The organism is Mycolicibacterium aubagnense, assembly GCF_010730955.1.
In the GTDB taxonomy this organism is placed as follows: Bacteria; Actinomycetota; Actinomycetes; order Mycobacteriales; family Mycobacteriaceae; genus Mycobacterium; species Mycobacterium aubagnense.
Window position 1 is genome coordinate 1,940,756 of record NZ_AP022577.1, and the last position, 57,671, is coordinate 1,998,426.

50 protein-coding genes and 7 pseudogenes (2 of these 57 running past the window's edge) are annotated in these 57,671 nt (G+C 63.1%); 33 read left to right on the top strand and 24 right to left on the bottom strand.

Annotated features, from left to right (window positions below):
• Nucleotides 1-262, top strand: partial view of a MarR family winged helix-turn-helix transcriptional regulator gene (locus G6N59_RS09580; RefSeq protein WP_138231969.1) — the 3' portion only. Its footprint begins 227 nt before the window's first position; 262 of the gene's 489 nt are visible here — the last part of the coding sequence; the start codon falls outside the window, past its left edge; its stop codon occupies nucleotides 260-262.
• A gap of 216 nt (nucleotides 263-478) precedes the next feature.
• Nucleotides 479-1,600 (top strand): T6SS phospholipase effector Tle1-like catalytic domain-containing protein, encoded by a 1,122-nt coding sequence (locus G6N59_RS09585; RefSeq protein WP_138231970.1) that lies wholly within the window; start codon nucleotides 479-481, stop codon nucleotides 1,598-1,600.
• 105 nt (nucleotides 1,601-1,705) lie between these two features.
• Here the strand turns inward: G6N59_RS09585 and G6N59_RS09590 are convergent, their stop codons facing one another.
• Entirely contained in the window at nucleotides 1,706-2,437 is a 732-nt protein-coding gene (locus G6N59_RS09590) for a cutinase family protein (RefSeq protein WP_138231971.1), read from the bottom strand.
• A 247-nt stretch (nucleotides 2,438-2,684) separates the two neighbouring features.
• Between G6N59_RS09590 and G6N59_RS09595 the strand changes: the two genes are divergently transcribed.
• The 8 genes from G6N59_RS09595 to G6N59_RS09630 all read left to right on the top strand — a co-directional run bounded on the left by G6N59_RS09595 (nucleotide 2,685) and on the right by G6N59_RS09630 (nucleotide 12,489).
• On the top strand, nucleotides 2,685-3,509 hold the full coding sequence (locus G6N59_RS09595) for an ABC transporter permease (protein ID WP_234884362.1): 825 nt from the start codon (nucleotides 2,685-2,687) through the stop codon (nucleotides 3,507-3,509).
• A 146-nt stretch (nucleotides 3,510-3,655) separates the two neighbouring features.
• Nucleotides 3,656-4,621 (top strand): DJ-1/PfpI family protein, encoded by a 966-nt coding sequence (locus tag G6N59_RS09600; protein WP_234884363.1) that lies wholly within the window; start codon nucleotides 3,656-3,658, stop codon nucleotides 4,619-4,621.
• 295 nt (nucleotides 4,622-4,916) lie between these two features.
• Nucleotides 4,917-5,885, top strand: a complete 969-nt coding sequence (locus G6N59_RS09605) for a polysaccharide deacetylase family protein (protein ID WP_138231972.1) — start codon at nucleotides 4,917-4,919, stop codon at nucleotides 5,883-5,885.
• A 55-nt stretch (nucleotides 5,886-5,940) separates the two neighbouring features.
• Complete coding sequence (locus G6N59_RS09610) at nucleotides 5,941-7,455, top strand: long-chain-fatty-acid--CoA ligase (RefSeq protein ID WP_138231973.1); 1,515 nt, start codon at nucleotides 5,941-5,943, stop codon at nucleotides 7,453-7,455.
• Nucleotides 7,456-7,840: 385 nt separating this feature from the next.
• Nucleotides 7,841-9,154 (top strand): lipase family protein, encoded by a 1,314-nt coding sequence (locus tag G6N59_RS09615; protein WP_234884364.1) that lies wholly within the window; start codon nucleotides 7,841-7,843, stop codon nucleotides 9,152-9,154.
• A gap of 199 nt (nucleotides 9,155-9,353) precedes the next feature.
• Nucleotides 9,354-10,283, top strand: a complete 930-nt coding sequence (locus G6N59_RS09620; RefSeq protein WP_235678750.1) for an AraC family transcriptional regulator — start codon at nucleotides 9,354-9,356, stop codon at nucleotides 10,281-10,283.
• 96 nt (nucleotides 10,284-10,379) lie between these two features.
• Nucleotides 10,380-11,210: an SDR family oxidoreductase gene (locus G6N59_RS09625; protein ID WP_138231975.1), complete on the top strand. Its 831-nt coding sequence runs from the start codon at nucleotides 10,380-10,382 to the stop codon at nucleotides 11,208-11,210.
• A gap of 64 nt (nucleotides 11,211-11,274) precedes the next feature.
• Entirely contained in the window at nucleotides 11,275-12,489 is a 1,215-nt protein-coding gene (locus tag G6N59_RS09630; protein WP_138231976.1) for an acetyl-CoA C-acetyltransferase, read from the top strand.
• A gap of 238 nt (nucleotides 12,490-12,727) precedes the next feature.
• On the opposite strand, the gene G6N59_RS09635 is transcribed toward G6N59_RS09630, so the two are convergent.
• The 12 genes from G6N59_RS09635 to G6N59_RS09690 all read right to left on the bottom strand — a co-directional run bounded on the left by G6N59_RS09635 (nucleotide 12,728) and on the right by G6N59_RS09690 (nucleotide 24,569).
• Nucleotides 12,728-13,156, bottom strand: coding sequence for a Rid family hydrolase (locus tag G6N59_RS09635; protein ID WP_138232066.1), 429 nt, complete (start codon nucleotides 13,154-13,156; stop codon nucleotides 12,728-12,730).
• 114 nt (nucleotides 13,157-13,270) lie between these two features.
• Nucleotides 13,271-14,008 (bottom strand): HD domain-containing protein, encoded by a 738-nt coding sequence (locus G6N59_RS09640; RefSeq protein ID WP_138231977.1) that lies wholly within the window; start codon nucleotides 14,006-14,008, stop codon nucleotides 13,271-13,273.
• 80 nt (nucleotides 14,009-14,088) lie between these two features.
• On the bottom strand, nucleotides 14,089-15,696 hold the full coding sequence (locus G6N59_RS09645; protein WP_138231978.1) for a GMC oxidoreductase: 1,608 nt from the start codon (nucleotides 15,694-15,696) through the stop codon (nucleotides 14,089-14,091).
• Nucleotides 15,683-16,702: an NADP-dependent oxidoreductase gene (locus G6N59_RS09650; RefSeq protein ID WP_138231979.1), complete on the bottom strand. Its 1,020-nt coding sequence runs from the start codon at nucleotides 16,700-16,702 to the stop codon at nucleotides 15,683-15,685. Before G6N59_RS09650 ends, G6N59_RS09645 begins: the two co-directional genes overlap by 14 nt.
• Nucleotides 16,699-18,186, bottom strand: coding sequence for a class I adenylate-forming enzyme family protein (locus G6N59_RS09655; protein ID WP_138231980.1), 1,488 nt, complete (start codon nucleotides 18,184-18,186; stop codon nucleotides 16,699-16,701). The genes G6N59_RS09650 and G6N59_RS09655 overlap by 4 nt, the downstream gene beginning before the upstream one ends.
• 91 nt (nucleotides 18,187-18,277) lie before the next feature.
• A complete protein-coding gene (locus G6N59_RS09660; protein ID WP_138231981.1) occupies nucleotides 18,278-19,195 on the bottom strand; it encodes an alpha/beta hydrolase in 918 nt (305 codons plus the stop codon).
• Nucleotides 19,192-20,172 carry an enoyl-CoA hydratase/isomerase family protein gene (locus G6N59_RS09665; RefSeq protein ID WP_138232067.1) on the bottom strand — a complete coding sequence of 327 codons (981 nt, stop codon included), beginning with the start codon at nucleotides 20,170-20,172 and terminating at the stop codon, nucleotides 19,192-19,194. The genes G6N59_RS09660 and G6N59_RS09665 overlap by 4 nt, the downstream gene beginning before the upstream one ends.
• A gap of 89 nt (nucleotides 20,173-20,261) precedes the next feature.
• A complete protein-coding gene (locus G6N59_RS09670; protein WP_138231982.1) occupies nucleotides 20,262-20,624 on the bottom strand; it encodes an SRPBCC family protein in 363 nt (120 codons plus the stop codon).
• A gap of 6 nt (nucleotides 20,625-20,630) precedes the next feature.
• Complete coding sequence (locus G6N59_RS09675; RefSeq protein WP_138231983.1) at nucleotides 20,631-21,491, bottom strand: SDR family NAD(P)-dependent oxidoreductase; 861 nt, start codon at nucleotides 21,489-21,491, stop codon at nucleotides 20,631-20,633.
• A 30-nt stretch (nucleotides 21,492-21,521) separates the two neighbouring features.
• Nucleotides 21,522-22,385: an alpha/beta fold hydrolase gene (locus tag G6N59_RS09680; RefSeq protein ID WP_138231984.1), complete on the bottom strand. Its 864-nt coding sequence runs from the start codon at nucleotides 22,383-22,385 to the stop codon at nucleotides 21,522-21,524.
• 60 nt (nucleotides 22,386-22,445) lie between these two features.
• On the bottom strand, nucleotides 22,446-23,279 hold the full coding sequence (locus G6N59_RS09685) for an alpha/beta fold hydrolase (RefSeq protein WP_138231985.1): 834 nt from the start codon (nucleotides 23,277-23,279) through the stop codon (nucleotides 22,446-22,448).
• A 42-nt stretch (nucleotides 23,280-23,321) separates the two neighbouring features.
• Complete coding sequence (locus G6N59_RS09690; RefSeq protein WP_138231986.1) at nucleotides 23,322-24,569, bottom strand: NADH:flavin oxidoreductase/NADH oxidase family protein; 1,248 nt, start codon at nucleotides 24,567-24,569, stop codon at nucleotides 23,322-23,324.
• 99 nt (nucleotides 24,570-24,668) lie between these two features.
• Between G6N59_RS09690 and G6N59_RS09695 the strand changes: the two genes are divergently transcribed.
• Nucleotides 24,669-25,253: a TetR/AcrR family transcriptional regulator gene (locus tag G6N59_RS09695; RefSeq protein ID WP_170212438.1), complete on the top strand. Its 585-nt coding sequence runs from the start codon at nucleotides 24,669-24,671 to the stop codon at nucleotides 25,251-25,253.
• On the opposite strand, the gene G6N59_RS09700 is transcribed toward G6N59_RS09695, so the two are convergent.
• A complete protein-coding gene (locus tag G6N59_RS09700) occupies nucleotides 25,216-25,689 on the bottom strand; it encodes a DUF4345 domain-containing protein (protein WP_306789627.1) in 474 nt (157 codons plus the stop codon). The two genes, G6N59_RS09695 and G6N59_RS09700, sit on opposite strands and share 38 nt — an antisense overlap.
• Nucleotides 25,690-25,798: 109 nt before the next feature.
• Nucleotides 25,799-26,623 carry an SDR family oxidoreductase gene (locus G6N59_RS09705; protein ID WP_138231987.1) on the bottom strand — a complete coding sequence of 275 codons (825 nt, stop codon included), beginning with the start codon at nucleotides 26,621-26,623 and terminating at the stop codon, nucleotides 25,799-25,801.
• A 54-nt stretch (nucleotides 26,624-26,677) separates the two neighbouring features.
• Between G6N59_RS09705 and G6N59_RS09710 the strand changes: the two genes are divergently transcribed.
• Both G6N59_RS09710 and G6N59_RS09715 read left to right on the top strand, forming a co-directional pair.
• A complete protein-coding gene (locus G6N59_RS09710; RefSeq protein ID WP_163911175.1) occupies nucleotides 26,678-27,373 on the top strand; it encodes a TetR/AcrR family transcriptional regulator in 696 nt (231 codons plus the stop codon).
• Between the two features lie 279 nt (nucleotides 27,374-27,652).
• Nucleotides 27,653-28,912 carry an SLC13 family permease gene (locus tag G6N59_RS09715; RefSeq protein WP_138231989.1) on the top strand — a complete coding sequence of 420 codons (1,260 nt, stop codon included), beginning with the start codon at nucleotides 27,653-27,655 and terminating at the stop codon, nucleotides 28,910-28,912.
• Between the two features lie 29 nt (nucleotides 28,913-28,941).
• Here the strand turns inward: G6N59_RS09715 and G6N59_RS09720 are convergent, their stop codons facing one another.
• Together G6N59_RS09720 and G6N59_RS09730 are read right to left on the bottom strand one after the other, a co-directional pair.
• A complete protein-coding gene (locus G6N59_RS09720) occupies nucleotides 28,942-30,414 on the bottom strand; it encodes an APC family permease (RefSeq protein ID WP_138231990.1) in 1,473 nt (490 codons plus the stop codon).
• 690 nt (nucleotides 30,415-31,104) lie between these two features.
• Nucleotides 31,105-32,598 carry a gamma-aminobutyraldehyde dehydrogenase gene (locus G6N59_RS09730; RefSeq protein ID WP_138231991.1) on the bottom strand — a complete coding sequence of 498 codons (1,494 nt, stop codon included), beginning with the start codon at nucleotides 32,596-32,598 and terminating at the stop codon, nucleotides 31,105-31,107.
• 114 nt (nucleotides 32,599-32,712) lie between these two features.
• Between G6N59_RS09730 and G6N59_RS09735 the strand changes: the two are divergent.
• A pseudogene (locus G6N59_RS09735) lies at nucleotides 32,713-33,233 on the top strand (Lrp/AsnC family transcriptional regulator).
• Nucleotides 33,230-34,615, top strand: a complete 1,386-nt coding sequence (locus G6N59_RS09740; protein ID WP_138231992.1) for an aspartate aminotransferase family protein — start codon at nucleotides 33,230-33,232, stop codon at nucleotides 34,613-34,615. The pseudogene G6N59_RS09735 and the gene G6N59_RS09740 overlap by 4 nt, the downstream one beginning before the upstream one ends.
• Before the next feature lie 30 nt (nucleotides 34,616-34,645).
• Here the strand turns inward: G6N59_RS09740 and G6N59_RS31850 are convergent.
• From G6N59_RS31850 to G6N59_RS09750, 3 genes and pseudogenes are all read right to left on the bottom strand, one after another.
• Nucleotides 34,646-34,760, bottom strand: a pseudogene (locus tag G6N59_RS31850) (IS630 family transposase); the annotation flags it as partial.
• A gap of 9 nt (nucleotides 34,761-34,769) precedes the next feature.
• Nucleotides 34,770-34,925, bottom strand: a complete 156-nt coding sequence (locus G6N59_RS09745; RefSeq protein ID WP_163910710.1) for a hypothetical protein — start codon at nucleotides 34,923-34,925, stop codon at nucleotides 34,770-34,772.
• A 1,106-nt stretch (nucleotides 34,926-36,031) separates the two neighbouring features.
• Nucleotides 36,032-36,268: a hypothetical protein gene (locus tag G6N59_RS09750; RefSeq protein ID WP_138231994.1), complete on the bottom strand. Its 237-nt coding sequence runs from the start codon at nucleotides 36,266-36,268 to the stop codon at nucleotides 36,032-36,034.
• Nucleotides 36,269-36,474: 206 nt separating this feature from the next.
• On the opposite strand from G6N59_RS09750, the gene G6N59_RS09755 reads away from it, so the two are divergent.
• The 6 genes from G6N59_RS09755 (at nucleotide 36,475) to G6N59_RS09775 (ending at nucleotide 40,850) form a co-directional block, all read left to right on the top strand.
• Complete coding sequence (locus G6N59_RS09755) at nucleotides 36,475-36,774, top strand: type VII secretion target (RefSeq protein ID WP_138231995.1); 300 nt, start codon at nucleotides 36,475-36,477, stop codon at nucleotides 36,772-36,774.
• A 49-nt stretch (nucleotides 36,775-36,823) separates the two neighbouring features.
• Nucleotides 36,824-37,342 (top strand): WXG100 family type VII secretion target, encoded by a 519-nt coding sequence (locus G6N59_RS31105; protein ID WP_235678739.1) that lies wholly within the window; start codon nucleotides 36,824-36,826, stop codon nucleotides 37,340-37,342.
• The gene (locus tag G6N59_RS09760; RefSeq protein ID WP_235678740.1) at nucleotides 37,329-38,618 is read left to right on the top strand and encodes an alpha/beta hydrolase; all 1,290 of its coding nucleotides are present in this window, start codon (nucleotides 37,329-37,331) and stop codon (nucleotides 38,616-38,618) included. Before G6N59_RS31105 ends, G6N59_RS09760 begins: the two co-directional genes overlap by 14 nt.
• Before the next feature lie 80 nt (nucleotides 38,619-38,698).
• A complete protein-coding gene (locus G6N59_RS09765) occupies nucleotides 38,699-39,139 on the top strand; it encodes a lipoprotein LppJ family protein (RefSeq protein WP_138231997.1) in 441 nt (146 codons plus the stop codon).
• Between the two features lie 353 nt (nucleotides 39,140-39,492).
• A complete protein-coding gene (locus G6N59_RS09770) occupies nucleotides 39,493-40,335 on the top strand; it encodes a hypothetical protein (RefSeq protein WP_163911178.1) in 843 nt (280 codons plus the stop codon).
• A gap of 20 nt (nucleotides 40,336-40,355) precedes the next feature.
• A complete protein-coding gene (locus G6N59_RS09775; RefSeq protein WP_163911181.1) occupies nucleotides 40,356-40,850 on the top strand; it encodes a nuclease-related domain-containing protein in 495 nt (164 codons plus the stop codon).
• 474 nt (nucleotides 40,851-41,324) lie between these two features.
• Here the strand turns inward: G6N59_RS09775 and G6N59_RS09780 are convergent, their stop codons facing one another.
• On the bottom strand, nucleotides 41,325-41,759 hold the full coding sequence (locus tag G6N59_RS09780) for a DUF732 domain-containing protein (protein ID WP_163911184.1): 435 nt from the start codon (nucleotides 41,757-41,759) through the stop codon (nucleotides 41,325-41,327).
• A 405-nt stretch (nucleotides 41,760-42,164) separates the two neighbouring features.
• Between G6N59_RS09780 and G6N59_RS31855 the strand changes: the two are divergent.
• The 3 genes and pseudogenes from G6N59_RS31855 to G6N59_RS09795 form a co-directional block, all read left to right on the top strand.
• Nucleotides 42,165-42,248: pseudogene (locus G6N59_RS31855) on the top strand (DUF4236 domain-containing protein); the annotation flags it as partial.
• Between the two features lie 61 nt (nucleotides 42,249-42,309).
• Complete coding sequence (locus tag G6N59_RS09790) at nucleotides 42,310-44,502, top strand: exonuclease domain-containing protein (protein WP_235678741.1); 2,193 nt, start codon at nucleotides 42,310-42,312, stop codon at nucleotides 44,500-44,502.
• A 63-nt stretch (nucleotides 44,503-44,565) separates the two neighbouring features.
• Nucleotides 44,566-44,838, top strand: coding sequence for a hypothetical protein (locus G6N59_RS09795; RefSeq protein ID WP_163911192.1), 273 nt, complete (start codon nucleotides 44,566-44,568; stop codon nucleotides 44,836-44,838).
• A gap of 211 nt (nucleotides 44,839-45,049) precedes the next feature.
• Here the strand turns inward: G6N59_RS09795 and G6N59_RS09800 are convergent, their stop codons facing one another.
• Complete coding sequence (locus G6N59_RS09800; protein WP_138232001.1) at nucleotides 45,050-45,643, bottom strand: TetR/AcrR family transcriptional regulator; 594 nt, start codon at nucleotides 45,641-45,643, stop codon at nucleotides 45,050-45,052.
• 81 nt (nucleotides 45,644-45,724) lie between these two features.
• On the opposite strand from G6N59_RS09800, the gene G6N59_RS09805 reads away from it, so the two are divergent.
• The 8 genes and pseudogenes from G6N59_RS09805 (at nucleotide 45,725) to G6N59_RS09840 (ending at nucleotide 54,326) form a co-directional block, all read left to right on the top strand.
• Nucleotides 45,725-47,155 (top strand): ABC1 kinase family protein, encoded by a 1,431-nt coding sequence (locus G6N59_RS09805; RefSeq protein ID WP_179970291.1) that lies wholly within the window; start codon nucleotides 45,725-45,727, stop codon nucleotides 47,153-47,155.
• A gap of 61 nt (nucleotides 47,156-47,216) precedes the next feature.
• Nucleotides 47,217-48,491, top strand: a pseudogene (locus G6N59_RS09810) (ABC1 kinase family protein); the annotation flags it as partial.
• Between the two features lie 234 nt (nucleotides 48,492-48,725).
• Nucleotides 48,726-49,692 (top strand): annotated as a pseudogene (locus tag G6N59_RS31860) (cytochrome P450).
• Nucleotides 49,693-50,485: 793 nt separating this feature from the next.
• Complete coding sequence (locus tag G6N59_RS09820; protein ID WP_235678742.1) at nucleotides 50,486-51,865, top strand: FAD-dependent monooxygenase; 1,380 nt, start codon at nucleotides 50,486-50,488, stop codon at nucleotides 51,863-51,865.
• Between the two features lie 55 nt (nucleotides 51,866-51,920).
• A complete protein-coding gene (locus G6N59_RS09825; protein ID WP_138232003.1) occupies nucleotides 51,921-52,619 on the top strand; it encodes a DUF899 domain-containing protein in 699 nt (232 codons plus the stop codon).
• A complete protein-coding gene (locus G6N59_RS09830) occupies nucleotides 52,616-53,101 on the top strand; it encodes an SRPBCC family protein (protein ID WP_138232004.1) in 486 nt (161 codons plus the stop codon). Before G6N59_RS09825 ends, G6N59_RS09830 begins: the two co-directional genes overlap by 4 nt.
• Before the next feature lie 553 nt (nucleotides 53,102-53,654).
• Nucleotides 53,655-54,044: pseudogene (locus G6N59_RS30890) on the top strand (DUF5994 family protein).
• A 78-nt stretch (nucleotides 54,045-54,122) separates the two neighbouring features.
• Nucleotides 54,123-54,326: a cold-shock protein gene (locus tag G6N59_RS09840; RefSeq protein ID WP_138232006.1), complete on the top strand. Its 204-nt coding sequence runs from the start codon at nucleotides 54,123-54,125 to the stop codon at nucleotides 54,324-54,326.
• Nucleotides 54,327-54,367: 41 nt separating this feature from the next.
• Here G6N59_RS09840 and G6N59_RS09845 read toward each other — a convergent pair whose 3' ends face one another.
• Together G6N59_RS09845 and G6N59_RS09850 are read right to left on the bottom strand one after the other, a co-directional pair.
• Nucleotides 54,368-54,820 carry a DUF5994 family protein gene (locus G6N59_RS09845; protein ID WP_138232007.1) on the bottom strand — a complete coding sequence of 151 codons (453 nt, stop codon included), beginning with the start codon at nucleotides 54,818-54,820 and terminating at the stop codon, nucleotides 54,368-54,370.
• Nucleotides 54,821-55,203: 383 nt separating this feature from the next.
• A pseudogene (locus tag G6N59_RS09850) lies at nucleotides 55,204-56,069 on the bottom strand (MaoC/PaaZ C-terminal domain-containing protein).
• Nucleotides 56,070-56,155: 86 nt separating this feature from the next.
• Between G6N59_RS09850 and G6N59_RS09855 the strand changes: the two are divergent.
• Nucleotides 56,156-57,671 carry the 5' portion of an SDR family oxidoreductase gene (locus G6N59_RS09855; RefSeq protein WP_138232009.1) on the top strand. 512 nt of this gene lie beyond the right edge of the window, so 1,516 of the gene's 2,028 nt are visible here — the first part of the coding sequence; its start codon is at nucleotides 56,156-56,158; the stop codon falls past the right edge of the window.

Consider the following 57,671-nt stretch of genomic DNA (forward strand, 5'->3'; position numbering starts at 1 on the left):
GGCCACCGTGTCACCGATGCTCAAACGCCTCGAGACCCTTGAGCTGATCCGCCGCGCACGTAGCGCCACCGACGAACGCACCACCCACATCACGCTGACGCCGAAGGGCGTCGCCCTGCGTCGCCGTGCCCTGAAAATTCCACCGGCAGTTGTCGAGCAACTCGGCGTGGACCTCGACGAGTTGGAACGCCTTCACTCGGTGCTCAGCAGAATCAACGCAGCTGCGGTCGCCGCCGGCACGCTGACAACACAATCCGGGTAGACGCCCCGCACAGATTCTCGGGGCGGTGACAACCGTTTTGCGTGATCGACCAGAAACCGGGCACCGGGTGGATATCGTTTCTTGGCGGCAGCGAGGGGGTTGGGATGCGTGCACACAGGACGCCTACCGCGACGGACCGACAGCCGACCATGCACCCGTGATGGCCGCTTTCGTCAATCTCTGAACCTCGGCTCGGCCCCAAGGGAGGAGCGCAGGATGTCCAAGCGAGTTGTGGTGTGCTGCGACGGTACTTGGAACACCCCCGACCAGCTCAGCGGCGGCACATCCACAGCAACCAATGTCACCAAACTCGCGTTGGCGATCGCGCCCAGCGACCCGGACGGCTGCGAACAACGCATCTTCTACCACCGCGGTGTCGGGACCAGCCGCTTCGAACGCATCCGCGGCGGCGCCTTCGGCTTTGGGCTGGCCCGCAATGTCCGCGATACCTACCGCTTCCTCGTGGAGAACTACGACCCTGGCGACGAACTGTTCTTCTTCGGCTTCAGCCGCGGTGCGTTCACCGCACGCAGCGCTGCCGGGTTTGTGCGCAACTGCGGGATCCTGCGGCGAGAGTACGAGGACAAGATCGACGAGGCCTACGGGTTTTACCGCAGACGCAGCAGCACCAGCCATCCGCGCAGCATCGAGGCGACCCTCTTCAGGAGCTCCTACTCGCACGAACCGTCCATCCGCTTCATCGGCGTCTGGGACACCGTCGGCGCACTCGGCATCCCGCTGAACGGGCTGCGCCTGGTCAACCTGTTCAACCGGCGCTGGCAGTTCCACGACACCGCGTTGAGCACCAAGGTCGACGCCGCATTCCAGGCGCTGGCAATCGATGAGGAACGCGGACCCTTCCGGCCCGCCATCTGGCAGCAGGCACCGGATGCGCCGCCCACCCAACGTGTCGAGCAAGTGTGGTTCGCCGGCGTCCACTGTGACATCGGCGGCGGCTACAACCCGCCCGGCCTCAGCGACATCACGCTGCCATGGATGGTGCAGCGCGCGCAGGAATACGGCCTATTCTTCGACCCCGACGCGTTCAGCTATCGGGAGTCCGCCGGCGTCCCGCCACCGGACCCGACCGCCACCATGGCCGTCCGCACCTCGGTGCACCCGAACCCGCTGCAGCCACCAGAAAACTCACGTACCCGCTTCTATCGGCTGATCCCGCCATACATCCGCCCGATCGGCACCACTGACCCCGCTCGCGAATCCATCGCCTCCACTGCCATCGAACTTCATGAGCGCAAGCCGGTCTACGCACCGGAGAACCTTGTCTCCTACCTCAGCGGGCCACACAACGCGGAAAAGATCGACGTGCCGACGGGGTAGCGCGATACCGCTCAGCCGAGCAACGCGTGCTTACCGACTGACCTCGAATCACCTTGGTAGTGCAGCGATTACGGCCCATCGGAAGTCGCCGGAAAAGGCCCTTGACTAACTGAGCCCAGAGGACTGGACGGCCGGCTGGGCCGGCTTCGCGGTTCCCCCGAGCCGGCTCACCACGTAGTCGGCGGCGCGGTCAGTCAGCCCGCGCTCCGGGTACGCACCATGGGCGGCCTGATCGCTGCCGGTCGGCGAGCACACCGGATCCTCGGGGATGCACACGTCGTCGGTCTTGCCGATGTAGCGCGGGCCCACGGTAATAGGCGGCGCACCCGTAAAGATCATCTGCAGGAAACCGCTGGACGGTTTCCCGAACAGGACGACGGAAGCCACATGGTCGGCCGTCGACGCCGGCATCGGCCCGGTCAGGCCCGGCGGCAAAGTGAAGCCCTGCGGCACGCTGTCCTCGGTGATGTACGCCGCGACCGCTGCGCCCTGCGAGTAGCCGCCGAGCACGACCTTGGTGTTCGGGCAGGAGTTCGCGGTGGCCATGACCTTGTTTCTCGCGTCGATCACGCCGTCGGCGGCGGTCGCGAAATCAAGGGACGCAGGATAATCGACGGCGTAAACGTCCACCGACTTTCCCGGCGTCTTGGCGCGGAGCGAGTCCACGAATGCCTGCCCGACGCCACCGACACCTGCGGGCTCGAAAGTGCCTCGGGCAAACACCACCTGCACATCGGGACAAGCCTCTGCGGCGCCAGGCGCGGCAGAGGCTACGCCCCCTGCCGTGACCGACACCGCCGCGACGACAGTCATCAACAATCGATCTTTACGAATCATCTGGATGCAGCCCCCAACTCGACAACAAAGCGGCAGCGGCGATGCCCCCGCGGTCACCCAATCCATGTCTACCCCATCTGGATCAGTCAAAACGTCCACCGTCCGGTGATCCACACCACGTGACCAACCCTCGAAGCGGAACTCACTGCGCCTGGATGGGAACTCTGCCCTGGCCGCATTTTGTGGATGCGGTGCAGGATCGGGTGCGAGCACGGCACCGGGCCCTGCGGCCATGGACACTCGAACCATGCGCGGCACCGAACCTCTGCTGACTCCGATGCTCATCATCGTTTGCCTGGTGATGGCCCTCGCGGCGGCCGCGGTGAACCGCCTGGTGCTCAACGGATCAGTGTGGACGGCGCCGAGCGCCGCCGTGCGTGCGGCACTTCAGCTCGCGGCGGTGTCGACGGTGCTCGCGGTCGCCCTGCAGCGGGTGTGGTCGTCGATGCTGGTTCTTGTGGTGATGTTCATCGTCGCCTCGATTACTGCCGCTCGTCGCAGTCAGGCACGTCACGGTGCCGGGTGGCTGCCCGTTGCCCTGGCCGCCGGCATGGTCATGGTGATTCCGCTACTGACGCTCAGCGGTGTCGTACCTTTCACCGGTGTCGCCGTGGTGCCGGTGTTCGGCATCGTGCTGGGCGGAACGATGACCGCTTCAGCGGTGGCGGCGCGGCGTGCGCTCGATGCGCTCAGCCAGCGCGCCGGCGAGCTTGAGGCGGCTCTTGGTCTTGGTCTGTCGGAACGCTTCTCGCGGATGTTGATCATCGAGCGGCCGCTGTCTGACGCCCTCCTGCCCAATCTCGATCAAGCCCGGACCGCCGGACTTGTCACCCTTCCAGGGGCATTCGTCGGCGTACTGCTGGCCACCGGCTCGGCCGCACAGGCGGCGGCGGTCCAAGTCCTGGTCCTCGTCTCGCTCCTGCTCGCGCAGGTCTGCGGCGTTGCGGTCGTCGGGGAACTCGTGGCTCGGGGCAAGATCACGCGGCCGAACGACGCAATCGCACCGCCGAGCGACGCCAACCCCATCTTCGCTTTTGCGCGGAGGCTCGGGTTGGCCCCAACAGCCAGGTGACCGCGACGCCCAAGAACGGGACCATAGTCAGGCGGAAGGCTGCAAAACTCCGTGTCGCATCGTGCAGGACCACCCGTTGGCTGGATCCTTACGACGCGAGGCAGAACAGCCACTGTTCACGCGGGCGCCCAATAGGTCAGTGTTAGATGCCGATGGACATACACCGCGTTGCAGTCTTAGCCCTCGACGGCGTCAAGGCGCTCGACTTGGCGATTCCGATGGACGTCTTCACGGTTGACCCTGATGTGCCCTATGAGTTGAAAGTCTGTGGCGTGTCCGATCGAGTCAGGACTGCCTCAGGCCTGACCTTGGCGTTGGACCACGGACTCGACGTAGTCCGCGACGCGGATACGGTGATCGTGCCGGGATATCAACCGACAGGTCAGCCTGTACCTCACACAGTCATTGAGTCGCTCGCAACCAATCTGGCGCGGGGCGCCCGAGTGGCGTCGATCTGCACGGGCGCGTTTGCTTTGGCGGCTGCCGGCATTCTTGACGGTCAACGAGCCACCACCCATTGGCAGCACATCGACGAACTCGCGGCACAGTTTCCATCAGTACACATCGACCGAGACGTGCTCTACGTCGACAACGGGAATGTCCTCACCTCCGCCGGGATGTGCTGCGGGATAGACATGTGCCTCCACATCGTGATGCGAGACCTTGGCGCCGCCACCGCGAATCGGGTCGCCCGGGCATTGGTCGCCCCACCTCATCGCGACGGGGGGCAAGCACAATACGTTCCCGCTGCGGTAGCAGTGGCAGGCGACACCTCCTTGGCGGCTACCCGGGCATGGGCTTTGGCTCACGTTGCCGAGCCAATCACTGTTTCAGAGATGGCCAAGCACGCCGGCATGTCGATGAGGAACTTCATGCGTCGCTTCACCGAAGAATCCGGAACGACTCCATTGCAGTGGCTGGTGAACGCGCGCATTACTTCTGCGCGCGAACTGCTTGAAACAACGAACTACTCGATCGATCGCGTGGCCCGGGACTCGGGGCTGGGGACAGCCGCCAACCTTCGTCTGCATTTTCGTAGAAGCCTGGCCACAACTCCGACTGCCTATCGCCAAACGTTCTTGTGCGATTACGACACTGCGACGGCGGTCTGACCGGTCGAATAATACGATCCGATCCAAACCCCCTGCGGTAGTTGCGCAATGACATTGACTCCGCCTATCAATGTGTATTCCGCGCCAAAGCACGACGATCGCCACCGGTAACCGCGCCGGCCGCTGGTCAACGTTGGCACGCACACCATTCGATGGCCCCTGACCACACCGCCCAGTCTTGCGCGTGGAGAAATACCAGTGCGCCTGAGACCAAGACGTGTTCGCCATCACATTCGTAGGTTCGAACCACGCCACGCTTCATTCCGAGCGCCACATCTCCAGAAAGAACCCCGCCATGGTCGACCGCCCGTCACTCAGTTCTGTCCAGGTAGCCATCACTGTCGATGATTTCGTGTTGTGGGACGGAACTCCTCTTCCCGAGGGGCACACCTCGCTGGACGTGACCCGCGCCGTCGCGCAGGCACTGACACAGGCGGGCCAGACCGGCGTCTACGGTTTCGCCCACACCTACAGCATCGCCAAAGACGCAGCCAGCCTGGCGTGTTGGGACACCTGGCTGGAGGCCGGCCACCATCTCGGCAATCACACACACCAACACGCCCCACTGCGCTGGATGAGCGCTGACGACTTCTGCCGCGATGTCGACCAGGCCGAGCAGCTCATCGGTCGGTACATCGACATGGCTCCGGAACGCTACTTCCGGTACCCGATGGACATGTCCTCAGGGTCTGAAGGAAAGCGAGGACACGTCGAGGACTATTTGCGCGACAACGGATATCGCAACGCGCCCATCACATGTTGGTTCGGCGACTTCGTCTATATCGTGCCCTATCAGCGGTCCCTTATCACCGGCGACGTGCAGGCACAGATCCGCCTTGAAGACCTGCACGTCCAGGGCGCGATAGAGGGTCTGGAGAAACACGCCGTGTCTGCACGAGCCATGTTCGGCACCGATATTCCGCACATCTGGATGGTGCACGGCACACCGCTGGCGGCGCGCACCATTGGACGCATCATCGAGGCGTACAAAGCGCGCGGGGTGGAGTTCATCAGTCTCGAAAAGGCCATGCAACATCCGGCGAACTTCGGCATGCCACCCGTCCACGACGGCTTCAGCAACCATCTGCAGCGGTACGCCATGGCCGCCGGAATCACCAAACCCGATCTCTCCGAGGAACTTTTCGGAGAAATCCTGTTCAAATGCCCGGTCAACGGCATGGACACCCTCCGGTACTACGACGAGAAAGTCCTCAAGCCCATCGCCGAACGAGTCGGGTCGCCCTATCTCTGGGACTGGACGTGAACCGGCACAACACCAAGTCACCAACAGCCAGAACCTAAGAAAGCGAGCCGAACTCGTGCTCAACCTGTCCGTCATGCTTGCCGACAGCGCCCGCAACCAGCCCACCACCACCGCGGTCATCGAAGGGCAACGCCAGATGACCTATCACGAGATCAACGCCGCCGCGAATCAGGTTGCAGCACTGTTGATTCAGCGAGGTATCGCCGTTGGCGACCGAGTAGCCATGAGTGTCCCCAACATCCTCGAATTCCCCATCGTCTACTACGGGATCCTCAAAGCGGGAGCAGTCGCGGTCCCGCTGAACACCATGCTCAAACGCGCCGAAGTCAACTACCACCTCACCGATTCAGGCGCCCGCGCCTATTTCTTCGCCGGCGAATTCCTGCCCGACGACGCCTGGGGTGCGTTCGAAGACGTCCCCACCTGCGAACATCCGATTGCCATCACCGATCTCCCCGAAGTTCTGAGCGGCTACTCCGACCAGGAGGTGCTGGTCCCGACCGAAGCGACCGACACTGCGGTCGTCCTTTACACCAGCGGCACCACAGGCAGGCCCAAGGGCGCCGAACTGTCGCACGCCAACCTCGTGACCAATTCACTGGCCTGCCACCGGTTATTCGGCACACTCGACGAAGTGCAATTGGTGACATTGCCGCTGTTTCACTCTTTCGCACAAACCGTACAGATGAATGCCGGTTTCAGTCAGTGCGGAACGCTGGTGCTGCTACCGCGATTCGACGCCCGTGTTGCATTGAATCTTGTCCGTGACCATGCGGTGACGGTATTTGCCGGTGTGCCCACGATGTACTGGGCTCTTCTGGGCGAAGCCGCTCACCGCGATGACATCGCCGAACTCGGCCGCCAGTTGAAGGTCGCGATGTCAGGTGGCGCCGCACTTCCAGTCGAACTGCTAAGGCGATTCGAAACAGTCTTCGGGGTGGGAATCCGTGAGGGGTACGGCCTGTCTGAGACCAGTCCCGTCGTGGCCTTCAATCGCCTGGACCGGCCGAGCCGGCCCGGTTCCATCGGGATGCCCGTGTGGGGTGTCGAGCTCGGCCTGCGCGGTGCCGACGGCCGTCCCGTGGGTCCCGGCGAACGCGGTGAATTGGTGGTTCGCGGACACAATGTCATGAAGGGCTACCTCGGTCGTCCCGCGGCAAGCGCTGAAGTTCTCGATGCAGATGGCTGGTTCCGTACCGGAGATATCGCCATGCGCGACGAGGACGGGTTCTACTACATCGTCGATCGCGCCAAAGATCTGATCGTCCGCGGTGGCTTCAATGTCTACCCCCGCGAGGTCGAAGAGATCCTCATGACCAATCCCGCTGTCAGCCTTGCCGCGGTGGTAGGCATTGCGGACGAACGTGTCGGTGAGGAGATCAAAGCGTTCATCATCGTGCGGCCAGGGGCCGCGCTTACCGAACAAGACGTGCTCACGTGGTGCCGGAATCGCCTGGCGGTATACAAATGCCCCCGCGCAGTGCAATTTTGCGACCAACTCCCCCTTAACGCCACAGGGAAAGTCCTCAAGCAGGAACTACGCGGCAGCCTCAAATCCGCGACCACGTAGCCGAATCGTCCGCAGCAGCTGCGCCGCAGCACATCCCTGGACGCGGCAGTTCTCCTGCCCTGCGCGGCAGTTCCGATTGCGCCCGTCCGACCCATCGGGCACTCGCCGCGTCGAGCGTCAGAGGGTGCGTCCGAGACCTGGCGGTTTCGATGGCCCAGACCCACAACACGGAGTACACACCATGACATATCCACCGCATACGGCCGATTCCGAACAACACCCCAACACTGGTGGCCACGGCACCACTGACCCGGAAAACGTTATTGCGCCGGAACGCATCTGGGCGCGGCGGGTCAGATGTCCCGCACGGCGGGCCGCCAGGATCGTTGCACGGTCGCGCCGAGCCGGCGCCAATTATCGACGGGATCGGACGGAGACCGCCCGAGTGAGCACGCGCACTCGCCTGCTCGGGTTGGCTGTCGCGGTTCTCGTGTCGGTGATCGGCAGTCCTGCCATACCCACGGCGCACGCCGACGAGAGTGCATATCTGCAGTTCTACACACCCCCGAAGCCGCTTCCCCCTGGCCAACCCGGTGATCTCATCCGCACCGAGCCGTCACGACTGGTGCTCGAACCCTCCGGTCAACTCGGTGCGTTCGTTGGCACTGGAACGCGGATCATGTACCGCAGCACCGACGCTCAAGGTCAGCCCGTCGCAGTGACCGGCACCTACATCGAGCCGGACGCGCCCTGGCCGGGGAGCGGGCCACGGCCCCTTCTGGCGTACGCGGTGATGGGTTTTGGGATGGGCGAGCAATGTGCCCCATCGCGCGTGTTCAACCAGGGCATCCACGCCTCGCTGGACACCGGTTTCGATGTCATGTTCAACTTGGAGGAAGGATGGGTGGCGACCCTGCTTGCCCGAGGCTTCGCCATCGTCATCACCGACGGTGTCGGAATGGGCATCCACGACTCGGCGTCACCGCAGTTCCTCAACCGTAACGCCGGCGGAGCTGCACTCATCGACGCCGCACGCGCCGCGATGAAACTTCCCGGCACATCCCTGGATCCCCATGGCCCGGTTGCCTTTTGGGGGTGGCTCGCCGGCGGGCACGCAGCACTGTCCGCGGCCGAACGAGCGGCCAGCTACAGCCCCGAGCTGCACGTTGTCGGCACCTACGCTGCCGCAGCACCCACGGAGATCGCACCAGTGCTCCCCGCCATGGACGGCAACTTCCTAGCCGGTCTCCTCGGCTACGTCCTGCGCGGCATCATGGCGTCTTATCCCGCAACCGAGCAGCCCATCTGGGACTCGCTCACGCCGCGCGGTGTGGAGATGCTTTCCAACACCGGTCGCCAATGCCTCCTGCAGACCGGAGTGGACTACATGTTCCGGCATATTCAGTTCTGGTTCAAAGGGGACGTCTTCGCGACCGCCGCCGCCGAACCCTTCAAATCGCTCCTGTGGGCTCAACGGTTGGGCAACGTAAAACCCACCGGCCCTGTGTATTTGACTCATAACCGCTGGGACCCCTTCGATCCTTACAGCGCGGTAGAACACACCGCGGGTGACTGGTGTGCGATGGGAGCCGACGTGACCCTATGGACAAACGAACAACCCCCATTGTTCAACAAACTGGACATCAATTCGATGCTGCCGATCTTCGTCGACGGCGAACGCAGCATGGCCTGGATCGCCGACCGGTTCAACGGCGTCCCTACCGCGCCTACGTGCGGCCAGGCTCCGCCGCCGGCCTGATCCAGACGGGCGCACGCCGCAGCGCTCGTAACAAGCCTCCGTGCGCCTGGCGAAAGGTAAACTGCGCAAAAAGCCTAGACGTGTCCCAGGTCACATTTCTAGATTGAGGATCGATGCTGCGAGGCACGCCGGCCAGCACCAGGCCGCAGGTCTCGAACCGCAAGGACAAAGGAAGCGACGTTCCACCGTGAACTACTCCGTGCACACGTTGAGCACCCAGGACATGGGCGCTCAGGAGCGTAGCGACTGGTGGCGAGACCGAGTATCAGAAATCCATTGTCCGATGTCGTTCGCCCTGGCCGATGACTACTGCGGACGGATTGAATACCAGCAGTCAGATCGCTACCGATTGGTGCGTTGGTGGGGCGACGCCGAAACGCTAACCCGGGACTCAACCCAGATACGTCGATCTCCGCACGAATCGTACGAGTTGCTCGTCCCGGTTCATGGGCACTTGCAACTCACACAAGGCGACCGCGAGATCGTCGCCGTTCCACACACGATGACCCTCACCTCGCTCGATGCCGCCATGGATATGCGGCACGGCGACAACGTCTCGGCTGTCGCGCTGGTGATTCCACGAGAACACCTCGATTCACGGCTCGCGCGGCCGACCAACAATCGCCCCGCATCCCTCGATGGGAGGCGCGGGCTGGGGCGCATCGTCGTTGATCAGCTACGCACGGTCCGCGGAGAGCGCGACCAGCTTGACGGTTTCGCGTTCGAGGCCGTCATGGACCGGATCGTCGACCTCATCGCCATCGCCTACAACGATCTCACTGCACCACCGGAGAACGGGCCCGGCGACGCACTGGTGGAATCGATCCGCCGCTACGTCCGCGGCAACGCTCACGATCCGGCACTGACCGGCTCAGGGATCGCTGCCGGCCTTGGCTGGTCACTGCGCCACATCCAGAATCAATTGCAACGCGTGGGCACGACGCCCTCGGATCTGATCCGCGAGGAACGGCTCGCGCTGGCACGCCTACGTCTCCAAGATCCCGGCTGGCGCACACAAAGCATCACTCAAATCGCGTACTCCTCCGGGTTCGGTGACCTGAGCACATTCAGCAACGCCTACCACCGCAGCTTCGGCGAACGACCATCAGACACCCGCACGCCTCGCTGACATGGGCTGTCGATATCCGTTAACTGCTGCGTGCACAACAACATACATGCGCGAGACCCCAAGACTAGGCACCAGAACGTCTCTTACCGTCGAAGAATGCAACGTGCCACTCATCCGCCAGCCGACCACGACACCCTGTTCTCTGTAAGCGGCCGAATAGCCGTCGTAACCGGAGGATCGCGGGGAATCGGCGCCATGATCGCCCGCGGACTCGTCACCGACGGCGCCGAGGTGATCATCACAAGCAGAAAAGTCGAACAATGCCGCGCCACAGCGAATCACATCAACAGCGAGGCAGAAGCTCACGGTAGCTCCGGCCGCTGCAGCTACATCAGCGCCGATCTATCGACGCCTACCGGAGTCGAACACCTCATCAACTCGGTCAAAGACCGCCACGAACACATCGACATCCTGGTCAACAACGCCGGAACCACGTGGGGAGCACCGCTGGAGGAATACCCGATCGCCGGTTGGAGCAAGGTTCTCAACACCAACCTCGTCTCCCCGTTCGGCATCATCGTCGGACTACTTCCGTTGCTTCGAAACGGTTCCCGCCCAGAGCATCCCGCCCGCATCATCAACATCGGCAGCGTCGACGGACTGGTGGCACCGCAGTGGGAGAACTACTCCTACAGCGCCAGCAAGGCAGGCCTGCACATGCTCACCCGCCATCTCGCCGGCCGTCTGGCACCCGACAGCATCACCGTCAACGCCATTGCTCCCGGCCCGTTCCTGACAGACATGCTCAGCCACGTCGCCGCAGACCCAGCACGCGAGGACGAACTGCTCAACACCGTTCCCCTCGGTCGCTACGGCCAACCCGACGACATCGTCGGCGCGGTCCGATTCCTCGCCTCAGCGGCCGGCGCATTCGTCACCGCAGCCGTGCTACCCGTCGACGGAGGATTCAGCGGCGCTACGCACTGAATCCCCCACCTCGACAACGAATATCACCACCCGTACCCCGACCAAACAGCACAGGAGCATCGGCATGCCCGAAGCCGTCATCGTTTCCACCGCACGAACCCCGATCGGCCGCGCAGGCAAAGGATCCCTCAGGGACCTGCGCGCCGACGACCTCGCCGCACACGCCGTGCTCGCCGCACTCGCCAAAGTTCCCGAACTCGATCCCCACCAGATCGATGACCTCATGCTCGGCGTAGGGCAACCTGCCGGTGAATCCGGAAACAACCTTGGACGAGCAGTAGCTGTTCTGGCCGGTCTCGACCTCGTCCCCGGCGTGACAGTCAATCGCTACTGTTCGAGCAGCCTGCAGACAACGCGTATGGCACTGCATGCCATCAGATCTGGCGAAGGCGACGTCTTCATCTCCGCCGGCGTAGAGACCGTCAGCCGGTACTTCAACGGTGCCGCGGATAATCCTGAAGGCCAAAACCCGGCCTTCGCCGATGCGCAGTGCCGCACCGCCGCGCGCGCACAAGACAACTCTGTCTGGACAGATCCACGCGCCGACGATCAGCTACCGGACATCTACATCGCGATGGGACAGACCGCGGAGAATGTGGCCAAATTCAAGAGAGTCAGCCGCGCTGACCAAGACGCACTCGCCGTGCGGAGTCAAAATCGCGCCGAAGCTGCCATCGCATACGGCTTCTGGGCCCGCGACATTGCCGCCGTGCCGCTACCCGGCGGCGGCTACGTCAGCGCCGACGACTGTCCCCGCACCGATGTCACCCTCGAGGCCGTCTCTGCCCTGCCGCCCGTGTTCCGGCGAGACGGCACGGTCACCGCCGGCAACAGCTGCCCTCTCAACGACGGGGCCGCCGCGCTCGTGGTGATGTCTGACGCCAAGGCAGCCGCCCTGGGCATCACCCCATTGGCTCGCATTGTCAGCACCGGCGTCAGCGGACTGTCACCAGAGATCATGGGTCTCGGACCCGTCGAAGCGAGCAAGCAAGCCCTGCAACGTGCCAACCTCAACATCGGCGACATCGACCTGGTCGAGATCAACGAGGCATTCGCCGCCCAAGTCATTGCATCCATGCGCGAACTCCGCATCGACGAAGACAAGGTCAACATCAACGGTGGTGCCATCGCGCTTGGACATCCATTCGGCATGACAGGTGCTCGGATCACCAGCACCTTGATCAATTCAATGGCGTTCCATGACAAACAATTTGGCCTGGAAACCATGTGCGTCGGCGGCGGCCAAGGCATGGCGATGATCCTCGAGCGCCTCTCGTAACAATCCCCGTGCGCAGAGTCGATCGGCCGTCAACACCAACACGGCTCAACGACTTCCCAATCCAGCCCAGTCTCACGCCTCCGCGGCGTCGTGGCGTCCGAAGACCCGACGCCCGCGAGCTGACTGGTCGCCGTGAGGGAGGCTGCGGCGCAACCAGATGACCAAACGCGTGAGGGCGCGCCAGCGACTGCTCCAGCGCACGAGCGGCGGAACAGTCACTGGCGCCACATCTCTCGTACTACCTGCCGCCGGAACCGATGATGGCTACGACTTCGATTTCGATGTGCATTTCAGGCAGGCCCAGAGCTTTGACTCCCAGCGCGGTCCACAAAGGCAGGTGTTCGCCGGCCCGCTTGCGGAACTGCTCAACGACGGCCGTCATGTGATCGCCACCAATCGCGTCGTCCTGCGACGGGACGTGATATGTGTGGACGTTCACGACGTCATGCCAGGTGGCACCTGCCGTTGCGAGGGTTCTCTCGACGTTGTCGAAGGCCTTCTCGATCTCTGCTTCCACAGACTCGACCGAGAAGGTCTGGTCCTCGTCCCAACCGCCCTGACCGGAGATCTCAACGCGATCACCGATCCGAAGAGCTTGGCTGTAGCTGTAGTTGGCACGGGCGATTTCCCCATAGCCTGGAGTATCGAAGAATTGGAGCTGGGGCATATGGGTGATCCTTTTCGTCGTCTGTTCTGTTTCTCGTACTTCCAAACCGCGCATCCCAGCTGAGATGACGGTCTATGGCGAGCAATAATGTTGCGTAGGAATGAGTTACCTTCTTCAGTTGCCCCAGCGCGACTCCTTGACAACGAGTTCCTCAACGTAGGTGATGCCCAATTCATTTCGTTCGCGCAGAATCTCGCCGGGTGATGTGTAGCGCGGAGCATTCTCAGGATCAGCGGCAGCGTGATCGGCGACCGCATCGATGATCGCGGTGACCATGTCGAAACGGGGGTACGCGGCATGGATGACAGCCCCGATTTCCGCGGACACTGCGGCCAGGTGTGTGTCGGGTAGGCCCAGCGTGCCGCCGAAGTCGATCGCCACGCCCTGGTATGTCAGAGAAGCGAGCGCGCCTCTCCGCTCGGCGATCGCGTAGGAGTTATGCAGCGCAATGGCTTCCCAGACGGCATCGACCTGAGCTGCTTGCACTCCCTGACCGCTGAGGAACTCGGCTGCACGGTCCGCGCCGTCGACCTCGAAGCGGGTGTTTCTCTTGGCGAGAGTCGACAGCCCGACATCGTGCAAGACACACGAGAGAAACAGCAGCTCTTCGTCGAAGTCTCGACCAGGAACAAGGCCGATGTGTGGCGCGAGCAGCCGGGCGAACAGAAAGCTCCGCACACTGTGGTTGGCTATGGCCGGCGACTCCGTGCGGAGCACCAAATCCAGGGCAGCCACTGTCAACGCAGTGCTCGGCAAGGTAACCAGATCCGGGTCAGTTTCGGACGAACTATGTTGCGATTGCGAAAGATTGGTCGATGTCACAGAACCACTGTGCAGGCGACGAACCTGCATCTGTGAGAGGCAGAACTGCCTATTGTCGCGAGATTTATGCCAGGTTCGGAGGCGCCCGATAGTCCTGTACCGTCGTGGCCTTAGGAGTTCGCGTCCGACCCGATATACGCGGGGGTCTGTGCCATCGCGTATTCGGCGAGAGCGGTGATGGTCAGGGCCGGGTTGACTCCGGGGTTCGCCGGCATTGCGGAGCCGTCGCAGATGAGCATGTTGCGATAGCCGAAAACACGTAGGTTCGCATCGATCACTCCCTCTGCACGGGTGGCGCCGATGACGGCACCACCGAGCAGGTGGGCGGTGGAGGGGATATTGCCGAGAGCCTCCAGCACGTTGCTCTGGGCAATGCCCCCGGTGTGCTCGGCCAGCCAGCGCGCGGCTTGGTTCCCTTTGTCTATGTAGGTCGGAGCAGGATTGTCGGCGTTCGCGGCAGTGGACAACCGATAGCCTCTCCCCCACCGGCGCTTTCGGGCGCGAAACGAGATTGCGTTGTCCCGCGATTGCATTACCAACAGCATCGCCATGCGCCGACTCCAGCCCAGCGGCCACAGCGTCGCCAGCCAGCGTCGCGGATGCCGCACGATGGCGGCAATCCATTTCAGGGGCCGGGTCACGCGGGTGCCGTCACCGACCAGCACGGTGTACAGCAGGCTGAGCATGTCGGCGTTCGGGCCATAGGTGAGTAATTCGATGTGGGTGTCGGCATCGACATGGACGCTGCTGCTGGCGGTGACATCACGCCAGCTTCCCTGATCGTCGGGCAGCAACACGGTCAGCACGGATTCGCTGTTGGTGCGCACCAATTCGCCGAGGCGGTCACTCAGGTATGGCAACGAGCCACGGTGTTTGCAGTTGGCGAGCAGTTCGTTGGTGCCCAAGGCCCCGCCGGCGAACACCACCCCGCGTGTCGTGTAGGTCTGTCGGCGGCCACCGGTTGGATGGACGGTGGTGACGTGGTAACCGTCGCTGCCGTTGGCGTTTCCTACCGGGGTCACGTCGATGGCCTGGTGCTCGGGCAGGATGTGCACGCCGTTGCGTTCGGCAAACCACAGGTAGTTCTGGGTCAACGAATTCACTGCCCCGACACGGCAGCCGACCATGCATGCACCGCAGCGGGTGCAGCCGGTGCGGTCGGGGCCGGCGCCGCCGAAGTAGGGATCGGGCACTGTTTTTCCCGGCTCTCCGAAGAACACCCCGGTGGGTGCGCGGCTGACGGTACCTTCGGTCCCGAAGTGCCGGCCCATTTCCCGAATCCATTGTTGGTGAACCGAATCGAACGGGACAGGAGCCGCGCCAAGCATTCCCTCTGCGGTATCGTAGTGCGGCCTGAGGCGCTGCTCCCAGTCGCCGAGGTCGCGCCATTGGGCGTCACCGAAGAACTCTTTCTTTGCGCGATAGAGGACGCCGCCGTAGACCAGACTGCCGCCGCCCACACCGCTTTGAGAGGGGAAGAAGATATGACGGAACATCGAGGTGCGCATGATGCCCAGCTTGCCCAGCCTCGGCGCCCACGTGTACTTGTCGGCTTGCCACGCCGACCTGGGCAGATCCTGCGGAGCGTAGCGGCGACCTCGCTCGAGCACCCCGACGCGAAACCCCTTCTCCGACAGTCGTAAAGCTGAAACGCTGCCACCAAAACCAGATCCGATCACCAGCCAGTCGTAGTCAAAAACCCCCTCACGGGTGGTCATCGTCGTCCCTCACCGTCACGACGACTTTTCCTGTGGCACGGCCGTTTTCGACATAGGCCAACGCCTCGAGCGTGGAGTCGAACGGATACACCCGATCGATGATGGGGTGGATGGCGCCCGCATCGACGAGGGCAGCCAGTTCTCGCAACTGATCCCCGTTTGCGGTCATGAACAGGAACGAGTAATGCACCGAGCGTCGTTTGGCCTTGCGCCGCACCGAGAAGCTCAGCGCCCGCATCGCTTGAACCAGCAGCCAGTTCGCCCCGAATTCGCGGGCAAAGGTGGGGTCGGGCGGTCCGGCGACCGAGATGACCTGTCCGCCGGGTTTGACGACCTGGAATGACTTGTCCAGGGTCTGGCCGCCCTGGGTGTCCAGAACGACGTCGTAGTCGCGCAGCTCGGCGGCGAAATCCTTTGTCTTGTAGTCGATCACAATGTCGGCGCCCAGTTCCTTCACCCATTCGACGTTCTTGGTGCTGGTGGTGGTCGCTACGGTGGCCCCCAAGTGTTTGGCCAGTTGGATGGCGATGGTGCCCAGGCCGCCGGAGCCGGCGTGGATGAGCACTTTCTGTCCTGGTCGCAATTGCGCCTTGTCGACCAGCGCCTGCCAAGCGGTCAGACTGACCAGTGGCAGCGCCGCGGCTTCGTTCATGTCGATGCTCTCCGGTTTTCTCGCGACATCGTTCTCGTTGACGGCCAGGTATTCGGCGAAGGTGCCGATGCGGTCCTGACCGGGTTTGGCGTAAACCGCGTCGCCAGGGGCAAATCGCCGCACCCGTGGGCCGGTCTTTACGACGATGCCCGCGAGATCGTTCCCGAGGACAAGCGGAAGTTTGTAGGGCAGAAGCGGTTTGAGCTCGCCGTTCCTGATCTTCAGGTCCAGCGGGTTGATGCTGGTGGCGTGTATCTGCACGAGCACGTCGTCGTCGCGCAGGTCGGGGACGGCACGATCGACGGCGCTGACCGTGTTTTTCTTGCCGTAGCGGGTGAGGACGAACGCTTTCATGGGGTGGCCTTCTCGATGCGGTGGTTGTTCGGCGCCGAGTGGAGGGCGCGTAAGGGGGCCTTGTCGATTTTGCCGACAGGGTTTTTGGGGATGCTCCCCAAGACGAGGATTTCGGTGGGACGTTTGTAGCCGGCGAGACTGCGCGCGCAGCGGGCCTGTAGTGCGTTGGGGTCGATGGTGGCTCGTGGGTGTGGGGCGACATAGGCGACCACTACTTCGCCCCATTTCTCATCGGGTGCCCCGATGACCGCGGCTTCCAGCACATTGGGGTCGCTGGACAGCACGTCTTCGATCTCTCGGGGATAGATGTTCTCACCGCCGCGGATGATCATGTCTTTGGAACGTCCAGCCAGGGTCAGATACCCGTCACTGTCGAGGTGACCGATGTCGCCGGTGTGCAGCCAGCCGTCAATGACAGTGGCGGCCGTGGCCTCGGGGCGCCCCAGGTAGCCGCGCATGACGTTGGGTCCGGCGATAATGACCTCGCCATCAGCGCCCGTGGGCACGTCGTCGCCGCTGGCGTCGACGATCCGAATCCGTTGGCCGGGGAACGGCTTGCCCACCGTGCCCGCGCGACGCGGACCGTCGATCGGGTTGATGGTGGAGGCGCAGGTGCCTTCGGAAAGTCCGTAGCCCTCGATGAGCGGGAACCCGCATCGGGATTCGAAGCGGCTCAACAACTCTGCCGGCGCCGGCGCCGCGCCGCAAATCGCAAACCGCACCGACGACGTGTCCGGAATGACGTTGTCCGGCAGGGCTGCCAGCATGGTGTAGATGGTGGGCACCGCGCTGAAATAGGTGGGCCGCTCGCGTTCGATCACCGCGAAGAAGGCGTGGGGCGCGAAGCGGTCGGCGATGATGACGCTGGCTCCAGCCATCAGTGGCGTGAGCACACTGACAACAATGCCGTTGACATGAAACAGCGGGAGGATCAGCAGGCATCGGTCGGTCGGCCCGATGAACAGGGCTTCGCGGCCCATCTGTGCCATTGCGTCGAGGTTGGCGTGGTCGAGCATCACGCCCTTGGGTGTGCCCGTGGTGCCACTGGTGTAGATCAGCAGCGCCAGCGCCGAGACATCTTCGTGTGGTGTCTGATCTGCCCCCACAGTCGCAGTGGCGAGCTCAGCGACGGCCAGGGTGGGTACCTCGGTGTTGGTGGTGATGTCGTCGTCCGTCACCAGAAGTCGTGTCGCGGAGTCGATGAGCTGGCGATTGACCTCATCGTCGGTGAGGCTCGGGTTGACTGGTGTAATCGCGGCGCCCAGCCGCCAGGCCGCGAACAGCAGCACCACGAACTCGACGCGGTTGCGTAACTGAACGGCCACCACGTCTCCGGCACCGATCCCCTTGTCACGCAATTGGTTTGCCGCAGCAATAACGCAGTCGTGCAACTGCGCATTCGTCAGTGTGTGGCGGGCGTCGGACACGGCGGGTCCGTGCGGATCGTGTTCGGCACGGCGGTCGGTCAGCGTGGATAGTTTCATCAGTGTCCTGCTTGTTCGGGGGCGGAGATCGTGAAAATGGTCAGCCTCGCGGGATCGACCAGCAGCGGCCGGCCGCCCAATGCATCGGCAGTCACGGCGCTACGTGTATCGGGTTCAGGTGACGAATCAGGAAGTCGGTCTGGTCGGTGACCAACTGCTCGAACGGTTCGCCGAGGTAGAACTCGAAATGGCCTGCACTGTAATGCTTGATCTCGCCACGGGGCGCTGACCGTGCATAGCGTTCAGTCTCCTCGGGCGGGGTAACCGTGTCGATATCGCTGATGCAGAACAGAATCGGAAAAGCGATCTTCTTCGCGACCCGTCCCGGCCGGTAGGCCATGATTGTCGGTGCCACGCGAGCAGCGACCTCGTTGCGGAACGTCGAATTCGCGGGTAGCAGTGCCTGATAGCCGGGCAGCGCATCCGGAGCGTTCATCAGGGCCAGAGTTCCCGGGGCTCCCGCCAACGGGATCATCGAAGGCTCCCGCCGGCTCACGATCGAGGCGTAATCACGGGCGACCAGCGGCAGCACTTTGAGTGAACCGACCGGCCCGAGAGCTAGGGCGGACGCTAGTCCGTCGGTGAAGGGGCATTGAGCCACCGCCGCTTTGAGCTCGGGGTGACGGGATGCCACTGTGATGGCATGGCCACCGCCGAAAGAACTGCCCCACACGGCGATCCGGGTGCCGTCTACGTCACGCCGTCCCGTTACGTACGCAATCGCCGCATCCCAGTCGGCGAGTTGGCGCTTGATCGACAGGAGTTGACGGGGTTGACCCGTACTGTCACCGAAGTGCCGGTAGGTGAAGGCCAACGCGGCGATGCCGGCCTGCGCGAAACGCTCCGCGAAGGCGTCCAGCCGCATCTCCCGGGTGGCGCCCAGGCCATGGCCCAGGATCACCACGGGCGGTGAGGCCACACCCGTAGGTAGGTAGAGCCACCCGGCGCAGGTGTCCTTACCGGACCCGAACGAGACGTCCTGTCGCGTAAACGACTGTGCCGAGGTCATTTCCGCGCCGCCCCTGCGCCGACATCGTCGAGCGCGGGCACCGTGCCTGATTCCAGCGCGCGGTCGTAGACGTCATCGTGGTACAGCGGCAGCTCACCGGAGGATTCGGTGTCCGCGAGGTACTGCAACATCAGCTGCTGGCCTTCCGGGGATTGGTCGGTGCCGAGGAATTCGGTGCGCTCGACGTGCAGGCCCTCCTGCAACGACATGGACCCACCGAAGTAAACCGATCGTTTGATCGCCTCGACCGATCCCTTGGTCCGCTTGCCGAAATACTCGGCGACCTCGACCGCCCGCGTCACGACATCCGCGGGGGCCACTAGTTCGTCGACTGCGCCGTTGGCCAACGCCTGTGCGGGAGTGAAGGGTTTACCTTCCAAAATGGCGATCAGCGACTTGTGTGTGCCGATGAGCCGGGTCAGACGCTGGCTGCCACCGCCGCCGGGCATGATGCCCAGCAGCACTTCAGGTTGGCCGATGAAGAAGTCGCCGTCTGCCATGATCCGCAGATCGCAGGCCCACGCAAATTCAGCACCCAGGCCGAGAGCCGATCCATTGAGGGCGGCGACAAAAATGACGCCACTCGCATTCATCTTCAGGAACGTCGCGTGCAGCCGATCCAGTTGCGCGACACCGCGCAGCGGTGTTTTCTGCACAACGGTATCCAAGACCCGGGCGCGGTCCACGCCGCGGGCCAGACGCAGGGCGGCCGACGCGCTGTGCCGGCCCAACTCGGGCACGGCGGCACCTTCTGCTTGTAACCATCGCACATCGGCGTGACTGACGAACCGCCCTGGGCGTGCACCCGTGAACACCACGGCATGCACTCCGGGATCGCGGTCGACCCGATCCACCAATGTCTCAAGCTGTCTTGCGATTTGGATGCCGAACAAACTATGCGGACCGCCATCTACCCGGACGATGAGCACCCGCCCGTGGTCCTCGATCACCAGATCGCCTCGTACTTGCTGTGTCATCGCCATCCTCTCGAGCGAACTCTCTCTTTCGAAGTTACGGTCTGGGCAACGGTTTCCGTTTGCCCGCCGAAACCGGTCGTTGCCGGCCATCAGAAGCTCTTGCCGAGCGTCAGCACAGTTCCACCGGTCGGGTCCGCTTCGAGATGAAAGTCGACGAACACCGTTCGCCCAAGCGGACCGTCTTCGATCCAGCCAAGACGGTGAGGCGGATCGAACACGGCAACCACGCACCGGGCAGTCTCGATGCGACCGCGACGATCTCGGACGAGGCGGAACCCGACCCCGGGACCGAGGCATCGCTGGTCCGACTCGTCGAGTTCCACGGTGTCCCAGTCGTCGTACCAACCGCCGATGTCGGCGATCGTGGTCAGCAGATCCCACACCGCTTCGGCGGGCGAATCGATCTGAACAGATTGCGACTCAGTACCACTGGCCGGAGACAAGTCGTACACCGGCGCTCACCGCCCCCGCCGTGTATCGAGTTCAGAAAGTGCGCGTTGTACGCCGATGTCACGTGCCAGTCGTCCATCGACCACGGGGCCGAGGACGCCGCGCAATGCCGATACCGGGAGCCAGCGCGCTGGTGCGGATACGGTGCGTCGGCGTCGTTCGAGGCCGTTGACGATGACTGCCGCCGCGGTGGTCGGCTGGATGCGTTTGAGAATGAACTTCGGCATCGCCGACATCAGAGCTTGCACGTGCGGGTCTTCGTCGATGCCGTGCTGGATCATGCCGGTCTCGATGAGCGAAAAGTATGCGGTCATCGCTGTTGCGCCGTGGCCGGCCAGTTCGACGGCGAGCGCGCGACCGGCTTGCTCGACCGCCGCTTTGCTCATCGCATACGGCATGGCTCCCGCGCCATTGAGGTAGGCGAAAACCGAACTGACCAAAGCGATCTGGCCGCGATTTTGAATGATTGATTCAATGGTCGCCGACACCGTGTTCAGGACGCCGGCCACGTTGACCGACAGCACGCGGTTGACCTCATCGGCCGTCAGGGAGCGGAATGTCCCACCACGTCCCATCAGGCCCGCGTTGGCGATGGCCACGTCGATGCGCCCGAACTGGTCCTCGACTTTGCGGACTGCGGCGTATACGGAGTCGATTGCCGTGACGTCGCAGTCCACGGGTAGGATCTGTCCCGGTGGCAGTGTTCGAGCCGTTCGCTCTACGGCACTTACGTCGATGTCGGCGAGGGCAACCTGTGCGCCGCGGTGAGTCAGTAATGCCGCAGTCGCCGCGCCGAGCCCGCCACCCGCACCGGTGAGGAACACGACCTTGCCGTCCAGCGAGTAGGTCGACTGCCGCGCATGAGTCATCACAAAACTCTCTCTGCCGTCATGGATTCGCTACTGGCCGCCGCCGGCGAGGAACGCCGCGGCAATCGGCGCGAACTGCTCGTGGTACTGAAAGATGCCACCGTGCCCGGCGTTGGGATAGATGATGAGTTTCGATCCCGCGATGCGCCGATGCAGGTCCTCGGATAGCACCGAGGGCACCATTCGGTCGTGGTCGCCGTTGGCGATCAACGTTGGCTGGGTGATCTTTGACAGGTCCGACGGCCTGGAACGGCCATACGCCTTGATCGCTTTGAGCTGGGTCTGGAAGGCGCTGATCGTGATGTTCTTGTCGCGGTCGGTGGTGCGTTCCTTGAGCCGGTTGACGAACTGCTTGCCGGCCCGCTTACCCACGGCATCCCGGTTGAAGAACAAGAACTCCTTGGGATCGGAACGAGTCAGTGCGGCCCGCAACGTGTCCCAGTAGGTCAGGGCCGCCACCTTGTCGATGTCCTTGCCGCCGCGCGGCCCCGTCCCGGTCAACACGAGCCTGCGCACCAGTCCGGGATGCTTGAGCGCCAAATCCTGGGCGATCATGCCACCCATCGAGAACGAGAAGACATCAACCTTTTTGAACCCCAATGCCGTGATGAAGGTGTACGCATCGTCGGCAGCTTCTTCGATGGTGCCCGGCACCGAGCCGCTGGACGCCCCCACGCCCTTGTTGTCGAAGGCGATCACGTGGCGGGTCTTGGCAATCGGGTCGATGATTCGTGGATCCCAATTGTCCAACGTCGCGGCCAGGTGCACGAAGAAGATCACCGGGATGCCGCCTTTGGGACCGAGCTCGCGGTACGCATAGGTGGTGCCGTCGGCGGTCACAGTGCGCGACGGCGCCTTGGCGTAGGACGTGATGGTTTCACTGATACTGCTCATGAGGTACTCGTTTCTTCAATAGTGCGGCGGTGCATGAGATGTGCGCGACCTGGCTGCCACTCAGTCAGCGAGAAACTCGAGAGCGTCAGGAACGAAGGTGGCGTGATGCTGGAATATCCCGCCGTGCCCCGAATTCGGGTAGATCTTCAACTCCGCGTTGGGAATTCGCCGCGCCATGTCCGCCGACAAGCTGCTCGCAACCATGAGGTCGTCATCGCCGTTGGCAACCAGGACGGGCACCGTGATCCGCGACAGGTCGTCGGGTGTGGCCTTGCCGCCGTTCACGATCGCTTTGAGCTGCGCCAGCCGCGCCTGCATCGAGACCTTCGTGTCCCTATCGAAGGTTCGCTCCTGCAAGCGGGCGAAGTAGTCCGAGGCGGCGCGTTTACCCTCCGCAGTACGGGGAAAGAACAGGTACTCGCGGGGATCTTTCCGCGTCAGGAAGGCCTTGGTGTAGGCGACGGCGACAATTTTGCGCATCGCGTCGATGCCGCCGCCACCGCGAGGTCCGGTGCCCGCCAAAATCATTCGCCGAACCAGGTCAGGCGCCTCGAGCGCCGCCACCTGTGCGACGGCCCCACCGAGGGAGAACCCGATCAGATCGACCTTTGTCAGGCCGAGGGCTCGGATGAACGCTATCGCGTCGTCGGCCATCTGGTCGATGTTGTCCGGTACTACCGATCCGGTGGCCCCAACGCCCCGGTTGTCGAAGGCGATGACGCGGTGGTGTGCCGCGATGCCGTCGATCACTCGCGGGTCCCAGTCGTCGAGCACGGCGGTGAAGTGATGCAGGAACACCACAGGCACTTCGGATTCGACGCCGAGTTCGCGGTATGCGAACGGCACTCCGTTGACGTCGATTGTCTTGGTGGGGGTGTCTTTCCAGGTGAGCATGTCAAACCTCTCGGCGTTGGTCGGAATTGGGAGTTCAGGGCGTTATCGGATTCCGCGTTTGGGGCGTAGCGTCGCGGTTCCGTTGCGCCTGAGCATCGCGAGGGTGGTGGCCAGTCGACCGCGGTTCAAGTCGGGTTCGAGCCCGCCTCCGAGCCGGTGGAGCTGATCGGTGTTCCAACTGATGTTGAGCACGCCGTCAAGCGCTTTGACATCGACGAATCGATTTATCAGACTTCGCATTCCGTACTTGAGCTCGCGGGTCGGAAGCGCGTCGAGCTGGCCGGACAATATGGCCTCTGCGGCATCCGGCATGGTCACCGTCGGGCGCGCCAGGCCAACCACGTCGCAATCCCCCGATTTGACTGCCGCAGTCATGGCCTCCTGCGACCGGAAACCACCGGTAACCGCCAGCGGTACCTGTCCCGCAGCTTTGCGAACGGTGCGCGCATATTCCAGGAAGTAGGCTTCGCGGGCTCGGGTACTGGCTGCTGCCGATCCCGACATGGCCGGCGATTCGTAGTTTCCGCCGCTGATTTCGATCAAGTCGACGGCCTCTTCGGCGAGGGCGCGTACCACCTGGCGTGAATCATCTTCGGTGAATCCACCCCGTTGAAAGTCGGCCGAGTTGAGCTTCACACTCACCGCGAATGCCGGTGAGACGCGGGCCCGGATACCGCGGATCACTTCCAGCAGGAAACGCATCCGGCGCTCACTGTCGCCACCCCACTCGTCCTCACGCAGATTGGTCAGCGGCGACAGGAACTGGGTGACCAGATATCCGTGCGCAGCGTGGATCTGCACGCCGTCGAATCCCGCCGTTTCGCACACCTGCGCCGCGGTCACGAAACGGTCGACGATCTTCTCGATCTGCGGGCCGGTCAACGCGCGCGGCGTAGGCGAGCCCGGCAGACTCAAGGGCACAGGGCTGGGTGCGACCGGGGTATGGCCAATGGCCAGCGGATTAGATTGCCGCCCGGGATGATTGAGCTGCGCCCAGATGGGAACCCCCGCGTCGTGAGTGGACTTGACCCACCGCGACAGCGCTGCGAGATCCCGGTCGTCCTCGATCACCACGTTCCCCGGCTCCCCCAACTGGGTGCGGTCGACCATCACGTTGCCCGTGATGAGCAGCCCATAGCCTCCGCGACTCCATCGGCCGTAGAGGCGCACCAAACGGCCATCGGGGGCGTGGCGCGTATTGGCCAGCGCCTCACTCATCGCGGCCTTCATGATCCGGTTGGGCAACAGAAGGCCGTTGGGTAGCCGGAGCGGTTGGTGCAGGGCGTTCATCTGAGCCTCTCGACGCGACACTTTGGTATTACGATCATAATATTATGACTGTATTATCATCGTCAAGAGTGGCTCGTGACACAAGCGGAGGTGAGTTCCATGGCCAGATATGGAGCGGAACACAAGACTGAGACGCGCCGGCGAATCATCGCGGCAGCCAGCCGGCGCCTCAAGCAAGACGGTATCGACGGCTCGGGCATCGCCGCGGTCATGACCGACGCCAACCTCACCAACGGCGCGTTCTACGCGCACTTCGGCTCCAAGAACAATCTCGTCGCGAACGTCATCACCGACCAACTCGAACAACAGCGCGCCGCCGTCAGCGCGCTACCTGCCGATCGAGACTCGTTGGAAAGCTATATCCGCAGCTATCTGTCCACCGAACACCGGGACAACCAAGCCGAGGGCTGCCCGACGGCGGCATTACTGAGTGAGATCGGACGCTGCGATGGCGTCGTCAGGGACGCCTATTCCGCTGGGGCACAGTCGATCGTCAAAGAAATTGCCCTGCATCTCCCAGCCGTAAGGTCGGAAATGAATCGAATGCAGACAGCGTGGGGCCTCTTTGGCATCTTGGTCACGTCCCTGCAACTGGCCCGAGCGGTCAGCGACCCCGAAGTCTCCGCCCAGGTGCTCGACGCCGGGATCAACAACGCACTTCGGATACTCGACAGTCCGGAGTAACGTCGCCGGCAGCGCTGGAAGACAGCGACCTCTGCCATGCCAGGAGACTCGCCACCCCGATGGTCTCCAGCGCTATCGCTGCCACGGCAACCGGGTGCGGTCGTCCACGCTGTTGCCATGAACGCATGCGGGCCAGTCCGCCAAAGAACGTGGTTGACAACGAAAACGTCACCGTCCGCGACCGCTCGACGCGCCCGAGCTCGGGCCACATCATCACCGCCATCGCGAACTTGAACACATTGGCATATCGAAGCGAACTGTCCACTGTGGGCGGCACTTTCGGTGATCCTCCCGGCACACCCTGGGCGCCCCGAACGATCTCGCCGATCGCGCTGGCCATCGGAATCACCGTCAGCCCCGCGAGTGTCCACTGCAGTCCTCGGCGACTCCAATCGTTGCGAGGCTGCGACGCAGCCCGCGGGTACTCCATGTTCATCGGAAAGATCCCTCCTTCTCAGACGAGAGAATCGTTGTGCCGCATGCGCTTCTTCGATCAACCGACTGCTGGAATGTCGCGGGCACTCGACGCAAGCACGCGCGAATTCTCATTTCGAGGTCGTGGCGGCCGCCAGGATCGCGTCGGTGATCGCGACCGGGGTGACCGCGAAGGCGAGCTTCTGAGTGCGGCTGAGGGTGTCGAGCAGGTAGCGACGCTTCGGACGTCTCGATGTCAGTGCGTGATGGACCGCTTTGGCGACTCGCTTGGGGTCGGCGGCCAGTTTCTGCATACCGCTCAACAGCTTCCGACTTCCGGCCAGATGCGACGCGTAAAGCCGGCGATGCGCCTCGGACAGCTGTTTGGTCATGCGGTCGTAGTCGTCGAGTGCGCTGCCCCACATATCGGTGCGGATTGGGCCGGGCTCGATGAGCGAGACCGGAATCTTCCACGGGCGCAGCTCCATTCGCAGCGCATCACCCAACGATTCGATCGCATACTTCGACGCGTTGTACGCGCCGGTGCCCGGAGTTGTGATGAGCCCGCTGACCGAGGACATGAATACCAGCCGCCCAGCGGCTTCTCGGATTTTCGGCAGCACCGCTTGGGTCACCGCGATCTGGGAGATCACGTTGACGTCGAGCTGCTCGGTCAGGTCATCCAGCGACAGTCCCTCGACCGGCCCGTTGACGATGATGCCCGCGTTGTTCACCAGGCCGTTGAGACCTGCCGGCAACCGGGCGGGCAGCGCGGCGATATCGGAACGGTCGGTGATGTCCAGCGGGATCGGATGCACATTGGGCAATCGACCCAGGCTGTGCAACGCGGTATCAGAGCGTGCGGTGGCATACACGTCCCAGCCCCGCGAACTCATATGCTCGGCGATCGCCAACCCGATGCCTCTCCCAGCGCCCGTAACCAAAACAGAAGGCATTTCAATCTCTTTTCTCATCGACACATCGACAGGTCGAGGAACGGTCGGAGATCCGTGCGGCACCGCTTCAATTGCGACCGTTACGGTAACGTACGTTATGCTGATGAAGACGGCGTGTCAATCGACAGAGAGGCGCTGGTTGTGCGGTATCCACCGGATCACAAAGAGAAACTCCGCGCTGCGCTGCTAGAAGCCGCAGTTGAACAGATGAAGATCAACGGCTTCATGGGGATCGGTGTTGACGGCATCGCCAGCGCCGCCGGTGTCACCTCTGGGGCCGTCTACTCAAACTTCACCAGCAAGGCTGGGCTGCTCACCGCGATCATCGAGACATACCTCGGCCAGTTCTCCGACGCTCCCGACTCGACGCAGGACGACATAGACGGATTGAAAGATTTCCTGGCCTACTACATCGGCACCACTCACTGTCTGGATGTCGAAAATGGTTGCATCATGCCAGCATTGAGCGAAGATGTGGCCAGACATCCGGCCGCCCGAGAAGCCTACGATCGTCAGGCCACGGCCTTTGCGACTCGAATTGCCGACGCCCTCGGCGGCGAACCCGAGCAGGCTCAACGACGCGCATGGAGCCTCGTCGCCCTGATGGTCGGCGCCGTGACGGTTGCGCGCGCAATGGTTCCCGGCAGCTATTCGCAACAACAAGCACTTCAGGCAGGACTTGCCGCTGCCATGGCCATCGTCGACGATCACGATGACCGTGGGCCTACATCCAATACATCGGCCATTTGACCGAGCGCCACCCAGTGCAACCGCCATTCAGCAGATCGATTCGACGCGCGCGGCCAGTCTGGACGTCCGCTGGGTCTTTGGACAGCCCTGATCAGAACTCCCCTGCTCACCGTTCAACCGGAGCTGACACCACGCCGTTTCAGAACGCGTTCGCTCTGCGATAGGCCATCCAGGCCGTGAGCCAGCGGCCTTGCCAGGCGCGGCAGGTACCGTGTCAGATCGCAGCAACGTCGCACAGCCGGCCGTCGGCCGTGCCCACACGGTTCGGAGGTTGCCGAAGTGTCTGCCGCTCAAGCGCTTTCGCTGGTCATGCTGGTTCTGGTGCTGGTGGCGGCAATCTGGCGCCGGATGAACATCGGCGTGCTCGCTCTTGGCGCGGCACTGCCGGTGCTCGCACTGTCGGGGCTCGACGCGAAGACGATGTACACGACATTCCCGGGTGACATCTTCGCGTTGATCGTCGGGGTCTCTCTGCTGTTCGCCCATCTCGAACGCAGCGGCGCGCTCGGGTGGTTCGTGGAGTTGGTCTACGGCGCGGTCGGCGATCGCCACGCCGTGCTTCCGTGGGCGGGTTTCGTTCTCGGCGCCGCGCTGTCCACCGTCGGCGCCTTCTCGACGGCGGTCATCGCGTTTCTGGTCCCGCTGGTTGCCCACGTCACCGCTCGCTATCGCAACAGCTTCTACCTATGCGAATTGGCCGTCGTCATCGGCGCAAACAACGCCGGCCTGTCACCGTTAAACCCGACGGGGGCGGTCGTGCGTGCGGCCGCTGCCAAATTCGGCGCAACCTACCCCGGGTGGGGATTGTGGGCTGTCTCGGTCGTGGTGACGGTTCTGGTGGTGCTGTGTCTGCAACTGCTCCACGCGTACCGCCGGAGCCGAGGACACGGATTCGACCTGACCCCGGCTCCGGCAGTGGAGCCCGAAAGCACTGCGGTGCAACGCCCTACCCCGATCTACGCCGGGGCTGCCGGCGCGGCGCTGGCTACCTTCGCGCTGCTCGTCGTCATCGTCAAGACCGACGTCGGCGTGACCGCGATCGCCTTGGCGGCGATACTGCAGATCGCGTTCCACCCACAGGAGCGATCGCTGCTCGCGCGGATTCCCTGGCCGAGCATCCTTCTGCTGTGTGGTCTGCTGACCTATCTGGGATTGATGCAGAAGATCGGTACGATCGACGCGATTGCCGGTGTCCTGCACCATCTCGGGACCGGCGCCCTCCTCATCCTCGTCCTGGCCTACCTGACCGCGCTGCTGTGCAACATCGAGAGCTCGACGCTGGGAGTCCTCGGCCTGATGACGCCAATCGTGTTCTCCACCTTCACCACACCCGCCCAAATGTTCTGGGTGCTATGTGCGGTATGCGTGCCGGCCGCGTTGATGGTGATGAACCCGATTCATGTGGCGGGCACGCTCATTATCGGCCACAGTGCCGTCGACGAGCAGGAGCGCCTATTCCGCAGGCTGCTCGGCCTCGCAGCCAGCCTGGCGCTCGTGGTGCCCGGATTGCTGTCGGTCATTCCGATCGCCTTGGCATAACGGCCGCGCGAAGTCGAGTGCCCTGACCGTCACCTCGCGGGCTCGGGCGCCGGCTCCGCGGGCAACGATGCTTCGCGGGTCTGCCTCCGAGCGATGCGGGCCGGTCCTGCGAAATACCAGGCGGCCGCGGCAAGCAGCACTGCCAGGAAGATCCACGGCATCAAGGCAGCGGGCCAGGCTGGGATCGGATACACGTTGCGGTAAAAGACGTACGCGAGGCAGAGCGCGACGGTCACCCCGACCACGGCGGCAACGGTGACACTCGTCTGTGGTGCCAAGCGCCGCACCAGAATCGGGATACCCAATCCCATCAGCATGTAGGCAATCATGTAACCGAAGGTTCCCAGGGTTCCGGTGTAGGAATACACATCGAGCTCGTTGATTCCGCTTGCTCCCAAGCCGATTGCCGCGATCAGGGCCGCCACACTGAGCAAGATGATCGCAACATGCGGGGTCTTGCGGATGGGATGCGTCGCCGCCATCTTGCGGTGCACCAGCTGCGACTCCCCCATCGATCGCAGTACCCGACTGGCCGCTGTCAGCGAGCCGGTGACGCAGGCGAAGTTGGAGGCCACCGCGCCCAGATCGATGCCCAACGCAAGCCAGTGCACGCCAAGGCCGTCGGCCAATGTGTTCAACGGCGTTGCATCGGCGGCCAGGTTGTCGGCACCGCCGAATCCGACAATCTGCGCATACGACGCGTACAGGTAGAGCGCGCCGGCCAGTAGCGCACTGCCCGTGACGGCCCGTGGGATTGTCCGTTGTGGGTCTTTGGCCTCGACGGACAAACACGCGGCCGACTCGAATCCGACGAAACCCAGGGTCGCCAACACCATGCCGCTGACCACCTGTTGCACCGTGATTCCGGTGGGCATGAGCGGCGCGAGACTGAACCCATGATGAAGTAGAACCATGGTGCACACCAACAGAATTGCTCCGATCGAGAGCACCTCGAGCACCACACCGGTCCATGCGGAGATCCGGACGCCGCGGATCATCATCAATGCCGCGCAGACCACGCACAGGATTTCCAAAACCACCGTGACCGAAATCGAGGTAGCGGGCGCTCCGGCGCTCACCGGTGGAGGCACTCCGAGAAGGGGTTTTGTGTACTGCGCGAATTGGGCCACGCAGCCGACGGAGATGAGCAGGTACCCGAAGGCGAGACCGGTCGATCCGACGAACCCGACCGCTCTACCGAACGCGGCGGTGATATGTGACAGCAAGTCCTCTCCCGGCCGCAACCGTGCGGCTCGGGATACGCACCAGCCCACCAAGAGCAGCACGCCCAAAGAGATGGCGTACGAATACAAGGTGCCAGCGCCGGCGCTAGCAGCCACAAGGGTTGCGCCGGAGACCATCACGGCACTTGGCGCGATGCCGGCGGTCGACTGCGCAACAAGCTCGACACCGGTCATGCTGGCGGCCGCAAGTCCGGTATCTGAGTTCTGCTGAGCATCTCTGAGTTCTTCGAGCCGCTCGACATTGGATATTGACGGCATTGATCGGCCTCCTCAATGGTGATTGGTCCGTCCACGAACATGGCACGGACCGCATGCCGGCTACGGCGCCGACGGCTGATGTGTGTACAAGGGCGAAGTAACCAAGCGGGACAACCGCTTTCGCTCTACGAGCGCCCTCGGCCAAAGTTTAGGGTCGGGTTGTTACCAACAGTTACGCTGAGTGTTAAATACGCTAACAAGACCGCTCTGTCATTCGTGACAGCCCTCACAGAAGTCGGTCATGCCTGGCCAGTGTCGAGCGCTTTCGCGATTACCTTTACCCACCGCGTGCCGGGAAGTGAAATAACCTCACCGAAGACGCCGTTCACACCATTAGTTTGATAAGTCCTACGCCGGGTTGAGCGGAATCAGACGTCGGAGACCGGTGTCGAGTAAATTTATGTCGGCGGCGCGTCGGCGCACCTGTCTCGGGATATCAAAATGGCGGCTATCGCCTGGTTTTGGGATCAGCGAACTGACTGTCGGCGAATGACCGCTGGGCGGAATAATGTTGCAACGCAACCACACTCGGACGGACGTGCACATTCCGGACCCTGCCGAGAACTTTAGGACGAGCGCCACGTTGCTGACGTTGATTCCGCGGACTCCGAACTCCTCGGACGCGGTACTAGTGAAGTGCTCCACAAGGCGTTTGACACCTGCGGTTAGCGTCGGCGATCGCGCGGACTACTACCTCTTGGCAAAAACAATTCTGTGCCAGTCTTTTTCGGCAACGGAAGTGATATCGCTCATCACGTGTTTGATGGTCAGGTATTCCTCAAATGAATAGGCGCTCATATCTTTGCCGAATCCGGAAGCGCCGACACCGCCATGTGGCATTTCGGAAATGATCGGGATGTGATCATTGATCCACACGCAGCCGGCGTGGATTTCGCGCGCTGCCCGCTGGGCCCGGTACACGTCGCGAGTCCATGCCGAGGCCGCCAGCCCGTACTGGGTGTCGTTGGCCTGTCGTAGTGCATCGTCGTCATCGGTGAAGGGCCGCACGGTCAGCACGGGGCCGAAGATCTCGTCGCGGTACACCTCGGAGTCCTCGGCGACATCGGCGATCAATGTGGGCGGGTAGTACGAACCGGGACCCTCGGGCAGGGCGCCCCCGGTGACGATCCGGCCGCCCTGCTGCGGCGCCCGGTCCACCATTGCTGCGATCTTGGCCCGGTGCGGCATCGATACCACCGGCCCCAGGTCGGTGTGCGGGTCATACGGGTCGCCGGTGACCGCTTTTCCGAACAGCTCGGCGACACCAGCCACGAAGTCGTCGTACAGCGGCCTCGCCACAATGGCGCGCGCTGCCGCGGTGCAGTCCTGACCAGTGTTGATGAGGGATGCGGCCACTGCGCCGTTGATTGCGGCGTCCAGATCGGCGTCGTCGAACACCACGAACGGCGCCTTGCCGCCCAGTTCGAGCTGAGTGCGGTGGCCGTGTGCCGCTGCTGCCGCCATCACTCGCCGACCAACTGCCGTCGAGCCGGTGAACGTCACCATGTCAACGTCGCGATGTCCAGCCAGCGCTGTGCCGACGTCCGCGCCCAGCCCGGTCACGACATTGAGCACCCCATCAGGCAGCCCCGCCTCGATTGCCAGCCTGGCCAGGGTGAGCGTGGTCAGAGGAGTGATCTCGGCAGGCTTGATCACCACGGCACAACCAGCTGCCAACGCGGGCAATACCTTCCAGACCGCCATTTGCAGGGGATAGTTCCACGGCGTGATGGTGGCCACCACGCCGACCGCCTCACGTCGGATGCTTGAGGTGTGATCGGCCGAGTACTCGGCAGTGGCCTTGCCCTCAAGGAGCCGGGCGGCACCGGCAAAAAAGTCGATGTTGTCAATGCTGCCGGGAACGTCGAAGTTCGCCGCCAGCCGGACCGGTTTACCGGTCTGGCTAACCTCCTGGTCCACGAGCTCGTCAGCGTTCTCGGCAGTCAGTCGGGCCAACCGCGCCAGAACCGTGGCCCGCTCGGACGGAGTTGCCCGGGCCCAGTTGGGCTGTGCAGCGCGGGCCGCGGCCACGGCAACGTCCACATCGGCCGGCGTGGCCAGCGCATATGACGCCACCACAACACCCGTGGCCGGACTGCTGATCTCGAACGGCCTCCCGGCCGTTGTCACGGTCTTTCCGTCGATGAAACTACCGGCGACGACCTCGGCTCCACCTGCGCTCACGATCTCGCACGTTACCCCAACACATGTGCGGATTCCACTTGAAATCGAGTCACGAACGATTGATTCCGTCGCATCACTTGTATCGAACGACGGAATCCGTGCATGATTGATGCCATGGCCATCCCCGGTGCACCGCCCGATGCCACTGCGATGCCTGGGCGAAGTAACCCGTCTCGGGCGGCGCCGCATGCCAACTCGACGAACTCTCGAAAGCGATCATCGAGAAACTGCAGCAGGATGGCAGGCAGTCCTACGCCGCCATCGGTAAAGCGGTCGAGTTGTCGGAAGCGGCCGTGCGACAACGCGTCCAGCGCTTGGTCGACGGCGGCGTCATGCAGATTGTCGCGGTGACGGACCCTGTTCAAATGGGCTTCGGACGCCAGGCCTTGATCGGCGTTCGTTGCACCGGCGATACCACTGAGGTCGCCGACAAACTTGCCGCCATTGCCTCCGTCGACTACGTCGTGCTGACCGCCGGAACCTTCGACATCATCATCGAAGTCGTCTGCGAAGACGACAGCCACCTGCTCGACCTGCTCAACCGCAAGATTCGAGCCGTACCGGGGGTGCTATCCACCGAAACGCTGGTCTACCTCAAACTCGTCAAACAGCAATACAACTGGGGCACGCGATGACAACAATCAATGCAGCACAATCACTTTCAACCGACCTAGCGGCGAAGGCCAAACGGCATCTGTGGGGTCATTTCGCCCGTCATGGGGCCGATATCGCCCCGCCCATCATCACCCGCGGTGAGGGCGTCACCATCTTCGACGACCGGGGCAAAAGCTATATCGACGGGCTTTCGGGCCTGTTCGTCGTACAGGTCGGACACGGGCGCGAGGAACTTGCGGCGGCCGCTGCCCGGCAGGCCGAGCAACTGTCCTTCTTCCCTTTGTGGTCCTACGCAACTCCACCCGCCATAGAACTGGCCGAGCGCATCGCCAACTATGCGCCGGGCGACCTGAATCGAGTCTTCTTCACCACCGGCGGCGGCGAAGCGGTGGAGAGTGCATGGAAGCTGGCCAAGCAGTTCTTCAAGTTGACCGGAAAACCCGGCAAGCACAAGGTGATTTCGCGTTCCATCGCGTATCACGGGACCCCTCAGGGTGCACTGGCAATCACGGGCATCCCGGCGTTCAAGGCGCCATTCGAACCGCTCACCCCCGGCGGCTTTCGCGCACCGAACACCAACTTCTACCGGGCGCCCGACGCCTACGCACACAGCCAGGAGGCATTCGGCCAGTACTGCGCCGACCGCATCGCCGAGGCCATCGAATTCGAGGGTCCCGATACCGTCGCCGCAGTATTCCTGGAGCCAGTGCAGAACGCCGGCGGGTGCTTCCCACCACCACCGGGATATTTTCAGCGAGTCCGTGAGATCTGCGACCGCTACGACGTACTCCTGGTGTCCGACGAGGTGATCTGCGCCTACGGCCGCATCGGCTCGATGTTCGCCTGCGATGATTTCGGCTATATCCCCGACATCATCACCAGCGCAAAGGGTTTGACATCCGGCTACTCCCCGATCGGCGCGATGATCGCCAGCGACCGCCTGTTTGAACCCTTCAACGACGGCAAGACGATGTTCGCCCACGGCTACACCTTCGGCGGACACCCGGTGTCGTCCGCGGTCGCGCTGGCCAACCTCGATATCTTCGAGCGTGAGGGCATCAATACTCACGTGAAAGCGAACGCCCCGATATTCAGGGCAACACTCGAGAAGCTGTACGACCTTCCGATCGTCGGCGACGTCCGCGGTGAGGGATTCTTCTACGGCATCGAACTCGTAAAAGACAAGGCCACCAGGGAGACCTTCAACAGCGAAGAGTCCGAGCGCCTGCTGCGCGGCTTCCTAACCCCCGCACTGTGGGAGGCGGGTCTGTACTGCCGCGCGGACGATCGTGGCGATCCGGTGATCCAGCTGGCTCCGCCGCTGATCAGCGGCCAGAAGGAGTTCGAAGCGATCTATGACATCCTGCACAACGTCCTCGACGAAGCAGGGCGCCGCCTCTAGTGTCCTGAGTCGTTAACTCGTCTGCAGGAGCACCGAGGTGTGGGTGCCGCCGCACAGTTTCTTGGTGGTCAGCTCGGCGAACCACCGTTGAACCAGGTTGAGCTGGTCGGGTGAACTGCGGCACGAACCGTGGATGGGCCAGCAGCAACTGTGGTCAACCCAGGCCGTCGCGTAGATAGTGGCCTGCGCGGACAACGAGGTCGGCGATCACCACGACCGGCACGGGCGCGGTGGCGTACACGTGATGACTTTGGCTCTGCGCCCGCCGGCGGCCGCCGTTCGACCCCACCAGCACACCAGAGAAGGACAACTGCGCTCAATACGGTGCCGGCCGCGACCACCCACGACTTTTCGTTCGTGGATGTCGAACTAGATCGACTTGCTTGGAGGGCGTCGTGCCTTGGCGAGGCGGCGAGGGTAGTTGCTCTCGGCCGGGGAGGAACGCACCGCCATCCACGGCGCGCTCGCCGGATGCTGGGCGTCTAGCAAAGGCTTTAACGATAACCATATCCAGTGTTTCGGGCTCGCTACTCATGCGCAGCACGACCGTCGCCAACGAGGATTCTCAGACATGGAGCAACGGCGCGCGAACGACTCAAGGGATCCTCCTGGGGCATGTCATCGCCCCACCCGAACGCGGCGCGTCCCAACATAGTACTGGTCACACCATGTTTCCGAAGAAGCGGCCACGGCACAGCGCCGCGCAAACGACCACGCCAGGCCGGCCACCAAAGCGGTGGCGCGTCACAGGCCGATGGCCGACTGCCGCCGGGAATCACTTCGGTGGCAATTTCGACTACCACTCACGTTAATTTTGCTCTCAGCTATCGAGGCAATTATTGACGGCCGAATCGAGGGTTTCGCAAAGCGACAGCATGTTAGTGATCGGGATTACCAAGGCTGGCGGTTAGTGGGGCCCGTCATACACCACGGCTAATTGCCGGTATCGCCAATTACATTGCGGCAACCGAATGCCTGCTGCGAAAAACTTGTCCGAAATTCGACAACAGACTTGACGGTATCGGCGACGATCCTGATCGCCCACGGCAACACCGCTCGTGGAAACGATCGCCGCTGCCTCAAACGGCGAGCCGGTCCGCGTCGTCACAATGATGCTGCCCCACAACATGAACACCGCACGCAGCGCGATTGGAAGCCCACACCTTACGTCGTTACACCCGCGCAACAGTGACACATCAGCAAAGCATCGGCCGAAAATTGCCATGCGGGAAACCAATTCGACCACGCAGGCTCCCGCGATCGAGACGATGTAACGCTCGACGCGGAATGCAGCTAAAGGTCTGACGTATCGTCCGCCCAACATCGAGCGGGTTCAATTCAGGCCCTCCCACATTGGTGTCGACGGCAAGTGAAATCTGCTCAGTTATCGGAAAGTGGATTTTGACCAGCTGGGGTTCATTGTTCGGCGGCCCATGACGGTTGGGACGCGAGCACTGCGCCAGCAACAAGCTCCGCAGTCGCCCAGCGTGAGCCGATACAGCGCGCAAGGACTCCACCCAGGATCAGCATCAGCCCAGCCGCAGTGAAGAGCGCAGCATGAGCCCACGCGTCGGTGTTGGTCACGCTGCCGGCGGCGACAGTTGAGTCATGCAGCGCCGCGACATCTCCTGAAGCGGCTTCATGCCCAGCCATGTCGATCATTGTCTCTCACTCCAGTGTTTTGCTCGTGTCATAAGCACCGGGTGCAACCGCTGACAACGCCAAACCGGCAGCGACCGACTGAGCCGTTGGCCCAGCCGTCCATCGCAACGCGCAGCCCAGCCGGTCAAGCCACAACAGGCACCCCTAAGTAATTTTGGTGCAGGAATGGCTGAGATGCCGGGCTTAGGATCGTGGGTATGGCATCGGTGTTGCGCGTCGACCCCAACGCACTTCGTCATGCCTCCCGCGCGCAAACCACCGTCGCATCGGCCATTTCGACTTTGGCGGTGGGGCAGTCAATGGCGAGCGCCGGCGAGGGAGTGTCCGGCCTGCACAGCGAAACCGGGTGCTCGATGGTAGGCGACCTGTTTGACGCCGCATCATCTGCCACACATGAGGAATTGGCTGCGCACGCCGACAAGTTGTCGAAGGCCGCCGACATGTATCAGCGCGCCGACAAGGAACTCGGCGAAAAGTTGAGCAGGCATCTTCGATAATGGGTTGCGCTGCAGCACAATTGGGCGAGATGAAAGTTCGGCGTCACGGATGACGGTGACCGTCCCCCAAGTCGAGGCGTCGCGGCCCGAAGCGTTGACCGAATCGGCCACCGAGTTGCGCGGCAAGGCTGCTAGCTTGGCCACCCAGATCGACACGCAGCGCGCCACCACTGACGGGCTGCGAAAGAATTGGGAGGGCACCGCGTCTGATGCCGCAGCAGCCAAGGTGGCCCCGACTATCGCGCGGATGCAACAGATCCACGACGCCCTCACCCGCACCCCGGCCGTGCTCAACGATGGTGGCACGCGACTAGCAGCGGACCGGGCCAACGTCGTCAACACCGTCAGCCAGCTGACCGGTCAGGGCTGGCAAGTCGCCCCCGACGGCAGCGTCTCGGTGCGTCCAGGCGGCCCGCTGGATCAATACGCCAAAGCCAGCACGGTCAATGAGATGAAGGTGATGCAGCTCGCGGCCTCCAATTCCGTCGCAGTCAAGACGCTGCTGGGGTTCTTCGACACCACCGACCGGCAGCTCTCCAAAGACCTGCACCGCGGTGGGCGGCCTTGATGGCGGGCCGACCAAGCTCGGCATCGGTGACCTGCCGCAGGACAAACTGCCCTATGACGACGGCTCGCAGATCCCGACCGGTAAGAGTCCCGAAGAGGTCAACAAGTGGTGGAAATCGCTCGACAAGCAACAACAGGACAAGCTGCTGCATGACTGGCCTGACCGGCTCGGCAACCTCAACGGCATCCCGGTTGCCGACCGGAGCACGGCCAACAAGGCGGTCATGCAACAGGACCTCGACCGCCCCGCTGAGGTCGCCAAGGCCCGCGGTGTCAGCGTGGAGGAGGTGCTGGCGCATCCCGAGCAGTACGGCATGGCCGGCGAGATGATGAACCGCTACAACAACGCGGTCAAGGTCAAAGAGGGACTGGCGTTAAACGCGGAAAGAACGGGTGCGCCGACCTTCCTTCAGGTCTACGAACCCGACAAGTTCGGAGGCGCCGGCCGCGCCGCGATCGCCATCGGCAACCCCGACGAAGCAGTCAACACCGCCGTTGTCGTCCCGGGAACCAGCCACAGCGTCACCGAAGGCTGGCTGAGCTCAACCGATGCCTCCCAGATCTACACCGAAACCAAGAACGCCGACCACAGCAAGCCCGTCTCGGTGATCGCATGGATGGGCTACGACGCCCCGGACAGCTTGCTCGATCCCCAAGTAGCGCAAACCGGGCTGGCCCACCAGGGCGGAGCACTGCTGGCCGCCGACGTCAACGCACTAAGCGCCACCCACGATCCCAAGGTGGGCACCCAGCACATCACGGCGATCGGGCATTCCTACGGATCGACCACGGTCGCCGATGCGGCCGCCGGGTACGGCATGCACATCGATAACGCCGTCCTGGTGGGATGCCCGGGAACGGATATGGCGCGCAACGCCAACGACTTCCACCTCAACCCCGGCGGGCACGTCTATGTCGGCTCAGCGTCGACCGACCCGATCACCACGTTGGGCGGCATGGCGCAATCGCACGTACCGGGCACGGGCATCACGGTCGCGCTCGGGGCCGATCCGTCAGTGGATGGGTTCGGATCGACGAGGTTCAAAGCCGAAGTGCCAGGCCTGACCTTCACCGATCACAGTCACTACTACGATCGCGGGACCGAATCGCTGTTCAGCATCGGGGACATCGCCTCCGGACACGGAGATGCGTTGGAGCACGACGGCATGACCGCACCGCACCGGATCCACGTGCCATCGTTCATCCCGGGCCTACCGTCGACCGATTTCGACCCCGAGTTGTACCGGCCACCGACAAGCGGTCATGAGCACAAATGAAGGAGTCCGACACCGTGACCCGAACCCGACGTGCAGTGATCCTCACCGCGGCAGCGGTCCTACTGGCAGGATGTGACACAGTGAATTCACTCGCCAACGGCGTGACCAACCCGATGACACCCGAACAATCCCGGCGCCAAGTCGTCGACGCCGCAACCGAGGTCAGCCACCTCATCGCCAAACCCATTGTATCGGCCTATTTTTGGCATGAATCGTGCAGCGACGGCGACGAAGGTCCGTTCCGTGGCGTCGTCAGAATCTCCTATCAACCGCCCACCGATCCCCACGCCGCGGCAGACGCGTTCGACGACATGACACAACGCCTCCGAAACGGTGGATGGGCCACGGACAGTGACTTCAAAAGCCACGCACTGACATTGAAAAAAGGCGGCGTCAATGCCTCCCTGTCGCCGGCCGATGCCAGCGTCCCAATGGCGTCGGTCGAGCTCTACGGCGAGTGCCGCGACACCACCACCACCAAGGCCACCAAAGGCGGCAACGAGACACTCACCATCAATTGAAACCGGCCCGATGACTTGATCGACTCTTGCCAAAACGGGTATCTACGTATGCCGGATCCCGCGATCTAGGCAAATTACCGACACCAGACGACGACTCCTGCAGCACTGCCGCCGGTATTTGGCGGCAACCAACTACCAATAACGCCCACTTACGTTGTGCACCGATAGCCACGAAATTCGTGCCCATCGCTTGAGTGGCCTTGTGGCACTATACAATTCCACCGCGAAGGTGGAGACGACGCATGAGCCATCAAAGGTGAATGGATGCCAGTCGGCACCACCTTGACTAGACGCTGTATCAGCTGAATGATTGGTTCATCTTTTGGGAGCGGATAAACGGGGGTTCGGGAACAATGGCTGGCTATAGCATCGCCCGCCTCAACCGCATCCAGCGACGCTCGACAGCGGCCACGAACCGCCTCGCCGGAGATCTCCTGTCGGGAGGCATACTGAATTCACCGGCGAATACCGAGATTGAGATGCCGCGGCAATTACCCAGTTCAGAAATGGCGATGCCCACTTTGGTTGAGCTCTGGTCGCGAAGCCTCCATGATGACTCATTGATAGCGGTACGACCGGTCATCAAACGATCGATAATCACCTTGATGCGCTCGGGTTACAATGGAGATGGCCGCGCGTACGGTGATCTTGTTGCGTTAGTTAGCTATTTACACCGAGAACTTGCCTTGGAGGCACAGCAGGCCGAAGACTGGACTGTTGAACGGCAACGCATCGTCTTGTTCCAACGCGGACAATCGCTCCAGACTGCTCCAGACGCACACTCACTCTTCAATCTCGATTTTGACCGTCGGCTGGTCGCGATCTCTCGCATCCTGGCCGGCACCTTGCAGCCAAGCGATCTGGGACCTCAGTTTCGCCATCTGTCGCGGGTATCGGCTCAGGCGCGCGACGTCTGGGTAGGACTGCATGTGCGCCTGGCTCTGCCCGCCTCGATCTCACGGTTCAACGCAGACAATCCGGCTGGCGACCTCGTGCTACTTCCCCGAAAGTTCTACCTCCAGCTCAACGCAACGGGCCCAGCAGGTAACGCGCACATCAGCTATACCAGTGACGATATCCACGCACTGATGGCCGGTCGCATACGGTGGGCGCTGCCACCGAAGACGCAGCGCTTACCGCGTTTCCGCTCCTACCGATCAACGAAGACCTGTGGGCGACCTCAACGGCATTGGTAGCAGATTCTTTAGCGCCGTTCATGCTTGAAGCGATCCGCCTGGAAAACCAATGGGAAGCTGCGATCGCCCAACCGTTTGAAGACGAAGTCAATGATTTCTTTCGATCGCGGGGTTTCGCGAGTGGTCCGGTGTCCATGTCTGGCTACTGGGACCCGCAGGGTCCGGGTGCAGACGTTTTGCGCGACGCTATCAACGGTCGGTTAGCCACGCCAACAGGTGGCCCTCCCCTATCAGGACAGGTTGATGTCCTCGCAATCGGTGAACACGGGTGTTTTGTCATCGAATGCAAGTCTGTCTCAGCAATGATTAAGCCCACGAACATGTTTGGACGAATCTCCCCCGACGATGCCGATTCCTGGCGAAGTAAGGTGTCGTCGAAGGTACAGTGGCTCCGGCCGCGGCTCGACAGAGCCGTCGATGTCGGCGTCGTAGTCGTCGAGGGCTTGCAGTATCTGAATTCCGCCGAAGAGACTGCAGACATCCCGGTGATGCCCTTGCCCTCGTCAAGGACATGATCGATCAGGATTGGCTCAACTCGCCTGATCGGATCAGGCATCGGACTGCTCTCTATTCATTCGAGACCGGTCAAAGTAGCGATCGCCCACAATTCCCGTGTGATCACGAATTCTGACGGCAGACTCCAACAACGTCGAGTTCGTGCATTAGACACACGCGTACCACCGCCATTGGGGTGCTGTGCTACTGCGTCGAACTTGCTGAGCAGCGGAGTGGATGGTTGAGGTGACAACCTCGCGACTTCAACGCGAGTCGGCCCTCAGCGCGACCTCTGGACACAACCGGCCCCGAGCAAGCCGTGCTGGCCAAATCGCCGACGCGCGGCCGCCGATAACACCCAACTATGTTGACCAGCGCCTCAAGCGCATAGTCAAGTGCAACAGCAGTTTGCATTGCGCCTTGGCATCAGCGGGATGCTCTGCCAGCAAGTCACGTGGGGCGACCAGCGATAGTTCTCAGTCACGACAGGTTCTCTATGGCGTCGGCGTGTGGTCGGGGCACAGGTTCTGTATCGCCCGGTCAACGAAGTGAGTCGCCGGAACAACAGTCCACCCGCGCATCTGTTCAACCTGCTGGGTGACGCTCCAGATTGATTGGCCTGGCATATCCAACGTCACGCATACAGTGTTCCCGAGCAGCACCACGTTGTCGTCGTTGATGGTGATGCCATCGCCGGCGATGGCCGCAAGGAACGCGCGGTCTTTGTCGCTGACCGGACTTGGCTGAAGTGTCACAATGGGTGTCTCGGTAGATTGTGGTGCCGCGGCCGTCGCTGTGCTGGTCGATGAGGCCGGAGTCGTGCTCGGCGCCGAGCTGGTCGAGCTGTGTGAGCAGCCGTGCCAGAAGGCGAAAATGACGATGCCCAGCACAACGACGCCACGGCGCTGCCCGTCTGTCAGCTTGCTCACCCGCCGCAGCGTAGCTCCGTACGTTTTCGGAGACGCGAGCTTTCAGCTAACCGCCAAGTTCCGCATTGAGCGCTCCCTTCAGACGAACTCCCCCTGGTCACGCCCCACCGGGGGCACCACGTCCCCACCAGTGAGTACGCGTACAAGGCCGCCCGAACCACCGAACTTCATACCGACGCTCTCACCCTCGCAACATCAGACCCAGCCAAGGCCCCGCATACCGACTGTGCCACAGTGCAACTCACCAACCGAGATCGACGACATTCCGAGTCATTAAGGCGCGTGAGTCTTCGCTAGCCACCTACTGCATAAGTGGGCGCCATAAGCACGCAAGTTGGCTGATTGGGCCACCGTGGACCACCGCTGGTGGCAGCATCCTGACAGGAGGGAGACGGGAGGAGTTCGGTGGGGTTTTACATCCGCAAGAGCATCAAAGCAGGTCCGTTTCGCTTCAATCTGAGTAGATCTGGGATCGGGGTCAGTGCCGGCATCCCGGCTTCCGCAGGGCACCGGCCCACGCGGCAATTACGTGCATATGGGACGCGGCGGCGTGTACTACCGCGCAACGCTAGGCGGCTCTTCGCCACATCAAGCTGCTGTCCGACTGCCCTCGCCGCAATGGTTGCCGGCCGACGTGCGTCCGAGCGGCATCGTCATGGAGGACGTGACCGGCAGTACCGCTATGGAATTAGCTCCCACTGGTGGTGGCGACATCGTTGAGCAACTCAACGCCGCCGCGGCTCGAACACCGTGGGGGTGGTGGGCCGTAGCAGCATCGGTCCTGCTCGGTCTGGTGACCATGCCATTCGGACTGATCCTGTGGATCATTCTCGCGCCAGTGTGCGTCTGGCTGGTACTCAATGACCGTGCCCACAAGACCGTGGTGCTCTTCTACGACGTCAACGATGACCACCACATCTGGTTCGACAAGCTCGTCTCCACCTGGCCCTGGCTCACCGGATCTCAACGCGTGTGGCGGATCATGCAATCCGGCGCCGTCACCACCACCTATCAATTCAAAACGAATGCCGGCGCCGGCCGCGTCATCAATCGGCTCAACGCACCCGCCACCATCACCGGTCCGACGCAGCTGTCCACCAACATCGCTGTTCCGTCAGTTGTCGCCGGCAACGCTGGCCTGTACTTTCTGCCGGATCGCGTGCTGATTCGCGAAGGTAATCAGTTCAGCGACATCACCTACGCCGAGCTGCGCCTGGACTCTGGCGTGACGCGGTTCATCGAGGACAACGCCCCGCCAGCGGACGCCCAAAAAGTGGACTACACGTGGCAGTACGTCAACGTCAAAGGCGGACCGGACCGCCGGTACAACAACAACCGGATGCTGCCCATAATGCTTTACGGCACAATCGATCTGACCAGCCGCCAGGGACTGCACTGGCAACTTCAGATATCGCGGAAGGACGCTGCAGCACCGGTGTGCCACGCACTGTCCAATGCACCCACTCTCACCGCCGCACCGCCACCGGTGGTCCATCCTCCACTGAAGAACCCTGCACCCCGGCCACCGCAACCGCCGCGCAGCACCGCGTTCGTCACCAATCCGGTAGGACTGCCGCCGCTGGTGCCCCGGCCAGCGGCGGCGCAGCCGCGCTCCAAGCAGAGCCAGAAACGTTCTATGCAGGCCCCGTCCCGGCCGACGATCACATGCGCTCAGTTAACGCGAAAACCGACGCCGTACCCGCTCGACGGGTTGACGTTCACCGCCATCGATATCGAGACAACGGGATTGGATCCCCGGACCGATCGGATCGTCGAAATCGGCCTGGTCAAGTTCACCGCCGACGGCACGATCGTCGATGAGTTCGCGACACTAATCAACAACCCAGGATCTAGTCCCGGCGCCCTTGCCGTGCACGGCATCAGTGATGCCGACCTCGCGGGCGCACCCGACACCGAGCGAGTCCTGTGCGAAGTCTTCGCATTCATGGCCGGCACGGTGCTTGTTGCGCACAACCTTGAATTCGAAAGCGACTTCCTGGTGACTGCCGCGCAGCGTGCCGGTCTACGCGTGCCTCGGAACGCACTCGCCATCTGCACACTGGGTACCGCGCGCCGTCAACTGGACGGCCGCGCATTCAGCCTGACCGCCATGTACAAGACCGCGACCGGACGCTGGATCGATCACCAGCACAACGCGCTCGCTGACGCGCGCGCCGTACGCGAAGTCTTCCTCTGGCTGCTGGCCCAATCCCCTGCTCCGCTGCACCTCACCATGGCGCCGCCGTCGACGACTGAATCTGCTGTGCCGGTTGAGCAGTGCCAGATCTCTTGCCGCCCAGTGCCTCTTATTCGTGCCTCAGTTGCTGAACTGCTTGACGCCTTCCCTCAATCACCCACGCCCCGGCACGGCGACCCAACTGAGGTCGATACGTACCGGAACCTGCTGGCACATGCTGTCGAAGACGGTCGACTCAGCTACGAAGAAGCCGACTCTAACGAAACAAGCCCGACTGACCCGATTAACAGGAACGCAGCTGCGCATGCTGCACCAGCAGGCCTGGGACAACACCTATCCAGACGCCAAGACTGCCGACTTGGCATCATTCACCGCCACACACCGACGCGAAATGTTCCTGCTCGCAGACGGCCTCGGACTCGCTACGCTTGCGGACACAATCCACCAAGTCATCGAGGAATGCTCCGAACCGACCCCACCGGAGCAAGCTCGCTACCTTCGAAACCTACGCGTTGCCATCGTTGGCGACGACACCAGCATCACTGACTTGCGCGAACACGCCGAGGCATACGGGGCAAAGCTGGCGATCAAGATCACGAAAACAGTCCAATGGATGGTCACTCTCACCCTGACTCCTCTGATTCTCGGCACACCACCGCGCGCGCACTCGGCATTCCGTTGATCAATCCCGCACAAGGCTGGATACAGATCAACGAAGCGATCCGCGAGGAAGAGATGAAAGCCTTTGAACGCCAACAGCAAATCGCTGCGTCCGCTGCATTGCGCGAACAACGCGCAGCCGAAGCCGACGCGTACTGGCGGCCAACCTGGCGGCCAGTAGAACTCGACGACGACCCAGGACCACCAGCCTGGGATGAATGAGGCCGGGGGCAGGGCGACTCTCTGCAGCCCCTCCCTCTGTAGGTTGCATTTCTGCATGTCGTTTCCACAGTCTCGACCTGGGCCTTTGCTTGATTGCATCAGATTTGGCGGACGGAATTTTGCATTCTGGATGGCGAATCCTAGAACCGCACGGTTGTACACGAATTGCTTTCTGTCGCGTAGTCGCTGGGGTCGAATCGGGCGCCACCGCTCACCGGCGTTGGATTCGGGCAGCGAGCACCGTGGTCCATTCGGCGAGGTAACGGTCGTCGGGTATCGGGTTCGCGGTGCGGCGAAAGAGGTTGGCGCCGACGCGTTCGCCGAGCAGAGCGTTGACGCCGAGCGCGGCCAGGGTCGCGGTTTCGGTCTCCACGAGTTGCGGACCCCAGGTGGCGATCCAGCCGGCGAGTTCGGCGGTGAGTCCCTCCACTAGGGCGGCATACGCGGTGTCGAGGTGCTCAGACATGCCCGCGGGGGTGCGCGCGGCGATCTGCAGCAGTTCGCTTTCCTGATCGATCACCGTCAGCAGGTAGCGGCCGAGCACGGTGAGCTCGCTATGCAGGTCTCCGAGCCCGGCGAACAGGGCGCGCATGTCGGCCATCGCCGAGCGGCGATCCAGCTGCCGGTCGATCCCGGCCGCTAGTAGCGCGTCTTTGGATTTGAAGTGCCGGTACAGCGCGCCCGAACCGGCCGAAAGCCCCGCGGCCGACTCGATCTGGGAGATGCTGGTGGCCTCAAAACCCTTGTCACTGAACAGCTTCATTGCTTCGGTGACAAGCCGTTCCCGGGTGGGTGTGGCCGCCATCGTTGACCTCCTGCAAGTGATCACTTACTGTGTGTACGAGTCCACTGTACTACGCGGGTTTGATCAAGCGGGAGTCATTCGATGCCACAGCACGAGATACCAGTGCCGAAAGGCCGACTACGCCGGACGATGCCGCTGGCTGGGTTCACCGCCCGCGCGGCTGGTGGCCGATTGATTGCCGGGCTGCGCGAACGCGCCGGGGATGACGGCGCAGTGCAGCGGTTCCATGAGGGCACCGCCGAGCGGTACACCGACTTGCTCGGGCACTCCAAAGGCGCGCTGATGAAGATCGGTCAGCTCGCGTCGATGGTCGACATGCAAAGTCTCGGGACGGGCGGGTTCGCTCCCTACCAGCAGGCCCTCACGCGCTTGCAGTCCGATGCCCCGCCGATGGCGCCGGAGCTGGTGCACGAGATTCTCGATGACCAACTCGGCTCTGCCGCAGCGCACTTCGCCGACTTCGAGAACGTACCGATCGCCGCCGCATCGATTGGGCAGGTGCACCGGGCCGTGTTTCACGACGGCCGCCGGGTCGCAGTGAAGATCCAATACCCCGGCGTAGCCGAAGCCATTCGCCACGATCTGGCCAACACCGAGCTGGTCGCGACGTTCCTTCGCTTTGTGACCTCAGCTTCGGGCATGGTGTTCGACCCGCGGACGTTGGCTCGCGAGTTGACCGTACGGATCGCCGAAGAACTCGACTACCGCCGCGAGGCGGCCATGATCGCCAAGTTCAGCGACTTATATCGCGGCCACCCGTTCATCCGCGTTCCCGAGGTGATCGACGACGCATCCACCGACCGCATCGTGACGATGACCTACCTCGACGGGATGGACTGGGCAGCCGCACAACGTGCCGATCAAGATCTGAAAAACACGTGGGCCGAGACGATACTGCGGTTCTCGTGGGGCAACTTCCGCCACGCCAACCTGCTGCACGCCGATCCACACCCCGGCAACTACCGCTTCAACCCCGATGGCACCGTCGGCTTCGTCGACTTCGGTTGCGTGAAAGTCCTCCCCGAAAGCAAGCGCCGACAGTGGGTGTCTGTGGTGCGCAACGTCGTCGACGACCGAAAGGACGAGCTGCGCGCCGACATGGTGGCCGCCGGATTCATCACCGCCGATTCGCCGCTCACCGGAGGCGACGTCCACGCGTTCTACGTGCAAGTGTTCTACGAGCTGATCGCCGAGCCGCAACCAGTCACCTACACACCTGACAGTGGCGCCCGATCCGCACGATGGCTGTTCAGCCTCGACGCAGCCAATCCATTAACCCGGATGTCCGCGCCGAACGACTACGTGTTCGCCCCGCGAGTCCAACAGGCGCTGACCAACATTTGCGGCGGACTGACCGCCACACTTGCGGCCCGGTCAATCAACGACGACATGGACGGAATCGCTCAACCGACCACCGAACTGGGCAGGCTCCACCACGCTTGGGTGCGCGCACGGGGACTGCCCGGCGCGCTGGATGACCACACTGCCGCGCGGGGTTCGTCCCGATGCTGACCAACAGCCCGCGTCGACCGCGACCGCGAACCATTGCGACACAGGCAGGGATGGAGACCGCATGACCCCGTCAGACAACGCGGTCCCGCGGGGCCGGGTCCGCCGCACGATGCCCCTGGCCGGGTTCACCGCCCGCGCCGCCGGCGGACGCCTCATCGCGGGATTGCGTGAACGTGCCGGCAACGACGGAGCAGTCGACCGGTTCCACGAACGGACCGCCGAACGCTACACCGAGCTGCTCGGCGCCTCTAAAGGCGCGCTGATGAAGGCCGGTCAAATTCTGTCGATGGTTGATGCCGACGCCATTGGCGACGGCGGATTCGCTCCATATCAGAAGGCGCTGGCTGTACTGCAGGCCGACGCGCCACCTATGCCCGCCGCCTTGGTACGCGCGGTTCTCCATGACGAACTCGGTTCAGGAGCCGATCTTTTCGCCGAGTTCGAGGGCGAGCCGATTGCCGCCGCTTCGGTGGGACAGGTCCATCGAGCCGTCCTGCGCGACGGTCGTGAGGTGGCCGTGAAAATCCAGTACCCCGGTGTGGCACAGGCAATACGGGACGATCTTGCTAACGCCGAATTGCTCACCACGTTCATGAGGTTCGTGATGGCAGCGTCAGGCATGGTGATGGTCGATCTCCGCGGAGCGGTCGCCGAAATCTCGGAGCGCATCACCGAGGAAGTCGACTATCGGCACGAGGCGTCAATGATCACGAGGTTTGCTGACCTTTATCGCGGCCACCCGTTCATCCGGGTCCCCGAGGTGATCCGGGAGGCGTCGGGCGACCGGGTGTTGACCATGACCTACCTCGATGGCATGGACTTGGCCACGGCTAGGCTCGCCGATCAGGATCTGAAAAACACCTGGGCAGAGGTGGTCTTCCGGTTCGTCAACAGTAGTGGCCGACATGCCAATCTGGCCCAGGTCGACCCGCATCCCGGCAATTTCCGGTTCCATCCCGATGGCACGGTCGGGTTCATCGACTTCGGTTGTGTGCAAGTCGCCGACGAGCGACAGCGATGGCTGTACGTGGCGTTGTTGCGCGCTGGAATCGAGGCGCGCTACGACGACTGCCGGGTCCTGATGATCGATCGATACCTGAATCAACATTGAGCGACAACAGTTTTCGGCAATTGGTATCCCGATCAGTTCCGGCCGCAACCGGTGACCTACAGTCCGGACATGGTTGCGCAAAGTGTTCCATGTTTGGCGACCAAGACACCACGCGCGCGATTTCGATTTTAGCCTGCAACCACATCGCCGCAAGTTTAGGGCAACAGTGCGCGTTCCATCATCGACGACCTTGACGGTGTCGCCGAACCCACCACTGAACTGGGCACCACGTCTGGGTACGCGACGCGGACTGCGCGGATTGCCCATGACCACTCCTGACGTGAGTTGCCCTGGGACGCCGCCGACCCGTACCCGTTCTACGACGCCGCCGCGACGGCGACGTCGTCTCGACACCGCCGGAGCCTGCTGATTCTGGGCTATCACGCCGCCCGCGACGTGCTCACCGGCGCGCACTGGACCAGCGATCCCCGCGCGACCACGGCCGCCGCCGAGGCTCCCATGCTGTTCAACACTGCCTTCGTCGAAGCCAGCATGCTGTTCACCGATGGGGCCGCCCACGATCGGTTGCGCGGCGCGGTCCGGGACGTGTTCGGCCGCACATTCATCAACCGCCTCGCTGGCGGTGTCGAATCCGTCTGCCACGACACCATTTCCACAATTCCGGCTGACCAGACCTTCGACGCGATGACGCAGATCGCACTCCGCCTGCCGATCGTCGTCATCGGTGCCTGGCTGGGACTGGACACCGACCAGTGCACGGCACTACGCGAGTACTCGCCCAACATCATCCGCGTCCTCGGGGGCTTCGCGCACCGGGACGAACTCGAACAAGGAATCGCAGCAGCCGCAGCGTTGCTCACCCAAATGCTGCCGGCGGCCGCCGACCGGCGCACACACCCGGGCGATGATCTGCTGAGTTACCTGGCCGCCGACCCCGAACTCAGCCTCGACGAAGTCGTCATTACCGCGATCCTTATTGCGGTCGCCGGACATGAAACCACCGCAAACCTGCTCGGCGCCAGTCTCATCCGGCTACTTGCCACCGACAGCGACGGCACGCGCCTGGCCGACCGGATCGCCCCGACGACCCGCGGTGATCACCGAGCTGCTGCGTCTAGACGGTCCCGTGCAAGCAGCCGCTCGTACGGCCACCGCTGACCAGAAGATCGCGGGTATCGATATCCGGTGTGGTGACACGGTTCTGGTTTGCGTCGCGGCTGCCAATCGCGACCCCGGCGTGTATGTCGATCCGGAGCAGTTCATTCCCGGCAGATCGGGATCCGCACCGCTGACTTTCGGGCACGGCGCGCACTACTGCATCGGCGCCCCGTTGGCCAGGCTGGAAACCAGTGTGGCACTGGGCCGTATCTTGGCTCGCCGGCCTGCGCTGGCCGGTGTTCCCACCTGGCGCGACACCCCTGCCATCCGGGGACCGTTAACGTTGCCGATCCGATTCGACCGCTGAGACGATGGTCGCAATCGACGGCGGCTTGGCTCGCCTCAGATCACGGTTCGACCTGAGGTTGCTTCGATGGCGCGAGCGGATCGCACGGCAGCGAGAGCAACTCGCCACTGGCACCGAGTCGGGTCGGCCCGACTCGAAACGGGCTGCGCAACCATACTTCCACGGCCAGCACGAGTGTCTTTTCAGAGATGCAGCTATGCAGCGCGAGATGTACCGGCTGTGAGGATGTCGCGCACTATAGCGGGTACACGAATCATCCCTGCGCTGGGCCGTTTGAGTCCTTCCCACGGCACAGAGGATGACCGTCTCGGCGTCGTCGGTCGCCGTGGTGGGGTTGGCCGCATCGGTGATGTAGAGGACGGCGTCGTAGAACATGTCGAAGAAGAGTTCGACGGTGGCTTCAATCGGCACCGCGGTTTGAGAGTCACCCCCACGGCAGCACCTGTTGTTGAACCGGACATCGCGGCCCAATGGAACCCAGGATTCACGCGAGGTAGATCACCTCAGAATTGCATTCTAGTTGGCGGCTCCGCCAACTTTCGCCATCTCGGAACGCAATCCGCCACGGAGAAATGCAACCTATAACGGCTCGCACCCCCACTTCAACATATAGCCGACCCGGGGGCTTGTGGCAAGACCCCCCTCATGCTCCAGAATCGCTGGGCTGCAACGCAACTTGTGGCTCAGACCGTCTTGAGGGGACGCATGACAGATACCGACGTGATCATCGTGCGGGGCCGACCGGCCTGACACTCGCCACCGAACTCTGCTGACCGGGGTCAAACCGCTTGTGTTGGAACGACTCACCGGCATCCGTGAGGTCGCCAAGGCCGGCGGCATCGGCGGGCAGATCCTGAACCTGTTGCGCTACCGGGACCTCGGCGACCTACTCGACGACGCGGCAGGCGCACCCGTCACCGCCAAACTTCCGTTCGGTGGCATCCACGTCGACCTGACCAAGCTCGACGAGTCGCCGATGCAAGTGCAGCGACTCCCCCAGCCGCAGCTGGAGGCGCTGCTGCAAAGCTACGCACAAGACCTCGGCGTCGAGGTCCGGCGCGGTCACGAAGTGGTCGGCCTCGAGCAGGACGATGCAACCGTCCACCTCGACGTCCACGGACCTGACGGTCCGTACCGCATCCGCGCGCAGTACGTCGTGGGCTGCGACGGGGTGCGCAGCCGGGTCCGGGAACTGGCCGGCATCGGTTTCCCGGGCATCGTCTATCCCGAGATTCACCGCATGGCCACGGTCACCATGCCGCCCGAGATCACCGTCCGCGACGACGGCGACTTCGACGTTCCCGGCTACGGCCGTTTGGCCTGGGGCTACAGCCAGACCGAGGGCGGCGTATTCGCCATCGCGTCGTCCGAACCCGGGCACCTGGGGATGTACACCAGCGAGGCCCCCGATCACGACTACGACGATGACGACCCGATGACGTTGGACGAATTTCGTGACAGTGTCCGCCGCGTGCTCGGTGTCGACTTCCCGCTCGGCGAGCCAAGGCGGCTGACCCGGTTCACCTATGCGGCCCGGCACACCGAGCGCTACGTAGCGGACCGAGTACTGCTGGCCGGCGACGCCGCCCATCAGATTCCGACCGGCGGCGTGGCGGTCTCGGCCGGGATGCTCGACGGGGTGAATCTCGCCTGGAAGCTGGCCGCCGTCCTCGGAGGCTGGGCACCGCCGGGGCTGCTCGATACGTACCACTGCGAACGCCACCTCGCCGGCGAGCGACTCCTGCTGCATTCCCAGGCCCAGGTGTCGTTGCGCCGCGGGCACGACCCCGCCGACGAGGCACTGCGAAAAGTGTTCAGCGAATTGGTCTCCGATGCACCGGCGCTTGCGAGGGTCGGCGCGATGATCGCCGCCTCCGACGTCCGGTACCCGATGCCAGGCGCGCAGTCGCACGCCCTGGCGGGAACCTTCGCGGCGGGCCTGCCCGACGACGTCGTGACCGCCTTGCGTGCGGCACGCCCCGTCTTCGTCGGGCCACCGGAGCTGTGTGACGTCGCGGCACCGTGGGCCGACCGGGTCGACACCCGAGATCACCGTGGCCTCGATCATCCCCAAGCCCTGCTGATCCGTCCGGACGCGCACATCGCGTGGGCCGGCGACTCCGATTCAGGACTGCGGGAAGCACTCGCGTATTGGTTCGGCGATCCACGATGAGTATTCGGCCCCGCCCAGGTCTATCCATCGAAAGCTGCAATCTCCAGGAGGCACCATGACCGAGCAGACCGCCCTGCCACCGGTAGTCGACCAAGACACCTGGCGCACTGCCCTCGACGACTTGCGCAAGCGAGAGAAAGCCGTGACGCGTGAACTCGACGCCATCGCGGCACAGCGCCGCAGGCTGCCGATGGTCGAGCTGCCCGACTACACGCTGATCGGCGCTGACGGTCCGATCCGCCTGGCCGATATCTTCGACGGGCGGTCGCAATTGATCGTCTACAACCACATGTGGACCGACGGCGCCGAGTGGCAGTGTCCGGGCTGCACGGGTTTCACGTCGCAGTTCACCCGGCTCGGCTTCCTGGACAACTACGACGCACGGTTCGTCATCGTCACCAACGGACCCATCGAGGAAGCGCTGGCCTACAAGGACAAGGTCGGCAACACGATGGACTGGTACTCGTCGTCCGAGAGCAGCTTCGGGTCCGACGTCGACGCCGCGCCCGGCGAGGGATTTGCCGTCAATGTGTTTCTGCGGCACGGCGATACGGTGTACCGCACCTGGCACACCACTGGCCGCGGCTGCGAACAGCTGGGCCACAGTTTCGCGCTGATCGACGTTCTGCCCTACGGCCGCCAGGAGCAGTGGCAGGATTCGCCCGAGGGCTGGCCCCAGTCGCCGACGTACTCCAAGTGGGCCGGTTCGCAGGAGATAGCCCACGCATACGGATCGAACGGACAGAACCGATGACCAGCAACTCGACGACCCAGGAACGCTTCGTCGCCACCCGCACCATCGCGGCGCCGCCCGCCGCGGTGTTTGCGGTGCTGGCCAACCCCGCACGGCACAAGGAGACCGAGCCCGGCGACTGGGTCCGCGACGCCATCGACTCCGCTCCGATCACCGGTGCCGGACAGGTATTCGCCATGAACATGTACCTCGACCTGGCCGGCGGCGACTACGTCACGCACAACCTGGTGACCGCGTTCGAGCAGGACAAGACCATCGCCTGGTCCACCGGCAGCCTGAATGAGTCGGGTGAGCACACCCCCGGCGGTTGGTGGTGGCGCTACGACCTGGCCCCGAACAGCGACGGCACCGACGTGATCCTGACCTACGACTGGACCGATACGCCGCAGGCCTTCCGCGATCAGATCGGCGGAATGCCGCCGTTTCCGATCGGGTTCATCGAGGAGTCGCTGGCTGCCCTCGACCGGGCGGTGACGGGCTAGCCAGAAGCTCACGTGCCCACGCACGATTTGAACCTGAGCCTATCCCGCGTATGCTATCGGCGGTACTTCGTCGCATGGTTGCTCACCATGCCGTCGCCGATTCGACTTGCACGAATCATCTGCAGCATGGTGGATGCCCCATGGCAATGCGAGTTCCGTCGTCCGTCGCTCGATGACGGTCGATCGAGCAGAGCCACCGATTTCGACACCCGATGACGCTGCGCTCCGTCAGGCCGACATCGACGATCCGCAATGCAGCGCGCATCGCCGCATCGCCGACGGATTCGCGGTGACATCGGCCAAACAGAGGCCGCTCATCGAGACCGCGCCAATGCGCTGTTCGTTTCAAGCTGATCCTCAGCAACGCGGAATGTCATGCAATCGCGGATGTTCCGGTCAGCCGGATCGGTTCCGACCTCGAATCGGTCGACCATCCCGACGAAACTCGATCGTGCACCGTTTGACCGATTCGCGGTCAAGGCAGGAGCGTCGCAATGACGCCGCACGAACATCGCACAAGCCTGGCCGAACGCCGCCCAAACAGACGCCGAGATTGCGTTTGAAGCCCAAGGCCCCACAGCGGATTCGTTGATGGCGCATGGTGGCCCCACACCAGCAACCTCAGCAACGAACTGCCCGACCTCTTGGCTGTGCTGTCCGTCCGCCTCGGGCGGATCGACCGCGTGCTGTACAAAGTCGACGAATGGTCGCAAGCTCCGACGAAACTCGCCACCGGCGGACGACGGGTGCACCTCGACGGATACCGACGCCAGCCGCGGAACACGATCGAAATCGTCGGCCTCGACCGCGACAACATCGTGCTGCTGACGGTACCCGCCAACACGGATGCGGCAGAGCCCATTCGGCGCTCATGAGCGCCGCGCTGCCCAACAACCGTTCAACGGTGTTGGACATCTTGACGACGGCTCAGCACGCCGACTAAGGCTCCAGGATTTGTCCTGTGGCCCAATAGATTTGGATGCAAAGATCGCATTCATCAGGAAAAGAAAGTAGTAATCGCATGACCGAAGGAACCGTGAAGTGGTTCAACAACGAAAAAGGCTTCGGCTTTATCGCCCCTGACGGTGGCGCGCCGGACGTTTTCGTTCACCATTCCGAGATCCAGGCCGGCGGCTTCCGCTCGCTGGAGGAAAACCAGCGCGTGAAGTTCGAGGTCACCGCGGGAACCAAGGGCCCGCAAGCCGTGGGCGTCACCGCTCTCTGAGACAGCACTGAACCCTTGGATTGATACGGAGTTATCCCCTATCAATCCAAGGGTTTTTCCAAAATCCGCTGCCGCCGCGCGGCGGTCAATATTTCCTCCGCGGTCTGCAGCATCGTGTCTTCGCCGCGACGTGGCTCAACCGGTAGGCCAGCCGCGCGCCGCAACACCATGTTGGCCAATGCGCTGTTGGTTGTACTCGGCACGATAAGCAGATTCGCGCTCGCCTCGGACCCGCCAACGGCGATGATGTGTTGCGGCTTGGTGCGCCAGTCCCGCCAGTTGAGATTCGGGGGATTGTGTAGTGGCGACCAATTGAGGCCGACATCAACAACTTTCCCCAAGCGACTTTCCAGGACCCCGATCATGCCGGCCAATTCGTCGGCCAGGGCCGCGGTGTACGGCCACCACGCGCCATCGATCCGACGGCCAAGATCGTAAGCCAGACATAGTCGAATCGGCTTCTCCGGCCGACGTCTCTGCGTGAGATACGCCATCAGGTCACCGCACAACGCGGAAGTAGATTGGCGCGACATCTCATTGATGAATCCTTACGTCGATGCCGCGACTACCTCACCGCCAGCATGGCGATCGGTAATCACACGACTCCCATCACCAACGCTACGCCGCGCCCATACACGCGGCTCCGACACATACCCCGGAGTCGCCGTAGACTCGGGTGATGGCGCCGAAATGCCCCCGATGCGGCAGCACCGGCATGTATCCACTCTCCAGCACCAACCCGAGACCCGCCGCGTCCGGCGGGCGCCGATGGGAATGCGTTGATTGCGGCAAAAACATTTTCCGCAGTGGGCCCGATCCTGATCCGCCCCCATCAGTCGGCAAGTAAGAAACTCGCCGACTGATGAGAGCGGAGGCGTCAGTCGCCGTACTCCGCAGTCCCGTCTTCGAGCACCAACCGCGCGTTGCTGCCATCGGAACCGGCGGCTTCGGTCCGGAACACCGCGTGCCCGGCTCGGTGCGCCACACGGAGGTCGTCAGCGTCTCGCCGGGAAACACCGGTGAGGTGAAGCGCGCACCGACGGCCTTGATCTTGGCGGCGTCGCCGCCACCGAGTTCGGCGACCAGCACGCGCCCGGCGACGCCGTAGGTGCACAGCCCGTGCAGGATCGGCTTCGGGAAACCCGCGAGCGTCTGTGCGAACCACGGGTCGCTGTGCAGCGGGTTTCGGTCGCCGGAGAGCCGGTAGATCAGCGGCTGGTCCTCGGTGGTGGGAAGTGCGACGACCGCGTCGGCGGGGCGATCCGGGATCTCCGGTGCGGCCGCGCGCTCCCCTGGCTGTCCGCCGAAACCGCCCTCACCGCGGATCACCGCCGTCGACCAGGATTCGGCGATCACGTTTCCGCTGTCGTCGGTGGCAGTGCCCTTGAACGTCAGGATGGCGTTCTTGCCCTCTCCCTTGTCCTGGATGTCGACCACCTCGGAGCTGACGTTGAACCGGCCCGCCGGCGGCAGCGGCGCGTGCAGCCGAATCTGCTGACTGCCGTGGAGCAGCTTGCCGAAGTTGAAACTTCCCACCTCACCGACGGCGCCCCACGCCGGGCAGGCGATGACCGCGTAGGTGGGCAGCACCTGCTGGTCGATGCCATGACTGTTCTCGGTGGTGAACGCCAAATCCTTGGTGCCGCAACCGACTCCGAGTGCATAGAGCAGGGTGTCGCGTTCGGTCCATTCGAAGGGCTGCGGTGCGGTCTTGGCTCCGATGGCATTGGGGTTGATCGGCATTCGGCGGTTCTCCCTCAAGTCGGTGTGACAAATTCGGACCCTACGCGCTATTGACGTCGGCCCGCGACAGGTTCACGATGACTCGCATGCGATATGTCGTTACCGGCGGTACCGGGTTTATTGGCCGCCGCGTCGTCAGCCGGATTTTGGCTCTGCACGACGAAGCCACCCGGCCCAATTTCGGCACCGCCGAAGTGTTCGTTCTGGTTCGTCGGGGCTCGTTGGCCCGGTTCGAAGAACTGGCGTCGGAATGGGGTGACCGGGCGAAGCCGCTGGTCGGCGATCTCACCTCCGCAGATCTGGGCTTGACCGATCTGGCCGATCTGGGTCCGGTCGATCACGTGGTGCACTGCGCCGCGATCTATGACATGACCGTCGACGCCGCTACGCAGCAAGCCGCCAATGTCGAGGGCACCCGCGCCGTCATCGAGTTGACCCGCAGTCTCGGCGCCACGCTGCATCACGTCTCATCGATCGCGGTGGCCGGCAACTACCGCGGGATTTTCACCGAGGACGACTTCGACGTCTCGCAGGAGCTGCCGACGCCGTACCACCAGACCAAGTTCGAAGCAGAGCAACTGGTGCGCGCCACCCCCGGCCTGCGTCACCGGATCTACCGGCCGGCCGTCGTGGTCGGCGACTCCCGGACCGGCGAGATGGACAAGGTCGACGGGCCGTACTACTTCTTCGGGGTGCTGTCGCGACTGGCGGCGCTGCCCAAGTTCACGCCGATGATGGTGCCCGACACCGGCCGCACCAACATCGTGCCGGTGGACTATGTGGTTGACGCCCTCGTCCATCTCATGCACGCCGACGGTCGCGACGGTCAGACGTTCCACCTGACGTCACCGAATCCCATTGGACTCAAGGACATCTACCGTGGCGTCGCACGCGAGGCCGGCCTGCCGCCGCTGCGCGGCACGCTGCCGAAAGCCACCGCGGCCCCGGTGCTCAAGGCCACCGGCCGGGCCAGGGTGCTGCGCAACATGGCGGCAACCCAGCTGGGCATCCCCGGCGAGGTCCTCGACGTCGTCGACCTGGCACCGTCCTTCGCGTCGGACACCACCGTCGCGGCACTGCAGGGCAGCGGCATCGTCCTACCCGAATTCGCCTCGTACGCACCGAAACTGTGGCGCTACTGGGCCGAACACCTGGACCCCGACCGGGCCCGGCGGGACGACCCGCGCGGACCGCTCGTGGGTCGCAACGTGATCATCACAGGTGCGTCCAGCGGTATCGGACGGGCCTCGGCCATCGCCGTTGCCGAGCGCGGCGGCCGGGTGTTCGCGTTGGCTCGTAGCGCCGACGCGCTCGATGAACTCGTCGACGAGATTCGCCAATTCGGCGGCGAGGCCTACGCCTTCACGTGCGATGTGGCCGACGGCGGATCGGTGGAGCACACCGTCAAGGACATTCTGGGCCAGTTCGATCACGTCGACTATCTGGTGAACAACGCCGGCCGCTCGATCCGTCGTTCGGTGGTCAACTCGACCGACCGCTTCCACGACTACGAGCGCGTGATGGCAGTCAACTACTTCGGCGCGGTCCGGATGACGCTGGCGCTGCTACCGCACTGGCGAGAACGCCGCTTCGGTCACGTGG

Coding starts and splice junctions, on each gene's coding strand:
- G6N59_RS09585 (WP_138231970.1), top strand. CDS start 479: ATGTCCAAGCGAGTTGTGGTGTGCTGCGACGGTACTTGGAACACCCCC.
- G6N59_RS09590 (WP_138231971.1), bottom strand. CDS start 2,437: ATGATTCGTAAAGATCGATTGTTGATGACTGTCGTCGCGGCGGTGTCG.
- G6N59_RS09595 (WP_234884362.1), top strand. CDS start 2,685: ATGCGCGGCACCGAACCTCTGCTGACTCCGATGCTCATCATCGTTTGC.
- G6N59_RS09600 (WP_234884363.1), top strand. CDS start 3,656: ATGCCGATGGACATACACCGCGTTGCAGTCTTAGCCCTCGACGGCGTC.
- G6N59_RS09605 (WP_138231972.1), top strand. CDS start 4,917: ATGGTCGACCGCCCGTCACTCAGTTCTGTCCAGGTAGCCATCACTGTC.
- G6N59_RS09625 (WP_138231975.1), top strand. CDS start 10,380: ATGCAACGTGCCACTCATCCGCCAGCCGACCACGACACCCTGTTCTCT.
- G6N59_RS09630 (WP_138231976.1), top strand. CDS start 11,275: ATGCCCGAAGCCGTCATCGTTTCCACCGCACGAACCCCGATCGGCCGC.
- G6N59_RS09635 (WP_138232066.1), bottom strand. CDS start 13,156: ATGCCCCAGCTCCAATTCTTCGATACTCCAGGCTATGGGGAAATCGCC.
- G6N59_RS09640 (WP_138231977.1), bottom strand. CDS start 14,008: ATGCAGGTTCGTCGCCTGCACAGTGGTTCTGTGACATCGACCAATCTT.
- G6N59_RS09645 (WP_138231978.1), bottom strand. CDS start 15,696: ATGACCACCCGTGAGGGGGTTTTTGACTACGACTGGCTGGTGATCGGA.
- G6N59_RS09650 (WP_138231979.1), bottom strand. CDS start 16,702: ATGAAAGCGTTCGTCCTCACCCGCTACGGCAAGAAAAACACGGTCAGC.
- G6N59_RS09655 (WP_138231980.1), bottom strand. CDS start 18,186: ATGAAACTATCCACGCTGACCGACCGCCGTGCCGAACACGATCCGCAC.
- G6N59_RS09660 (WP_138231981.1), bottom strand. CDS start 19,195: ATGACCTCGGCACAGTCGTTTACGCGACAGGACGTCTCGTTCGGGTCC.
- G6N59_RS09665 (WP_138232067.1), bottom strand. CDS start 20,172: ATGACACAGCAAGTACGAGGCGATCTGGTGATCGAGGACCACGGGCGG.
- G6N59_RS09675 (WP_138231983.1), bottom strand. CDS start 21,491: ATGACTCATGCGCGGCAGTCGACCTACTCGCTGGACGGCAAGGTCGTG.
- G6N59_RS09680 (WP_138231984.1), bottom strand. CDS start 22,385: ATGAGCAGTATCAGTGAAACCATCACGTCCTACGCCAAGGCGCCGTCG.
- G6N59_RS09685 (WP_138231985.1), bottom strand. CDS start 23,279: ATGCTCACCTGGAAAGACACCCCCACCAAGACAATCGACGTCAACGGA.
- G6N59_RS09690 (WP_138231986.1), bottom strand. CDS start 24,569: ATGAACGCCCTGCACCAACCGCTCCGGCTACCCAACGGCCTTCTGTTG.
- G6N59_RS09695 (WP_170212438.1), top strand. CDS start 24,669: ATGGCCAGATATGGAGCGGAACACAAGACTGAGACGCGCCGGCGAATC.
- G6N59_RS09700 (WP_306789627.1), bottom strand. CDS start 25,689: ATGAACATGGAGTACCCGCGGGCTGCGTCGCAGCCTCGCAACGATTGG.
- G6N59_RS09705 (WP_138231987.1), bottom strand. CDS start 26,623: ATGCCTTCTGTTTTGGTTACGGGCGCTGGGAGAGGCATCGGGTTGGCG.
- G6N59_RS09720 (WP_138231990.1), bottom strand. CDS start 30,414: ATGCCGTCAATATCCAATGTCGAGCGGCTCGAAGAACTCAGAGATGCT.
- G6N59_RS09740 (WP_138231992.1), top strand. CDS start 33,230: ATGACAACAATCAATGCAGCACAATCACTTTCAACCGACCTAGCGGCG.
- G6N59_RS09750 (WP_138231994.1), bottom strand. CDS start 36,268: ATGGCTGGGCATGAAGCCGCTTCAGGAGATGTCGCGGCGCTGCATGAC.
- G6N59_RS09755 (WP_138231995.1), top strand. CDS start 36,475: ATGGCATCGGTGTTGCGCGTCGACCCCAACGCACTTCGTCATGCCTCC.
- G6N59_RS31105 (WP_235678739.1), top strand. CDS start 36,824: ATGACGGTGACCGTCCCCCAAGTCGAGGCGTCGCGGCCCGAAGCGTTG.
- G6N59_RS09770 (WP_163911178.1), top strand. CDS start 39,493: ATGGCTGGCTATAGCATCGCCCGCCTCAACCGCATCCAGCGACGCTCG.
- G6N59_RS09775 (WP_163911181.1), top strand. CDS start 40,356: ATGCTTGAAGCGATCCGCCTGGAAAACCAATGGGAAGCTGCGATCGCC.
- G6N59_RS09795 (WP_163911192.1), top strand. CDS start 44,566: ATGGATGGTCACTCTCACCCTGACTCCTCTGATTCTCGGCACACCACC.
- G6N59_RS09800 (WP_138232001.1), bottom strand. CDS start 45,643: ATGGCGGCCACACCCACCCGGGAACGGCTTGTCACCGAAGCAATGAAG.
- G6N59_RS09805 (WP_179970291.1), top strand. CDS start 45,725: ATGCCACAGCACGAGATACCAGTGCCGAAAGGCCGACTACGCCGGACG.
- G6N59_RS09825 (WP_138232003.1), top strand. CDS start 51,921: ATGACCGAGCAGACCGCCCTGCCACCGGTAGTCGACCAAGACACCTGG.
- G6N59_RS09830 (WP_138232004.1), top strand. CDS start 52,616: ATGACCAGCAACTCGACGACCCAGGAACGCTTCGTCGCCACCCGCACC.
- G6N59_RS09840 (WP_138232006.1), top strand. CDS start 54,123: ATGACCGAAGGAACCGTGAAGTGGTTCAACAACGAAAAAGGCTTCGGC.
- G6N59_RS09845 (WP_138232007.1), bottom strand. CDS start 54,820: ATGGCGTATCTCACGCAGAGACGTCGGCCGGAGAAGCCGATTCGACTA.